Origin of the sequence: Leucobacter sp. UCD-THU, from assembly GCF_000349545.1 — a bacterium.
Classification (GTDB): Bacteria; Actinomycetota; Actinomycetes; order Actinomycetales; family Microbacteriaceae; genus Leucobacter; species Leucobacter muris.
Window position 1 is genome coordinate 1 of record NZ_KB714603.1, and the last position, 57,671, is coordinate 57,671.

General features: G+C 70.3%; 47 protein-coding genes, 1 rRNA gene and 2 pseudogenes (1 of these 50 running past the window's edge). 43 read left to right on the forward strand and 7 right to left on the reverse strand.

What is annotated here, in order from left to right:
* From rrf to mnhG, 7 genes are all read left to right on the forward strand, one after another.
* Positions 1–79 (forward strand): 5S ribosomal RNA (gene rrf / locus H490_RS26315); the annotation flags it as partial.
* A gap of 185 nt (positions 80–264) precedes the next feature.
* Complete coding sequence (locus H490_RS26320) at positions 265–3,150, forward strand: Na+/H+ antiporter subunit A (RefSeq protein WP_193743411.1); 2,886 nt, start codon at positions 265–267, stop codon at positions 3,148–3,150.
* A complete protein-coding gene (locus H490_RS26325) occupies positions 3,147–3,698 on the forward strand; it encodes a Na(+)/H(+) antiporter subunit C (protein WP_017884479.1) in 552 nt (183 codons plus the stop codon). Before H490_RS26320 ends, H490_RS26325 begins: the two co-directional genes overlap by 4 nt.
* Positions 3,695–5,353 (forward strand): Na+/H+ antiporter subunit D, encoded by a 1,659-nt coding sequence (locus tag H490_RS26330; protein WP_017884480.1) that lies wholly within the window; start codon positions 3,695–3,697, stop codon positions 5,351–5,353. The genes H490_RS26325 and H490_RS26330 overlap by 4 nt, the downstream gene beginning before the upstream one ends.
* Positions 5,350–5,916, forward strand: coding sequence for a Na+/H+ antiporter subunit E (locus H490_RS26335; protein ID WP_017884481.1), 567 nt, complete (start codon positions 5,350–5,352; stop codon positions 5,914–5,916). The genes H490_RS26330 and H490_RS26335 overlap by 4 nt, the downstream gene beginning before the upstream one ends.
* On the forward strand, positions 5,913–6,230 hold the full coding sequence (locus tag H490_RS26340) for a monovalent cation/H+ antiporter complex subunit F (protein WP_017884482.1): 318 nt from the start codon (positions 5,913–5,915) through the stop codon (positions 6,228–6,230). The genes H490_RS26335 and H490_RS26340 overlap by 4 nt, the downstream gene beginning before the upstream one ends.
* On the forward strand, positions 6,223–6,609 hold the full coding sequence (mnhG, locus tag H490_RS26345; RefSeq protein WP_017884483.1) for a monovalent cation/H(+) antiporter subunit G: 387 nt from the start codon (positions 6,223–6,225) through the stop codon (positions 6,607–6,609). The genes H490_RS26340 and mnhG overlap by 8 nt, the downstream gene beginning before the upstream one ends.
* A 36-nt stretch (positions 6,610–6,645) precedes the next feature.
* Here mnhG and aceB read toward each other — a convergent pair whose 3' ends face one another.
* On the reverse strand, positions 6,646–8,298 hold the full coding sequence (gene aceB, locus H490_RS26350) for a malate synthase A (RefSeq protein ID WP_017884484.1): 1,653 nt from the start codon (positions 8,296–8,298) through the stop codon (positions 6,646–6,648).
* Positions 8,299–8,447: 149 nt separating this feature from the next.
* Between aceB and H490_RS26355 the strand changes: the two genes are divergently transcribed.
* The 4 genes from H490_RS26355 (at position 8,448) to H490_RS26370 (ending at position 12,024) form a co-directional block, all read left to right on the forward strand.
* Positions 8,448–9,986, forward strand: coding sequence for an XRE family transcriptional regulator (locus tag H490_RS26355; RefSeq protein WP_017884485.1), 1,539 nt, complete (start codon positions 8,448–8,450; stop codon positions 9,984–9,986).
* A 102-nt stretch (positions 9,987–10,088) separates the two neighbouring features.
* A complete protein-coding gene (locus H490_RS26360) occupies positions 10,089–10,553 on the forward strand; it encodes an FHA domain-containing protein (protein ID WP_017884486.1) in 465 nt (154 codons plus the stop codon).
* 1 nt (position 10,554) lies between these two features.
* Positions 10,555–11,235 (forward strand): MerR family transcriptional regulator, encoded by a 681-nt coding sequence (locus H490_RS26365; protein ID WP_017884487.1) that lies wholly within the window; start codon positions 10,555–10,557, stop codon positions 11,233–11,235.
* Positions 11,236–11,391: 156 nt separating this feature from the next.
* Positions 11,392–12,024 (forward strand): MerR family transcriptional regulator, encoded by a 633-nt coding sequence (locus H490_RS26370; RefSeq protein WP_017884488.1) that lies wholly within the window; start codon positions 11,392–11,394, stop codon positions 12,022–12,024.
* 83 nt (positions 12,025–12,107) lie between these two features.
* Here H490_RS26370 and H490_RS26375 read toward each other — a convergent pair whose 3' ends face one another.
* On the reverse strand, positions 12,108–12,953 hold the full coding sequence (locus tag H490_RS26375; protein ID WP_051066202.1) for a ParA family protein: 846 nt from the start codon (positions 12,951–12,953) through the stop codon (positions 12,108–12,110).
* Positions 12,954–13,158: 205 nt separating this feature from the next.
* On the opposite strand from H490_RS26375, the gene H490_RS26380 reads away from it, so the two are divergent.
* The gene (locus H490_RS26380) at positions 13,159–16,557 is read left to right on the forward strand and encodes a pyruvate carboxylase (RefSeq protein WP_017884490.1); all 3,399 of its coding nucleotides are present in this window, start codon (positions 13,159–13,161) and stop codon (positions 16,555–16,557) included.
* Positions 16,558–16,731: 174 nt separating this feature from the next.
* A complete protein-coding gene (gene def, locus H490_RS26385; RefSeq protein ID WP_017884491.1) occupies positions 16,732–17,223 on the forward strand; it encodes a peptide deformylase in 492 nt (163 codons plus the stop codon).
* Positions 17,224–17,351: 128 nt separating this feature from the next.
* Here the strand turns inward: def and H490_RS26390 are convergent, their stop codons facing one another.
* Positions 17,352–19,202: an AMP-dependent synthetase/ligase gene (locus tag H490_RS26390; RefSeq protein ID WP_051066211.1), complete on the reverse strand. Its 1,851-nt coding sequence runs from the start codon at positions 19,200–19,202 to the stop codon at positions 17,352–17,354.
* Positions 19,203–19,319: 117 nt separating this feature from the next.
* On the opposite strand from H490_RS26390, the gene H490_RS0116150 reads away from it, so the two are divergent.
* The 3 genes and pseudogenes from H490_RS0116150 to H490_RS0116165 all read left to right on the forward strand — a co-directional run.
* Positions 19,320–19,991, forward strand: coding sequence for a lysophospholipid acyltransferase family protein (locus H490_RS0116150; RefSeq protein WP_031290124.1), 672 nt, complete (start codon positions 19,320–19,322; stop codon positions 19,989–19,991).
* Positions 19,992–20,087: 96 nt separating this feature from the next.
* A pseudogene (locus H490_RS0116155) lies at positions 20,088–20,918 on the forward strand (3-deoxy-7-phosphoheptulonate synthase); the annotation flags it as partial.
* Between the two features lie 91 nt (positions 20,919–21,009).
* Positions 21,010–21,780: pseudogene (locus H490_RS0116165) on the forward strand (3-deoxy-7-phosphoheptulonate synthase); the annotation flags it as partial.
* Between the two features lie 156 nt (positions 21,781–21,936).
* Here H490_RS0116165 and pknB read toward each other — a convergent pair.
* A complete protein-coding gene (gene pknB / locus H490_RS26395) occupies positions 21,937–23,886 on the reverse strand; it encodes a Stk1 family PASTA domain-containing Ser/Thr kinase (protein ID WP_041205626.1) in 1,950 nt (649 codons plus the stop codon).
* Positions 23,887–23,980: 94 nt separating this feature from the next.
* On the opposite strand from pknB, the gene H490_RS26400 reads away from it, so the two are divergent.
* Complete coding sequence (locus H490_RS26400; protein ID WP_017884498.1) at positions 23,981–24,328, forward strand: Rv2175c family DNA-binding protein; 348 nt, start codon at positions 23,981–23,983, stop codon at positions 24,326–24,328.
* Positions 24,329–24,422: 94 nt separating this feature from the next.
* Here the strand turns inward: H490_RS26400 and H490_RS26405 are convergent, their stop codons facing one another.
* A complete protein-coding gene (locus H490_RS26405; RefSeq protein WP_017884499.1) occupies positions 24,423–25,523 on the reverse strand; it encodes a polyprenyl synthetase family protein in 1,101 nt (366 codons plus the stop codon).
* Positions 25,524–25,596: 73 nt separating this feature from the next.
* Between H490_RS26405 and H490_RS26410 the strand changes: the two genes are divergently transcribed.
* The 11 genes from H490_RS26410 (at position 25,597) to H490_RS26460 (ending at position 38,531) form a co-directional block, all read left to right on the forward strand.
* Positions 25,597–25,986 (forward strand): DUF3040 domain-containing protein, encoded by a 390-nt coding sequence (locus H490_RS26410; protein WP_031290127.1) that lies wholly within the window; start codon positions 25,597–25,599, stop codon positions 25,984–25,986.
* Between the two features lie 735 nt (positions 25,987–26,721).
* A complete protein-coding gene (gene mraZ / locus H490_RS26415; protein ID WP_017884501.1) occupies positions 26,722–27,153 on the forward strand; it encodes a division/cell wall cluster transcriptional repressor MraZ in 432 nt (143 codons plus the stop codon).
* 12 nt (positions 27,154–27,165) lie between these two features.
* Positions 27,166–28,152 carry a 16S rRNA (cytosine(1402)-N(4))-methyltransferase RsmH gene (gene rsmH / locus H490_RS26420; protein WP_017884502.1) on the forward strand — a complete coding sequence of 329 codons (987 nt, stop codon included), beginning with the start codon at positions 27,166–27,168 and terminating at the stop codon, positions 28,150–28,152.
* On the forward strand, positions 28,149–28,745 hold the full coding sequence (locus tag H490_RS26425; protein WP_017884503.1) for a hypothetical protein: 597 nt from the start codon (positions 28,149–28,151) through the stop codon (positions 28,743–28,745). The genes rsmH and H490_RS26425 overlap by 4 nt, the downstream gene beginning before the upstream one ends.
* 57 nt (positions 28,746–28,802) lie before the next feature.
* Positions 28,803–30,599, forward strand: a complete 1,797-nt coding sequence (locus H490_RS26430; RefSeq protein WP_017884504.1) for a peptidoglycan D,D-transpeptidase FtsI family protein — start codon at positions 28,803–28,805, stop codon at positions 30,597–30,599.
* Between the two features lie 26 nt (positions 30,600–30,625).
* Complete coding sequence (locus tag H490_RS26435; RefSeq protein WP_017884505.1) at positions 30,626–32,182, forward strand: Mur ligase family protein; 1,557 nt, start codon at positions 30,626–30,628, stop codon at positions 32,180–32,182.
* Positions 32,179–33,600: a UDP-N-acetylmuramoyl-tripeptide--D-alanyl-D-alanine ligase gene (locus tag H490_RS26440; protein ID WP_017884506.1), complete on the forward strand. Its 1,422-nt coding sequence runs from the start codon at positions 32,179–32,181 to the stop codon at positions 33,598–33,600. The genes H490_RS26435 and H490_RS26440 overlap by 4 nt, the downstream gene beginning before the upstream one ends.
* Positions 33,597–34,682: a phospho-N-acetylmuramoyl-pentapeptide-transferase gene (gene mraY / locus H490_RS26445; RefSeq protein WP_017884507.1), complete on the forward strand. Its 1,086-nt coding sequence runs from the start codon at positions 33,597–33,599 to the stop codon at positions 34,680–34,682. The genes H490_RS26440 and mraY overlap by 4 nt, the downstream gene beginning before the upstream one ends.
* A gap of 11 nt (positions 34,683–34,693) precedes the next feature.
* Positions 34,694–36,226, forward strand: a complete 1,533-nt coding sequence (gene murD, locus H490_RS26450; RefSeq protein ID WP_017884508.1) for a UDP-N-acetylmuramoyl-L-alanine--D-glutamate ligase — start codon at positions 34,694–34,696, stop codon at positions 36,224–36,226.
* Between the two features lie 5 nt (positions 36,227–36,231).
* Positions 36,232–37,458, forward strand: a complete 1,227-nt coding sequence (ftsW, locus tag H490_RS26455; RefSeq protein WP_152424287.1) for a putative lipid II flippase FtsW — start codon at positions 36,232–36,234, stop codon at positions 37,456–37,458.
* Positions 37,455–38,531 carry a UDP-N-acetylglucosamine--N-acetylmuramyl-(pentapeptide) pyrophosphoryl-undecaprenol N-acetylglucosamine transferase gene (locus H490_RS26460; protein WP_017884510.1) on the forward strand — a complete coding sequence of 359 codons (1,077 nt, stop codon included), beginning with the start codon at positions 37,455–37,457 and terminating at the stop codon, positions 38,529–38,531. Before ftsW ends, H490_RS26460 begins: the two co-directional genes overlap by 4 nt.
* Before the next feature lie 434 nt (positions 38,532–38,965).
* Here H490_RS26460 and H490_RS31345 read toward each other — a convergent pair whose 3' ends face one another.
* The gene (locus tag H490_RS31345; protein ID WP_017884511.1) at positions 38,966–39,631 is read right to left on the reverse strand and encodes an endonuclease domain-containing protein; all 666 of its coding nucleotides are present in this window, start codon (positions 39,629–39,631) and stop codon (positions 38,966–38,968) included.
* Between the two features lie 626 nt (positions 39,632–40,257).
* On the opposite strand from H490_RS31345, the gene H490_RS26465 reads away from it, so the two are divergent.
* The 10 genes from H490_RS26465 (at position 40,258) to H490_RS26505 (ending at position 49,895) form a co-directional block, all read left to right on the forward strand.
* Positions 40,258–41,460 carry an MFS transporter gene (locus H490_RS26465; RefSeq protein ID WP_017884512.1) on the forward strand — a complete coding sequence of 401 codons (1,203 nt, stop codon included), beginning with the start codon at positions 40,258–40,260 and terminating at the stop codon, positions 41,458–41,460.
* Positions 41,461–41,740: 280 nt separating this feature from the next.
* Positions 41,741–43,180 (forward strand): UDP-N-acetylmuramate--L-alanine ligase, encoded by a 1,440-nt coding sequence (murC, locus tag H490_RS26470; RefSeq protein ID WP_017884513.1) that lies wholly within the window; start codon positions 41,741–41,743, stop codon positions 43,178–43,180.
* 32 nt (positions 43,181–43,212) lie between these two features.
* Entirely contained in the window at positions 43,213–44,526 is a 1,314-nt protein-coding gene (locus tag H490_RS31760) for an FtsQ-type POTRA domain-containing protein (RefSeq protein ID WP_017884514.1), read from the forward strand.
* A 139-nt stretch (positions 44,527–44,665) separates the two neighbouring features.
* On the forward strand, positions 44,666–45,910 hold the full coding sequence (gene ftsZ / locus H490_RS26475) for a cell division protein FtsZ (protein ID WP_017884515.1): 1,245 nt from the start codon (positions 44,666–44,668) through the stop codon (positions 45,908–45,910).
* Positions 45,911–45,915: 5 nt separating this feature from the next.
* The gene (locus H490_RS26480) at positions 45,916–46,623 is read left to right on the forward strand and encodes a YggS family pyridoxal phosphate-dependent enzyme (protein WP_017884516.1); all 708 of its coding nucleotides are present in this window, start codon (positions 45,916–45,918) and stop codon (positions 46,621–46,623) included.
* Between the two features lie 31 nt (positions 46,624–46,654).
* Positions 46,655–47,164, forward strand: coding sequence for a cell division protein SepF (locus tag H490_RS26485; RefSeq protein ID WP_041205663.1), 510 nt, complete (start codon positions 46,655–46,657; stop codon positions 47,162–47,164).
* A 3-nt stretch (positions 47,165–47,167) separates the two neighbouring features.
* Complete coding sequence (locus tag H490_RS26490; RefSeq protein WP_017884518.1) at positions 47,168–47,461, forward strand: YggT family protein; 294 nt, start codon at positions 47,168–47,170, stop codon at positions 47,459–47,461.
* Between the two features lie 91 nt (positions 47,462–47,552).
* Entirely contained in the window at positions 47,553–48,236 is a 684-nt protein-coding gene (locus H490_RS26495) for a DivIVA domain-containing protein (protein ID WP_031290131.1), read from the forward strand.
* Between the two features lie 8 nt (positions 48,237–48,244).
* Positions 48,245–48,991, forward strand: coding sequence for a signal peptidase II (lspA, locus tag H490_RS26500; protein ID WP_228407046.1), 747 nt, complete (start codon positions 48,245–48,247; stop codon positions 48,989–48,991).
* Positions 48,978–49,895 (forward strand): RluA family pseudouridine synthase, encoded by a 918-nt coding sequence (locus tag H490_RS26505; RefSeq protein WP_017884521.1) that lies wholly within the window; start codon positions 48,978–48,980, stop codon positions 49,893–49,895. The genes lspA and H490_RS26505 overlap by 14 nt, the downstream gene beginning before the upstream one ends.
* A gap of 84 nt (positions 49,896–49,979) precedes the next feature.
* On the opposite strand, the gene H490_RS26510 is transcribed toward H490_RS26505, so the two are convergent.
* Positions 49,980–51,491 carry a glycosyltransferase family 2 protein gene (locus H490_RS26510; RefSeq protein ID WP_017884522.1) on the reverse strand — a complete coding sequence of 504 codons (1,512 nt, stop codon included), beginning with the start codon at positions 51,489–51,491 and terminating at the stop codon, positions 49,980–49,982.
* A 160-nt stretch (positions 51,492–51,651) separates the two neighbouring features.
* Here H490_RS26510 and H490_RS32370 point away from each other — a divergent pair, with 160 nt between their 5' ends.
* The 5 genes from H490_RS32370 to msrA all read left to right on the forward strand — a co-directional run.
* Positions 51,652–51,801, forward strand: a complete 150-nt coding sequence (locus tag H490_RS32370) for a hypothetical protein (RefSeq protein ID WP_017884523.1) — start codon at positions 51,652–51,654, stop codon at positions 51,799–51,801.
* 9 nt (positions 51,802–51,810) lie between these two features.
* The gene (locus H490_RS26515) at positions 51,811–52,701 is read left to right on the forward strand and encodes an acyltransferase (RefSeq protein ID WP_017884524.1); all 891 of its coding nucleotides are present in this window, start codon (positions 51,811–51,813) and stop codon (positions 52,699–52,701) included.
* A 181-nt stretch (positions 52,702–52,882) separates the two neighbouring features.
* The gene (dnaE, locus tag H490_RS26520; protein WP_051066213.1) at positions 52,883–56,392 is read left to right on the forward strand and encodes a DNA polymerase III subunit alpha; all 3,510 of its coding nucleotides are present in this window, start codon (positions 52,883–52,885) and stop codon (positions 56,390–56,392) included.
* Between the two features lie 139 nt (positions 56,393–56,531).
* Positions 56,532–57,380, forward strand: coding sequence for an ammonia-dependent NAD(+) synthetase (gene nadE / locus H490_RS26525; protein ID WP_031290132.1), 849 nt, complete (start codon positions 56,532–56,534; stop codon positions 57,378–57,380).
* Positions 57,377–57,671, forward strand: partial view of a peptide-methionine (S)-S-oxide reductase MsrA gene (gene msrA, locus H490_RS26530; protein ID WP_017884527.1) — the 5' portion only. The gene runs 233 nt beyond the window's last position; 295 of the gene's 528 nt are visible here — the first part of the coding sequence; the start codon lies at positions 57,377–57,379; the stop codon falls past the right edge of the window. Before nadE ends, msrA begins: the two co-directional genes overlap by 4 nt.

Sequence of the window (57,671 nt, forward strand, 5' to 3'; positions counted from 1 at the left end):
TCCGAACCCGGAAGCTAAGACTGACAGCGCCGATGGTACTGCGAGGGGGACCTCGTGGGAGAGTAGGACACCGCCGGACACCTTTTCAGGAAAGCCCTGATGAACTCGCCAGAGACGGCGGGATCATCAGGGCTTTTCGCGTTTTCGGGGTGCCCGCCGACGCCGCGCCCGGGCCCCGGCGCTATCAGGAGCCGAGTCTTCGGTTCCGATAGAATGGATCGACGAGACGACCGACATGACGGAAGCAGGCCGCCTATGGGAGCGATGATGAGCATGCTGCTCCTCCTCGCTCTCAGCGCCGTCATCGCCCATCCGGTCGTCCGTCGTTTCGGGCGACGCACCTTCGTGGCCCTCGCCATCTTGGTCGCGGGCGTCTTCTCGGTGCTGCTCTGGATCTCGCAGCCCGTGTTCTCGGGCGAGGCGCTCGTCGAGACGGTGCAGTGGGTGCCGCAGCTCGACTTGAGCATCACGCTTCGTCTCGACTCGGTCTCGGCGCTCTTCGCCCTGCTGGTGACTGGCGCGGGCGCCCTGGTGCTGCTCTACTGCGCGAGCTACTTCGAAGACGGCGAGCAGGGTCTCGCGCGCTTCGCCGGGGTCTTCATGGGCTTCGCGACGTCGATGCTCGGGCTCGTGCTGGCCGACGACATCTACCTGCTCTTCATCTTCTGGGAGGGCACCACGGTGTTCTCCTTCCTGCTCATCGGTCACGCGACGCGTCTGCGCACCGCCAACGCGGCGTCGCTGCAGGCCCTCATGGTGACGACGCTCGGCGGGCTCGCCATGCTGGTCGGCTTCGTGCTGCTCGCGCAGCAGGCGGGCACGCCGCTGCTGTCCGAGATCGTCGCCGACCCGCCTCAGGGCGCCGTGGCGACGACCGCCGTCTATTTGTTGCTCGTGGGCGCGCTCTCGAAATCGGCGATCTTCCCCTTCCACTTCTGGTTGCCGGGCGCCATGGCAGCGCCCACGCCGGTCAGCGCGTACCTGCACGCGGCGGCGATGGTGAAGGCCGGCATCTACCTGATCGCGCGCATCGGCCCCGGCTTCAGCGACGTGCCCGGCTACCGCGAGACGCTCGTGATCCTCGGCGCGGTCACGATGATCAACGGCGGCATCCGCGCGCTCAAGCAGTTCGACATCAAGCTGATCGTGGCCCACGGCACGGTCAGCCAACTCGGCCTGCTCGTCATGGTGTTCGGCGTCGGCGATCCGCGCGCCTCCTACGCAGGCTTCGCGCTGCTCTTCGCGCACGCGGTCGCGAAGGCCCCGCTGTTCCTCGCCGTGGGCATCATCGACCACTCCACCGGCACCCGCGACCTGCGCAAGCTCTGCGGCCTCAGCCGTCGTATGCCCGTCCTCGCGGTGCTCACCATCGCGGCCGCGGCCTCCATGGCCGGCGCGCCGCCGTTCATCGGCTTCGTCGCGAAGGAGTCGGCCTTCACCGAGCTGCTGCGCATCGGCGAGTCGGAACCCCTCGCGTACTTCGCCTTCTTCGTCGCCCTGGTGGGCAGCGTGCTCACCGTCGCCTACATGGGCCGCTTCCTCTGGGGGGCGTTCGCCGACAAACCGGGAACCAGCGAGTGCTCGATCGTGCACCGCCCGGCCCCCGTGCTCTTCGTGGCACCCGCGGCTTTCGCGCTGCTGGCACTCGCCGGCGGGCTGCTCGCGTCGCCGATCGATCCGCTGCTGCAGGCCACGGTGCCGCACGCGACCGAGCACCCCGAGCACCTCGCGCTGTGGCACGGGTTCACCCTGCCGCTCGCGGCTTCGGCCGCGGTGCTGCTGCTCGGCAGCGTGCTCGCGATGCTGCTGTCGCGTATGAGGGCGGTCATCCCGGCGCTGCCCGAGCGCTTCTCGGCGTCGCACGCCTACTGGGTGATCACCCACTGGCTCGACACGGCCGCGGTGCGGATCACCGCGATCACGCAGCGCGGATCGCTGCCGTTCTACCTCGCGGTGATCCTCATCGTGATGGTCGGCGCCCTCGGCGGCACGCTGCTCGTGACGGGGGAGTGGCCCGCGGAGATCGAGCTGATGAGCTCGCCCGTTCAGGTGCCCATCGCGATCATCATGATCGTGGCCGCGATCTTCTCGCTGCGCGCCCGCACCCGTTTCCAGTCGGTCGTGCTGGTGGGCGTCACCGGGTACGGCATGGCCGCGATCTTCGCCATGCACGGCGCCCCCGACCTCGCCCTCACGCAGGCGCTCGTCGAGACGGTCACGCTGATCGCCTTCGTGCTGGTGATCCGCCGCCTGCCGCAGCGCATGGGTTCGGCGTCCAGCCGCAGGGTGCGCTGGATCCGTGTGGCCATCGGTGTCGCGGTGGGGCTCGTGATCGGCGCCTTCGCCGTCGTCGCGCTCGGCTCGCGCATCGCCGAGCCGATCTCGCTGCAGATCCCCGGCCTCGCCGCGGCCGGCGGGCACGGCTACAACGCCGTGAACGTGATGCTCGTCGACATCCGCGGCTGGGACACGATGGGCGAGCTCTCCGTGATCCTCGCAGCTGCGACCGGCGTCGCCTCGCTCGTCTTCCTGCGCACCCGCGCCGATCTGCGTCCCAAACTGACGCGCCGCGCCGCGCGTTCCGAGGCGCGAGCCCACCTCATGCACGTCGCCGATCCGGATCATCCGGCGCGTCGCGTCGCGTGGCTGCTCGCGGGCCGCCACCTCGATCCGGCCCACCGGTCGATCCTGCTCGAGGTCGTCGTGAGACTCGTCTTCCACGGCCTCATCATCCTCTCGATCTACCTGCTGCTGACGGGGCACAACACCCCGGGCGGCGGTTTTGCGGGCGGCCTCGTGGCGGGGCTCGCCCTCGTGGCGCGCTATCTCGCGGGCGGGCGCTACGAGCTCGGCGCGACGGTGCCGCTCGATGCCGGCCGCATCCTCGGCACGGGCCTCGCCCTCGCCGTGTCGATGGCGCTGCTCCCGATGTTCTTCGGCCAGTCGGCCCTGGCCTCGGCCTGGGTCGACGTCGACCTCGGCCCCTTCGGAGTGGTGCCCCTCGTCACGTCGACGCTCTTCGACGTCGGCGTGTACCTCGTGGTGTTCGGCCTGATCCTCGATGTGCTCCGCAGCCTCGGCGCCGAGATCGATGAGCACGAGGAAGCCGAGACCGCATCATTCGAGGAAGAGGAGGTGCAGAGCCGATGACGATGCCGCTCGTACTCGTCGCCGCGATGGTCGTGCTCTACGCCTGCGGCGTCTACCTCATGCTCGACCGTACGCTGACGCGCCTGCTGCTCGGCTTCCTGCTGGTGGGCAACGCCACGAACCTGCTCATCTTCCTGATGTCGGGCTCCTTCGGCGCGGCGCCCATCGGCGACGGTCCCGCCGACGAGATGAGCGATCCGCTGCCGCAGGCGTTCATCCTCACGGCAATCGTGATCACCTTCGGGGTGAGCGCGTTCCTGCTGGCCCTCATCTACCGCTCGTGGCGCCTCGCGCAGGACATGGACGACCGGGTGCACGACGACGAGGCCGACCTCGAGCTCGCGACCACCGAGGCGCTCACCACCGATGAGGTCACCGACGAGGATCTCGCCGAGACCCCGGAGTTCTCGGACGACGACGAAGACGACGACTCCTCCTCCGACGACGATGAGCGCGCGTCCGCGGGCGCCGCCGGTGCGGGCGCCGACGACCGCGACGAGCGGGCCGCGGATCCCGCATCCGAACGACCGGGGGAGGACCGGCGATGATCATGCTCATCCCCCTCGTGGTGCTCGTGCCGCTCGCGAGCGCCGCGCTCGCGCTCGCCGTGCCCGGGCACCGCAAACTGCAGCAGGGCATCACCCTGCTCGCACTCACGGCCGTGCTCGTGCTGAGCGGCGCGCTCATGTGGCTCGTCGACGTGAACGGCACCCTCGTGATGGAGGTGGGCGGCTGGGCCGCCCCCTTCGGCATCGCGCTCGTGGTCGACCGCGTCTCGGCGCTCATGCTGGTCGTCTCGTCGGTGGTGCTGCTCGGGGTGTTCGTCTTCTCGATCGGGCAGGGCCTCGCCGACGGAGACGAGGAGACCCCGGTATCCATCTACTACCCGACCTACCTCGTGCTGGGCGCGGGCGTGTTCAACGCGTTCATCGCGGGTGACCTCTTCAACCTCTACGTCGGTTTCGAGATCCTGCTGGTGTCGAGCTACGTGCTCATCACCCTCGGCGGCACCGCGCAGCGCATCCGCGCGGGCGTCACCTACGTGATCGTGTCGCTCGTCTCGTCGGTGCTGTTCCTCGCCGCGATCGCGCTCATCTACGGCGCGACCGGCACGGTCAACATGGCACAGCTGACGGTGCGCATCGCCGAGCTTCCGAGCGAGATCCAGCTGCTGCTCAACCTCGCGCTGCTCATCGCGTTCGGGATCAAGGCGGCCGTCTTCCCGCTGTCGTTCTGGCTGCCCGACTCCTACCCGACCGCACCTGCGCCCGTCACCGCGGTGTTCGCGGGTCTGCTGACGAAGGTGGGCGTCTACGCGATCATCCGCAGCCAGACGCTGCTCTTCCCCCAGTCGAGCGTGGACACCGTGCTGATGGTGGTGGCCGGGCTCACGCTGCTCGTGGGCATCCTGGGCGCCGTCTCGCAACTCGACATCAAACGACTGCTCTCGTTCACGCTCATCAGCCACATCGGCTACATGATCTTCGGCATCGGCATGGCGAACGCCGCGGGCTTCGCGGCGACGATCTACTACATCGCCCACCACATCATCGTGCAGACCACGCTGTTTCTCGCGGTGGGGCTGATCGAGCGGCAGGGCGGCACCACCTCGCTCGCCGGGCTCGGCGGCATGCTGCGCGCGGCGCCCGTGATCGCGGTGCTGTTCTTCGTCCCGATGCTCAACCTGGGCGGCATCCCGCCGTTCTCGGGCTTCATCGGCAAGCTCGGGCTCTTCACGGTCGCCGCGGAACTCGCGACGCCCGCCGCCTACTGGCTCATGGGGATCGGCGCCCTCGTGTCGCTGCTCACGCTCTACGCTCTGGCGCGCGCCTGGGTGCTCGCGTTCTGGCGCCCGAAGAAGCGGGCCGAGGCCGAGGCCCGCAGCCTCAAGGCTCCCACCACCGAGGCGCTCATGCTGCGCGAGCGCGAGGAAGCGCTGCTCGAGCGGCTGCAGGACGCCCCGGACGCGACGCCCAACCAGGAGCAGAAGGAGATCCCGCGCCTCATGTTCGCCGCGACTGCGGGCATGGTGACGGTGAGCATCGCGCTCACGGTGTTCGCGGGACCGCTCTACGCCTACGCCGACCGGGCGGGCCGCGACATGGCGCTGCCCGGCGAGATGGTCGAGCTCGTGCTCGGCGACAGCCCGGGCGCGCTCGGCGGCGGCAGCGGCGACACCCGACCCGAGGAGGACGGGAGATGAGCGACACCGGATTCTCGACGCCGCGCGCGGCGCGGCGCGCCGAGTGGGGCGTGCGCCTGCACGAACTGCCGCTGCTGGTGGGGCTCGTGCTGCTGTGGACGATGCTGTGGCACGAGGTCTCGCTGCTGTCGGTGGTGAGCGGCATCGTCGTCGCCGTCGTGGTGATGCGCGTCTTCTACCTGCCACCCGTCGAGCTCGCCGGCCGCTTCAACGTCTGGTACGCGCTGCTGTACCTCGGCTACTTCCTCTGGCACCTCGCGCTCGCCTCCTGGCAGGTGGCCTGGCTCGCGGTGCGCCCAGGCCCGCCGCCCCCGTGCTCGATCATCGCCGTGCGGTTGCGCACCCGGTCCGACTTCATCCTCACGATGGTGGGCCTCACCACCTCGCTGATCCCCGGATCCCTCGTGGCCGAGGTGGATCGCTTCCGGTCGGTCCTCTACCTGCACGTGCTCAACACGCCCACGCAGAAGGAGATCACCGCGATGCGCCGCGACGCGCACCGCATCGAGCGGCTGCTCGTGATGAGCGTCGGCTCCCGAGAAGAGATGAGGGCCCTGCGATGAGCACCGCGATGACGATCCTCACCCTCGCCGCGGGCGCGGGGCTCACCTTCACGGCCCTCGCCGCGATCGTTCGCATCGTGCGCGGCCCCACGATCCTCGACCGCATGGTCGCCTCCGATGTGCTGCTGACCACCCTGATGCTGGCGGTCGGCACCGATATGGTGGTGCGCGGCCACACCGATACGATTCCGCTGATGACCGTCATCGCGGCCACCGCCACCTTCGCGACGATCGTCGTGGCGCGCTACGTGAAGCGGCGCGCCGAATCGCCCGCGACGCCGCCCGAGCCGCCGAGGGGAGCCGGCCATGTTTGACCTCGAACTCGTCGAGCAGCTCATGGACATCGCCGCCGTGGTGTGCGTGCTGCTCGCAGCCGTGCTCTCTGTCGCCGCGGGGATCGGCCTGCTGTGCTTCCCTGACGCCCTGAGCCGCCTGCACGCCGCCACGAAGCCGCAGATCTTCGGGCTGCTGCTCGTCATCGCGGCCATTGCGCTCGATCAGCGCTCCGTCACGACGCTGCTCGCGCTGATCCCGGTGTTCGTGTTCCAGTCGCTCACCGCGCCCGTCGCCGCGCACATGGTCGGTCGCGCCGCCTACCGAACGGGCCAGCTCGACAATGACACGCTCGTGATCGACGAGCTCGGGCCGGCGATCGAACAGGCGGCCAGACGCGAGGAGACCTCGGGCCGCTAGGCCCGAGGTCTCCTCACCGCTCGTCCCCGTGGAGTTCTACGCGTCCACGAGGTAGCGGCTGTAGGCGGGCACCGTGAGGAACGTCGGGAAGTCGTCGCCGAGCGCCACGTCTGCGAACAGATCTGCCGCGTCGTCGTAGCGGTCGCCCTCGAAGCGATCGAAACCGGCGACGGCCTCGCGCACCAGCTCGGAGACCCACTCGCGTGTGATGCGGGTGCCCTCGGCGGTCGACTGGTCCTGGTGGATCCACTGCCAGATCTGCGAGCGGCTGATCTCGGCGGTCGCGGCGTCCTCCATGAGGTTGTCGATGGCGACGGCGCCGAGGCCGCGCAGCCAGGCCTCGATGTAGCGGATGCCGATCGAGACGTTCTCTCGCACGCCGGCTTCGGTGATGTCGCGGCCGATGTGCACGTTGAGCAGCTGCGCCGCGGTCACCTCGACGTCGTCGCGCTGACGGTCGATCTGGTTGGGCCGGTCGCCGAGCACGGCGTCGAACTCGGCCTGCGCGACGGGGATCAGGTCGGGGTGGGCGACCCAGGTGCCGTCGAAGCCGTCGGTCGCCTCGCGCTGCTTGTCGGCGCGCACCTTCTCCTCGGCGCGGCGGGTGACTTCGGGGTCGCGGCGGTTCGGGATGAACGCGCTCATGCCGCCGATGGCGTGGGCGCCGCGCTTGTGGCAGGTCTTCACGAGCAGCTCGGTGTAGGCCCGCATGAAGGGCACCGTCATGGTGACCTCGCTGCGATCCGGCAGCACGAAGCGGGCGCCGCGGCCGCGGTAGTTCTTGATGATCGAGAAGATGTAGTCCCAGCGGCCGGCGTTGAGGCCCGCGATGTGATCCCGCATCACGTACAGGATCTCCTCCATCTCGAACGCTGCGGGCAGCGTCTCGATGAGCACCGTCGCGCGGATCGTGCCGTGGTCGAGGCCCAGCGCCTGCTCGGTGTAGGCGAAGATGTCGTCCCACAGCTTCGCCTCCTCGCTCGACTCGAGCTTCGCGATGTAGAAGTAGGGGCCGCGACCGCGGGCGACGAGCTCGCGAGCGTTGTGGAAGGCGTAGAGCCCGAAGTCGACGAGGCTGCCGGAGGCGGCGCCCGACTGGCCCTGCGCGTCGATGAAGCGCATGTGCTTCTCGACGAGGTGCCAACCGCGGGGGCGCATCACGATGGTGGGGGTGCGCTCGGCGGTGACCCGGTACTCCTTGCCCTCGGGGCTCGTGTACTCGAGGCGGTCGCGGATCGCGTCGGAGAGCGACAGCTGCCCCCCGATGACGTTCCTCCAGGTGGGGCTGGTGGCGTCCTCCTGGTCGGCGAGCCAGACGCGCGCGCCCGAGTTCATCGCGTTGATGGTCATCTTCGGGTCGGTGGGACCGGTGATCTCCACGCGGCGATCCTCCAGGCCGGGCCCGGCGCCGGCGACGCTCCAGCTCGCGTCCTCGCGGATCGAGCGGGTGTCGTCGCGGAACTTCGGATCGCGGCCGTTGCCGATCTCGTAGCGTCGGCGCTGGCGGTCCGCGAGGCGCTCGTGCCGGGTGCTCGCGAAGCGGCTGTGCAGCTCGGTGAGGAACTGGAGGGCCTCGGCGGTGAGGATCTCGTCGCTGCGGTCGAACGGGCGGCCGATGACCTCGATGCGGGGGCCGGCGGTGGAGGAGGTGGCGGTCTGCTGCTGCGGGGCCGCCTGCGTGGTGATCATGATCGTGTCCTTTGCGTGGGAAGTCGGGAACGGATTGCGGTGTAGTTCCATCTTGAGGGGCCGCAAGCGGGTGCGCGCGCTCGTTCCGGGGGTGAAGATTCGCAGTTCTTCTGCTTGTCGAAAGATTTTCGGTCTGGCACCATGGGGGCATGACGCTTCTCGACAGTGCTGAATCGCTTCGCGGCCCGCGAACGCTCGGGGGAGCCGCCGCGCTGCGCGATCCCGACGCCCTCCGCACCGCGGGCGCGGCCGCCGATCCCGACGAGGGCGGCGACGCCCTCACCCTCGGCCGCCGCATCCGCGAGCGCCGCATCCAGTTGGGTCTCACGCTCGAGCAGCTCGCCGCGGCGGTCGACCGGGCCCCCTCGCAGCTCTCTGCGATCGAGAACGGCAAGCGCGAGCCGCGCCTGCCGCTGCTGCGCGCACTCGCCGCCGAGCTCGACTCGACGGTCGACGAGCTGCTCATCGACGAGGCGCCGAGCGAGCGCGCGGCCCTCGAGATCGCGGTGGAGCGCGCGCAGCGCGGTTCGGTGTTCCAGTCGCTCGGTCTGCAGCCGATCCGGGTCTCCAAGGCGACGAGCGACGAGACGCTGCGCGCGATCCTCGGCCTGCATCAGGAGGTGGAGCGGCTCAACCACGAGCGCGCGGCGACCCCCGAGGAGGCGAGGCGGGCGAACACCGAGCTGCGCGCCGAGATGCGAGTGGCCGGCAACTACTTCCCGGATCTCGAGCGGGCGGCCTCGCAGCTGCTCGACAGCGTCGGCTACGGGGGAGGGCCGGTCTCGCAGCAGACCATCTCGGCGGTGGCCGAGCGCCTGGGGTTCAGGCTGCACTACGTCTCCGACATGCCGCACTCGACGCGATCCGTGATCGACCGGCGCAACGGGCGCATCTACCTCAGCAGCAACCTGCCGTCGCGCGACGCGCGCGCGCCGATCCTGCGCGCGCTCGCCAGTCTGGTGTGCGGGCACGAAGAGCCGCGCAGCTACGGCGACTTCCTGCGCCAGCGCGTCGAGGCCAACTACCTCGCCGGCGCCGTGCTGCTGCCGGAGAACGCGGCGGTCGAGCTGCTGTCGGAGGCGAAGCGGCAGCGGCAGATCTCGATGGAGGATCTGCGCGACGCCTTCGCGGTGTCCTACGAGATGGCCGCTCACCGCTTCACCAACCTGGCGACCGAGCGGCTCGGGCTGCAGGTGCACTTCATGAAGGCGCACGAGTCCGGCACGCTCATCAAGGCCTACGAGAACGACGGCGTGCGGTTCCCGTCGGACGCGCTCGGCAACCTCGAGGGGGCCACCGTGTGCCGCAACTGGACGGCGCGCACGATCTTCGGGCAGCCCGATCGTTTCAACCCCTGGTACCAGTACACCGACATGGCTTCCGGCGGCACCTACTGGTGCACGTCGAGGGTCGAGAAGGCGAAGGAGGGCCTCTACTCGGTGAGCGTCGGGGTGCGCTTCGAAGACGTGAAGTGGTTCCGTGGCCGGGAGACGCCGCATCGCTCGCAGTCGTTCTGCCCCGACGACCGGTGCTGCCGGCGGGCCTCGAGCGAACTCACCCGCAAGTGGGAGGCCGCGGCCTGGCCGGAGGCCGCCACCCCGACGAGCCTGCTCGCCGCGCTGCCGGTGGGCACGTTCCCGGGCGTCGATACGAACGAGGTCTACGAGTTTCTTGAGTCTCACGAGTGAATACGGCCGCACGGGATGCGCGGGCGCCCGCGGCTGCGATAGCGTAGAGGGATCAGGCTGAACGACCGGCTCGTCGTTCCGAGAAGAGGAAATGGGTGAGACATGACTACTGAGAATCATGCCCGTCGCGCCGACCACACCGAGGCGCGCGCCACCCAGCAGTTCCGCGAAGATCTGGGTGCGATGATCCGCGCTCGCGCGACCGATCTGACGATCGACGAGCGCGAGGCCGTGGAGGCGCTGCCCTCGGGTGCGGCGCTGCTCGTCGTGCGCCGCGGCCCCGACCTCGGCGCCCGGTTCCTGCTTGACCAGGACGTCACGGTCGCGGGGCGCCACCCAGCCGTCGACATCTTCCTCGACGACGTCACGGTGTCGCGCCGTCACGCCGAGTTCCGCCGTCAGGGCACGAGCTTCTCGGTGGTCGACCTGGGCTCGCTCAACGGCACTTTCTGCGACGGCTCCCGCATCGATGGCGAGGTGCCGCTCGAGGACGGGGCCGAGGTGCAGGTAGGCAAGTTCCGCTTCACGTTCTTCGCTTCGCGCTTCGACCTGGGCGAGGTCGCCTAGTATGGCGGCCGCCGCCTCGGCCCAGTCGCAGGCAGCAGGCCTCCTCAGCATCGGGCAGGTGCTGGCGCGCCTGCAGGACGACTTCTCCGATCTCACTCCTTCGAAGCTGCGCTTCCTCGAGGAGCAGGGGCTCGTCACCCCCGAGCGCACCAAGTCGGGGTACCGCAAGTTCTCGCAGCAGCACATCGAGCGCTTGCGACTGATCCTCACGCTGCAGCGCGACCACTATCTGCCGCTGAAGGTCATCGCCGAGGTGCTCGACGAGATGGACGAGGGGCGCGATCCGATCATCCCGGGCGCGTCGCCGCGCAGCGCGTCGATGATCCTCGCACCGCAGCGGGTGCTCAGCAGCGATGAACTGCGTCGGGCGACGGGTGCGAGCGCCCGCTTCCTGGGCGAGGCGATCGCGGCGGGGCTGCTGCCGGCGGCGGAGGTGTTCCCGCACGATGCGGTGGCGCAGCTGTCGGCTCTGCTGAAGCTCGCGGAGCGGGGGATCACCCCGCGCCATCTGCGGTCTCTGCGGGTCTCGGCCGAGCGCGAGGCCGAGCTCATCGCGCGTGCGGTCTCGACGCGCGGCGTGAAGAGCGGCACCCCGCTCGGCACGGAGGACTCGCTGGAGCTGGCGGGGCATCTCGACACGGTGCGCTCCGGCGTGTTGCGGCGGCGTTTCGCGAGCTCCTGATCCGCTCGAGTTCGGCGTGATTTCAACCTTCAAGTTCAAGTGGAGGTCGACACTCCGAAATTGACCCTCGGCGGTCGTTGCACGGTGCCGGGCATCTGGGTACCGTTAGGGGAGTTCGGTGCCCTGGGCCGCTCGGTCCGTGAAGAAAGGAAGACGATGGAGAACACTCAGCAGCCGTCTGGCGAGACGGCTTCTCCGTCGTCGGAGGCCGCGCCCGAGAGCGCGCAGAGCGCGCCCATCAGCGGCGCCGAGCCCCTCACGATCGATCCCGAGCTGCTCTTCGACGACGGGCTGCCGAAGCCCAATCAGGAGGGCGGCTTCAAGGGCGCCACCGCAGCCCGAGCCGCGGGCATCACCTATCGCCAGCTCGACTACTGGGCGCGCACCGGGCTCGTCGAGCCCACAGTGCGCGGCGCCCAGGGGTCGGGCTCGCAGCGCCTCTACGGCTTCCGCGACATCCTCGTGCTGAAGCTCGTGAAGCGGCTGCTCGACACCGGCATCTCGCTGCAGCAGATCCGCACCGCGGTCGCGCAGCTGCACGAGGCAGGCGTGCACGACCTGTCACGCACCACCCTCATGAGCGACGGCGCGAGCGTCTACCTGTGCACCTCGAACGACGAGGTCATCGACCTCGTCAGCCGCGGCCAGGGCGTCTTCGGCATCGCCGTCGGCAAGGTGCTGCGCGAGGTCGAGACCTCGCTCGTCGACATGGACGAGCACCGCGAGCAGGCCGAGAGCGCGGTCGACGAACTCGCGGCCCGCCGTCAGGTGCGCAAGAAGATCTCCTAGGCCCGGGGCGCTCCCGCTCGGCCGCAACAGCAAAGCCCGGCTCGAGACGAGCCGGGCTTTTCCAGCGTGCGACGGCTTCGCGCTCAGTCTTCGACGACCGTGGCGGTGCGCGCCGGCCGCGCCTTCGCCTCGCGCGCCGCGTCCATGCCCGCCGAGCGGAGCACGCGATCGAGCACCAGGTCGAAGTTGCCCGCCATCTCCTGCGAGGCCTCGCCCGGCCACATGTGCACCGGCTTCGCGGCGCCCTGCGCCTGCTGCAGCGAGGGGCGCTCGGGCAGCTGCGGGTTGAGCACCAGCGGGCCGAACATCTCGCGCAGCTCGCGGATGCGGAACTGGTGCTCCATCGACTGCGGCTGCGTACGGTTGATCAGGATGCCGAGGGGCTGCAGCCGCGGGCTCACGCCGCGGCGGATCTCCTCGATCGCGCGCAGGGCGCGGTCGGTCGCGGCGACCGCGAAGAGGCTCGGCTCCGCGACGACGAGCACGCGGTCGCTCGCGGCCCACGCGGTGCGGGTGAGCGCGTTGAGCGACGGGGCGCAGTCGATCAGCACCAGGTCGTACTCCGCCTCGACGACCGCGAGGGCCTCCTCGAGCTTCCAGATGTCGCGGGTGGAGGGGTGCGGCCCGTCGAAGTTGATGGCGGACGGGCTGCCCACCAGCAGATCGATCGAACCGCCCTCGTGATACTCGTTCCAGCCGCTGCTGGCGATCGCCGAGCGCACGGTCTTCTCTTTCGGACTCTCGAGGATGTCGGCGACCGTCGCGTACCCGTCGGGGTCGACGGCGAGGCCGGTCGAGACATCGGACTGAGGATCGAAGTCGACGACGAGCGTGCGCAGGCCCCGCGAGAAGGCGGCCGAGGCCAGGCCGAGCGTCACGGTGGTCTTGCCCACGCCGCCCTTGAGGGAACTCACACTCAAAACATGCACGTGGCAAGTTTAGTCGATACCGCACTGTGATCATCCAGAGTATGCGTGCGGCGAACGGATGAGAGCCCGATTTCACCCTGCTTTGCACCCGGCGAGGCCGTGTCGGGGTGAAGTGCGGGCGAGCCTGCCCGAGCGTGTATCTTGATATCGAACGATCCTTCGGCCTGGGCAGCCGGCAACGCTTGATACAGAGGGGTACTTCCGCATGTTCAATAAGGTTCTGGTTGCCAACCGCGGTGAGATCGCCATCCGCGCATTCCGCGCCGCTCACGAGCTGGGCGCGTCGACGGTGGCGGTGTTCCCGTACGAGGACCGCAACTCGCTGCACCGGCTGAAGGCCGACGAGGCGTATCAGATCGGAGAGGTGGGGCACCCGGTGCGCGCCTACCTCGACGTGGCCGAGATCGTGCGCGTGGCGGTCGAATCCGGGGCCGACGCGATCTACCCCGGCTACGGCTTCCTGTCCGAGAACCCCGAACTCGCCGCCGCGGCCGAGGCCGCCGGCATCCGATTCATCGGGCCCGGGCGCCAGGCGCTCGAGATGGCGGGCAACAAGGTCGCCGCGAAGGAGCACGCGATCGCGGCCGGCGTGCCCGTGCTGCAGTCGACGCCGCCCTCGACCGACGTCGACGAGCTGATCGCCGGAGCGCGCGAGATCGGCTTCCCGGTGTTCGCGAAGGCGGTCGCGGGCGGCGGCGGCCGCGGCATGCGCCGCGTGGAGCGCGAGGAGGATCTGCGCGACGCGCTCGAGGCTGCCATGCGCGAGGCCGAGTCGGCGTTCGGCGATCCGACCATGTTCATCGAGCAGGCCGTGTTGCGCCCCCGCCACATCGAGGTGCAGGTGCTGGCCGACAAGACCGGTGCGACCGTGCACCTCTTCGAGCGCGACTGCTCCGTGCAGCGCCGCCACCAGAAGGTCGTCGAGATCGCGCCCGCGCCGAACCTCGATCCCGCAGTCCGCGACGAGCTGACGCGCGACGCGATCGCGTTCGCCAAGTCGATCGGCTACGAGAACGCGGGTACGGTCGAGTTCCTGCTCGACACCGAGGGCGAGCGCGCGGGCAAGCACGTGTTCATCGAGATGAACCCGCGCATCCAGGTGGAGCACACCGTGACCGAGGAGGTCACCGACGTCGACCTGGTGCGCGCGCAGATGCGCATCGCCGCGGGCGAGACGCTCGAGCAGCTCGAACTGCGCCAGGAGGACATCCAGCTGCGCGGCGCCGCACTGCAGTGCCGCATCACCACCGAGGATCCCGCGAACGGCTTCCGCCCAGACCTCGGCCGTATCACCGCGTACCGCTCGCCGGGCGGCGGCGGGGTGCGCCTCGACGGCGGCACGATCAACGCGGGCGCGCAGATCAGCCCCCACTTCGACTCCATGCTCGCGAAGCTCACCTGCCGCGGGCGCAGCTTCGAGGACGCCGTGGTGCGCGCCCGCCGCGCGCTCGCCGAATTCCGCATCCGCGGCGTCGCCACGAACATCCCCTTCCTGCAGGCCGTGCTCGCCGACCCCGCGTTCCAGGCCGGCGACATCGCGACCTCGTTCATCGAGGAGCGCCCCGAGCTGCTCGAGATGAACAAGCCGAAGGATCGCGCCACGCGCCTGCTGCAGCACGTCGCGAACGTGACGGTCAACCAGCCCCACGGTGCGCGGCCCGGGGCCTTCGACCCGGCCGCGAAGCTGCCCGCGGCCGACTTGGGGCAGCCGGCACCGGCGGGCTACCGGCAGCGCCTGCTCGAGCTCGGCCCCGAGGGCTACGCGAAGAGCCTGCGCGAGCAGACCGCGCTGGCGGTGACCGAGACCACGTTCCGCGATGCGCACCAGTCGCTGCTCGCGACGCGCGTGCGCACGCGCGACCTCGTGCGGATCGCTCCCTACGTCGCGCGGCTCACGCCCCAGCTGTGGTCGGTCGAGGCGTGGGGCGGCGCGACCTACGACGTCGCGCTGCGCTTCCTGGGAGAGGATCCCTGGGAGCGCCTCTCGGCGCTTCGCGAGGCGCTGCCGAATGTGCCGATCCAGATGCTGCTGCGCGGCCAGAACACCGTCGGCTACACCCCCTACCCGAAGAAGGTCGCCCAGGCGTTCGTGCGCGAGGCCGCCGACACCGGGGTCGACGTGTTCCGCATCTTCGACGCGCTCAACGACGTGAACCAGATGCGGGTCGCGATCGACGCGGTGCGCGAGACCGGCACGGCGGTCGCGGAGGTCGCCATGGCATACACGGGCAACCTGCTCGACCCTGCAGAGGACAAGTACACCCTCGATTACTACCTGCGCCTCGCCGACGAGATCGTGGAGGCGGGCGCCCACGTGCTCGCGATCAAGGACATGGCCGGCCTCCTGCGACCGGCCGCCGCGGCGAAGCTCGTGGCCGCCCTGCGCGACCGCTTCGAGCTGCCCGTGCACCTGCACACCCACGACACGCCGGGCGGTCAGCTCGCCACGCTGCTCGCGGCCTCCGCGGCAGGCGTCGACGCGGTCGACGCCGCGTCGGCTCCCATGTCGGGCACCACGAGCCAGCCCTCGCTCTCGGCGCTCGTCGCCGCGCTCGCGAACACCGAGCGCGACACCGGTCTCGACGCCCGCGCCGTCTACGAGCTCGAGCCCTACTGGGACTCCGTGCGCAGCCTCTACAAGCCGTTCGAGTCGGGGCTTCCCTCGCCCACGGGGCGGGTCTACACTCACGAGATCCCGGGCGGCCAGCTCTCCAACCTGCGCCAGCAGGCGATCGCCCTCGGGCTCGCCGAGAACTTCGAGAAGATCGAGGACATGTACGCGGCGGCCGATCGCATCCTGGGGCGCATCCCCAAGGTGACCCCGTCGTCGAAGGTGGTCGGCGACCTCGCGCTGCACCTGGCGGCCGTCGACGCGGACCCCGCCGATTTCGAGCAGAACCCCGCCGGTTACGACGTGCCCGACTCGGTCGTCGGCTTCCTCGCGGGCGAGCTGGGGGAGATCCCCGGTGGCTGGCCCGAACCCTTCCGCTCGAAGGTGCTCGCGGGGCGCCGCGTCGATATCGAGGTGGCCCCGATCACCGCCGAGGATCAGGCGCTGCTCGGCGGCACGAGCGTCGAGCGCCGCTCGACGCTCAACCGGCTGCTGTTCCCCGCTCCGACCCGCCAGTACGAGGCCTCTCGCGAGCAGTTCGGCGACCTGTCGGTGCTCGACACCCCCGACTACCTCTACGGGCTCGAAGCCGGTGAGGAGCGCGCGATCGACCTCGCGAGGGGCGTGCGCCTCTACGTGGGGCTCGAAGCCATCGGCGAGGCCGACGACAAGGGCGTTCGCACCGTCATGGTGCGCGTCAACGGGCAGCTGCGCCAGGTCTTCGTCAAGGATGAGAGCGTCGCGGTCGACGCGCCCGTCGCCGAGAAGGCCGACCGCACGGTTCCCGGCCACGTCGCGGCGCCCTTCTCGGGCACGGTCACCGTCAAGGTCACACCGGGTGAGAGCGTCGAGGCCGGCCAGCCCGTCGCCACCATCGAGGCGATGAAAATGGAGGCGGCGATCACCGCGCCCGTCGCGGGCACCGTCGAGCGGGTCGTCTTCACCGGCACGCGTTCGCTCGAGGCCGGCGACCTCATCGCCGTCATCGGCTGATCGCGCGCGGTCCTCTCGAGGCCGCGACCGGGTGTGCCGCGTGCGGCGTCCGCCGCCGCACGCGGCACGCCGGAGGAGGCCGGTTCGCGACGCACCCGGACGAGCGCCCCTCGACGGGCACCCTTCGACGGGCCGCGGAGCAGCGGCGACCCGGCTCGACTAAGCTGGGAGACTATGGCGATTCGAGAGATCCGACTGTTCGGCGACCCCGTGCTGCGCACCGTGTGCGACCCCATCACCGAGATCGACGACGGCGTGCGCCAGCTCGTGACCGACCTCTGCGAGACCGTCGACATGGACGGCCGCGCCGGGCTGGCCTCCACCCAGATCGGCCACACGCAGCGCGCGTTCAGCCTCAACATCGACGGCCGCGTGAGCTACGTGCTCAACCCCGAGATCGTCGAGCTCGAGGGCGAGCCGGTGCCGACGGGGGAGGGCTGCCTGTCGGTGCCCGACCTCTGGTTCGAGGTGATGCGCCATCCGCGCGCGACCGTGCGCGGCATCGACCTCGACGGCCGCGAGATCCTGATCTCGGGTGAGGGGCTGCTCGCCCAGGCGCTGCAGCACGAGTGCGACCATCTCGACGGCAAGCTCTACATCAGCCGCCTCGACCGCGACGCCCGCGGGGAGGCGATGCGCCAGATCCGCACCTCGGCCTGGTTCTGAGGCGCTGCGGCGCGGGGTGGGCCCGTCGCGGGCGCGCGCCGTTCTCGCAGGTGTGCCCGGAGACGGGCTCGCCCCGCTCTCCGGCCCGTCATCGCGGGTGCAGGAGCGGGGCGAGCGAGCCGGCCGGGTCAGCGCTGCGTGCTGACCGCCTCGGTCTGCGGGTTGTCACCGTACAGCTTCGCGATCTCACCCGCGAAATCTCGCAGAATGTTGTCGCGCTTGATGCTCATCTTCGGGGTCAGGTGCCCGTTGGCCTCGATGAACTCGGTGGGCAGGATCACGAACTTGCGGATCGACTCGGCCCGCGAGACATGGCGGTTGCCGTGGTCGATGGCGTTCTGCACCTCGGCGAGCACCTTCGGGTGGCGCGCCGCCTCTTCGAGCGTCATATTCGGATCCTCGCCGTTGTTGTTCAGCCACGCGGGGAGCATCTCGGGGTCGAGGGTGATGAGGGCCGAGATGAACGGCTTCTGATCGCCGACCACCACGACCTGCCCGATGATCGTGTTCGAGCGGATCGGATCCTCGAGCGCGGCCGGGGCGACGTTCTTGCCGCCGGCGGTGACGATGATCTCCTTCTTGCGGCCCGTGATCGACAGGTAGCCGTCGGAGTCGAGGGAGCCCAGGTCGCCCGTGCGGAAGAAGCCGTCATCGGTGAACACCTCGCGGGTGGCTTCGGGGTTGTTCCAGTACTCCTTGAACACGTCGATGCCCTTGACCTCGATCTCGCCGTCCTCTGCGATGCGCACGGTGTGCCCCGGGAGGGCGGGGCCGACGGTGCCGATCTTGAACTTGTCGGGCAGGTTGACGGTGACCGGCGCGGTCGTCTCGGTGAGGCCGTAGCCCTCGAGGATCTTGACGCCGAGGCTGCGGTAGAAGTGGCCGAGGTAGTGGCTGAGCGGCGCCGAGCCCGAGATCGCGTACTTGACGCGGCCGCCGAGGCGCTCGCGCAGCTTGCCGTAGACGAGCTTGTCGAACAGCTTGAACTTGAGCCCGAGCATGAAGGGCACCTTGCCGGCGTCGAGCGCCTCGGAATGCTCGACCGCCACCTTCGCGGCGGTGCGGAAGATCTTGCCCTTGCCCTCGGCCTCGGTCTTCTGCTCGGCCGAGTTGTAGACCTTCTCGAAGACGCGGGGCACCGCGAGCAGGAACGTGGGCTGGAATGAGCCGAGCGCGGGCAGCAGCTGCGTGGTGTCGGCCTGGTGCCCGACGCGCACGCCCGCATGCACGGCGAGCACCGAGATGAATCGGGCGAAGACGTGCGCGAGGGTGACGAAGAGCAGCGTCGAGGAGCCCGGCTGCTGCACGACCTCGGAGAGGGCGGCGGCCGAGTTGCGCGAGAGGTCGACGAAGTTCGAGTGCGTGAGCACGCAGCCCTTCGGCCGGCCGGTCGAACCCGAGGTGTAGATGAGGGTCGCCATGTCGGCGCCCACCGCGAGGTTGCGGCGGCGCTCGATCTCGGCGTCGTCGACCGCGAGGCCGCTCTTCGGCAGCGCCTCCAGCGCGCCCTCGTCGAAGCGCCAGTGCAGATCGACGCCGGGCGCCTCACTGCTGATCTCCTCGTAGCGCTCGGCGAGATCGGCGGTCGCGGTGATGATCGCGCGAGCGCCCGAATCCTCGAGGATCCAGTGGATCTGCAACGGAGACGAGGTCTCGTAGATCGGCACCATGACGGCACCCGCGTAGTGGATCGCGAAGTCGACGAGCGACCACTCGTAGCTCGTCTTGCACATGAAGGCGATGCGATCGCCGGGCTCGATGCCGGCCGCGACGAGGCCCTTCGCGAGGGCGACCACCTCGGCCCGGAACTCGCTCGCCGTGATGTCGCGCCAGCCGTCGCCCTGGGGCACGGCGAAGATCGCGCGGTCGGGTGTGGCCTCCACCCGCTGCTCCAGCAGGTCGGTGATGTTGTCATCCGGAACGGGCGGGATCAGAATGGGGGTCTCGGACAGATTCACGGCAGCTCCCTTGATACTCATGCATCGGTCTTCTGCGATGCGGGCGTTCCGCATCTGCTCGTATTTCACCCTATACGCATACCCGTGCACGCCTCGGGCTCGGCTATTGTGTTCGAAGTCGAGAGAAAGCTGCGGGTTGTGCTGTATTGGATCTTCAAACACCTGATCATCGGGCCGTTCCTGAAAACCGTGTACCGTCCGTGGGTAGAGGGTGCCGAGAATATTCCGGCTTCGGGCCCGGTAATTATTGTGGGAAACCACCTCTCGGTGATCGACTCGTTCTTCATGCCGCTCATGATCGATCGACGGGTCTACTTCCTCGCGAAGAGCGACTACTTCACGGGGAAGGGCCTCAAAGGCTGGCTCGTGAAGAACTTCATGCTCGGGGTGGGGCAGCTGCCGATCGACCGCTCGGGCGGCAAGGCCTCCGAGGCGTCGCTCAACACCGGCCTCGCGGTGCTGGATCGCGGCGACGTGCTCGGCATCTACCCCGAGGGCACCCGCAGCCCTGACGCGCGCCTGTACCGCGGGCGCACCGGCGTCGCCCGCCTCGTGCTCGAATCGGGCGCGCTCGTGGTGCCCGCCGTGATGATCGACACCGAGAAGGCCATGCCGATCGGCGCGAAGTTCCCGAGAGTCCGCCGCATCGGCACGGTGATCGGCAAGCCGCTCGACTTCAGCCGCTTCTCCGGCATGAGCGCCGACCGCTTCGTGCTGCGCAGCGTCACCGACGAGATCATGCTCGAGATCCAGCGCCTCAGCGGTCAGCAGTACGTCGACGTCTACGCCTCCAGCGTACGCAACCGCTGAGCCGGTCCGATCCGTGCCCCGTCCCTAGTAGGCTGGAAGGGTTGCAGTCTCCGACTGCGGCGTCAGCATACCCACTCATCGACTAAGGGATCGAAGATGACGAGCCAGAACACCGATACTGCTGCCCGCGCGTTCGCGGAGCTCGACGCGTATCGCGCGCTCGAGGCGAAGCAGCAGCCCACGTGGCCCGATCCCGCAGCCGTGCAGGTGGCATCCGATGAACTCGCCGCGCAGCCCCCGCTCGTGTTCGCGGGCGAGGCCGATCAGCTGCGCACCCGCCTCGCCGCGGCCGCGCGCGGCGAGGCGTTCCTGCTGCAGGGCGGCGACTGCGCCGAGACCTTCGCCGCCGCCACGGCCGACAAGATCCGGGATCGGGTCAAGACGCTGCTGCAGATGGCCGTCGTGCTCACCTACGGCGCCTCGATGCCCGTCATCAAGGTGGGCCGCATGGCGGGCCAGTTCGCGAAGCCCCGCTCGAGCGACTCCGAGACGCGAGACGGCGTGACGCTGCCGGCGTTCCGCGGCGACCTCGTGAACGGCTACGAGTTCACGCCCGAATCCCGCACCGCCGATCCGTCGCGCCTCGTGCAGGGCTACCACGTATCGGCGTCGACCCTCAACCTGATCCGCGCCTTCACGCAGGGCGGCTTCGCCGACCTGCGCCAGGTGCACGCCTGGAACCAGGGCTTCGTGTCGAACCCGGCCAATCAGCGCTACGAGTCGCTGGCCGCCGAGATCGACCGTGCCGTGCGCTTCATGGACGCGTGCGGAGTCGACCACAGCGAGCTCAAGCAGACCGAGTTCTACGTGAGCCACGAGGCCCTGCTGCTCGACTACGAGCGCCCCCTGACGCGCATCGACTCGCGCACCGGCAAGCTCTACGACACCTCGGGCCACATGCTCTGGATCGGCGAGCGCACCCGAGAGTTCCCGGTCGAGACGAGCCCGCTCACGCGCCACCACCGCTCCATTCCGGGTGTGGTCGAGAAGTGGGATCTCTACGTGCGGGGATTCGAGNTTCGTGTCGAACCCGGCCAATCAGCGCTACGAGTCGCTGGCCGCCGAGATCGACCGTGCCGTGCGCTTCATGGACGCGTGCGGAGTCGACCACAGCGAGCTCAAGCAGACCGAGTTCTACGTGAGCCACGAGGCCCTGCTGCTCGACTACGAGCGCCCCCTGACGCGCATCGACTCGCGCACCGGCAAGCTCTACGACACCTCGGGCCACATGCTCTGGATCGGCGAGCGCACCCGAGAGCTCGACGGGGCGCACCTCGAGTTCCTCTCGCACGTGCGCAACCCGATCGGGGTGAAGCTCGGCCCGACCGCCTCGGTCGACGACGCGCTGCGCCTCATCGACAAGCTCGATCCCGAGCGCGAGCCCGGCCGCCTCACCTTCATCACCCGCATGGGCGCCGGCAAGATCCGCGACGTGCTGCCCGGGCTGCTCGCGGGCGTGCGGGACGCGGGGGCGACCCCGCTGTGGGTCACCGACCCCATGCACGGCAACGGCATCACCTCGTCGACGGGCTACAAGACCCGTCGCTTCGACGACGTGATGGACGAGCTGCGTGGCTTCTTCGAGGCGCACCGCGAGGTGGGCACCTTCCCCGGCGGCATCCACGTGGAGCTCACCGGCGACGACGTGACCGAGTGCCTCGGCGGCTCCGAGAACATCGACGAGCAGGCGCTGGCGACCCGCTACGAGTCGGTCTGCGACCCACGGCTCAACCACATGCAGTCGCTCGAACTGGCCTTCCAGGTCGCCGAGGAGTTGAAGCGGCTCTGACACGCTGAGCCACCCCGTGGCCGATCTCGGCGCCCCGCTCCCTTGCGCTGCAGGAGGCGGGGCGCCGTTCTCTTCGAAGGCGGGGCGGAGCGCCGGCTTCGCGCACGATCGGGCGAGGACGAGGGCCCGGGCGAAGCTCGCGGGCGCGGGCCGCGGCTAGAGCGAGATGGTGCTCTTGACGCGGATCTCGGTGCCCGCCGGCACGCGCTCGCCGGCCGCAGGATCGGTGCCGGTCGCCTTGGCGAACCCGCGCAGCGCGTCGGGCACGAGCGTCGTGGGGGAGAAGCCGGCCGCGGCGAGCGTGTCCATCGCCTCCTGCAGACCCAGATCTGCGATGTTCGGGATCTCGAACAGCTCGGGGCCGAGCGAGACGTTCAGGCCGACGGTGTCGCCGGGGCTCACGGGATCGGTCGAGGGGATCATCGCGATGACGTGTCCCTCCGGGATCTCGGCGTGGTGCTCTTCCGCGCCGAGCCCGGTCTCGACCGAGAGGCCGCTGGCCTTGAGAGCCCGAGTCGCCTGCTCGACGGTGAGGCCCGACACCTCCGGGACGGGACCGGCCGAGACGACGAGGTCGACGCGACCCCGCTCTGCGTACGTCTCGCGCAGCGGCTCGCCGTCGTCGTCGAGCGCGGCGAGCACGGTGCCGGCCTCGGAGGCGTCGAAGCGCTCGTCGAGCACATCGCCGAACGTGAAGCCCGCCGATCTGATGGTGCGCTCGGCCTCGTCGCGCGAGAGACCGACGATCGTGGGAACCGGCAGCTGCTGGGGGCCGGTCGACTGGCACAGCCGCACCGTGCTGCCCCGGTCGAGGCGCGCCCCGGACTCGGGATCGGTGCTCACCGCCAGACCGACGGGCACGTCGAGGCTCGAGCACTCGGAGACCTCCACCAGCAGCGAGCGATCCTCGAGCGACGCCCGGGCCTCGGCCATCTCCTGACCGGCGACGTCGGGAACGGTGACGCGCGATCCGGGGCCCTGCCCGAACCACCAGCCGGTTCCCCCGGCGAGCACGACGAGCAGCGCGAGCAGGGCGGCGGTTGCGCGGCCCTTGCGGCTGCGGCGCCTGGCCGAGGCCGCGGCGCGGTCGATCGGCGAGGCGGCGGCCAGCTCGGGCTGCGGGGCCGTGCCGTCGAGCTCGTCCGGGGTGCCGGGCAGGCTCTCCAGCAGCGCCTGCTGCTGGGCTCCGTCGAGCACCGTGGTCGAGGGGGTGGGCGACTCCGCGGCGAGGTCGCGGGGCAGCACGCGGGTCGCGCCCGCCAGGGCCGCTCCCGGAATGAGCTCGGCCATGAACTCGAGCGCCTCGCCGGCGTCGCGCGGCCGGTCCTCGGGTTCCCGCCGTGTGGTCCAGCGCACCAGCTCGTCGAGCTCGGGCGTGGCCTCGGACGACTTGAGCGATGGCGCGGGCACCTCGGAGTGCGCGTGCTGATACGCGATCTGCATCGGCTGTTCGCCGGTGAACGGCTGCGAGCCGGTCAGCATCTCGTACATCATGATGCCGAAGGCGTAGAGGTCGCTGCGGGCGTCGGCCACCCCCCGGGTGACGAGCTCGGGGGAGAGGTAGGCGATCGTGCCGAGCAGCGCCTGCCCCGTCGTCGTGTTCGCACTGACCGCGCGGGCGAGGCCGAAGTCCCCGAGCTTGATGCGGCCGTCGTCGGCGAGCAGCACGTTCTCGGGCTTGAGATCCCGGTGCACGATGCCCGCGTGGTGAGCGGCCGCGAGACCCGATAGCACCGCCTCGCCAATCTCGAGCGCCTGCTCGGCGGTGAGGCGCTTCTGCTGCTTCAGCAGCTCCCGCAGTGTGATGCTCGGCAGGTACTCCATGACGAGGTAGGTGCGGCCGAGGTCGTGGCCCTGGTCGAAGACGTTCACGAGGTTCGGGTGCGAGAGGCCTGCGGCGCTGCGCGCCTCCTGCTCGAAGCGGCGCGTGAAGTTCTCGTCCTCCGCGAGGTGCTCGTGCATCACCTTCACGGCGACGCGGCGCTCGAGCCGCAGGTCGTTCGCGAGGTAGACCATCGCCATCCCGCCACGGGCGATGCGCGAACGAATCACGTATCGTCCGTCGAGCGTTTGCCCGATCAACGGGTCGGCAGGCGCAGAGGTCACGCCGAGATTCTACGGAAGAAGCATGCGCTCCCGTCGGATGCGCGCCGCGCGGCTGCGGATTGCGATCCGTCGATGACGCTGGCAGAGTTGAAGCGTGCCCCAGAACATCGCACCCGATACGCCGTTCCTCACCGTCCCGGATCTCGTCGAGCGCTTCGGCCTCGCCCCCGGAAAGATCCACCGACTCATCGAGGACCACCACCTCGCCGCCGTGCGCGTCGACGGCGTGCTCCGCGTGCCTGCCGAGTTCGTGCAGGACGACCACCCGCTGCCCCCGCTGCGCGGCACGATCCTCGTGCTGCTCGACGCCGGCTTCTCGAGCGACGAGACCGTGGCGTGGTTGCTCGCGCACAACGACGAGCTGGGGGAGCGGCCGATCGACTCGCTGCGCGCCGGGCGCAAGAGCGCCGTGCGGCGGGCGACGCAGGCGCTCGCCTTCTGACGCCCGATGTCGCAGATCCCGCCTCGGTGAGGCGGAGATGCCGCATCCGGTCTCACCGAAGCGGGATCCCTCACCGAAGCGCGTTCTGAGGCGCTTAGAACGTGCGCCGCGCCGCGCGCTCCGACAGGCCGATGAGCGACTGCGCCGCGTCGGGGCGGATCTGCGCCCGCTGCAGCGACGAGGTCGCCCGGTCGAGGTTGCGCGTGATCATCTCCTCGACACGCTCGACGGCCCCGCTCTCGCGGATCGTGCGCTGCAGCATCGAGACCTGCTCACGGTCGAGCTCGCTGCCGAGCAGGTCGTCGAAGATGCGCCGCTGGGTCGTGGGCAGGTTCTCTCGGGCGAGCGTGACGAGCACCGTGCGCTTGCCCTCGCTGAGGTCGTCGCCGATCGGCTTGCCGGTGATCTCCTCGTCGCCGAACACGCCGAGCAGGTCGTCGCGCAGCTGGAAGGCGACGCCCACGGGCAGACCGAAGTCGGCGAGCGCCTGCTCGTGCTGCTCGTCGGCGCCGGCGAGCGCCGCCCCGATGAGCAGGGGCGCCTCGACGCTGTACTTCGCCGACTTGTAGACGAGCACGCGGGTGGAGCGTTCGAGCTGCTCCTCGTGCGAGGCGAACGCGGCGTACTGCTCCTCGAGCACGTCGAGGTACTGCCCGGCGGCGACCTCGCTGCGCATGCGGTTGAAGTGGTGCCGGGCGCGCCGAGCGGCTCCGCGATCGGCCGTCGCGTCGCCCGCGGCCTGCATGAGCTCGTCGGCCCACGACTGCAGCAGGTCGCCGAGCAGGATCGCGCCGGCCAGGCCGAAGTGGTCTGCCGAGCCGCGCCAGCCGTGCTGCTGATGCATGGCGGCGAAGAGCCGGTGGGTGGCGGGGCGGCCGCGGCGGGTGTCGGAGCGGTCGATGACGTCGTCGTGGATGAGGGCTGCGGCGTGGAAGAGCTCGAGTGCGCACGCGGCGTCGAGCACGGCGCCGAACTCGGCGTCGACCTCGGCCGTCAGATCGAGCGGGCGCAACGCACGGTACCCGAGCACCGCGAACTGGGCGCGGAAGCGCTTGCCTCCGGAGAGGAAGCCGAAGGCCTCGTCGAGCAGGGGCTTCGCGTCAGCTCCGAGGGGCTCGAGAGCGCGGCGGTGCCGGCCCAGAGTATCGTTGATCCGCTCCTGAATAAGGCCTGCGAGTCGCGTCGTTTCTTGCACGCGACTAGCCTAGCCGCGGCTCGGAGACAGTAGACTGTGGGAAAAGAGGTATTCGAGCGCGGGAGGGGTCGTCATGGCGTTGTCAGAACATGAACAGCGGCTGCTCGACGAGATGGAGCGCAGCTTCTATCAGAGCGAAGCCGATGTGATGCAGACCGTTCCCGGCGCTCGCTGCCGCATGAACTACCGGTCCCTCGTGCTCGGCATCGTCGTGGTGCTCGTGGGGTTGGGGGTGCTGGTCGGTGGTGTCGCGGCGCAGCAGCTGTGGCTGGGCCTCATCGGCTTCGCCGCGATGCTCGGCGGAGTGATGCTGATGTTCGTGCGCGGCTCCGAGACCAATTTGAGCGCCGATGCGGTACCCGGCGAGAACCCCGGTGATTCCGGCGCCCAGAGCGCGGCCCGCGAGTCATTCAGCGAGCGCATGGAGCGCCGCTGGGACGAGCGCATGGAGGGCGAGCGCTAGCCGAAAACGCGCCAGCGTTTTCGGGTCGCGCTCGGCGGCGCTACTGCGCCGGCTTACGGAGTGAAGCGCGGGGTGGAGCGCTAGCCGAGAACGCGCCAGCGTTTTCGGGTCGCGTTCGGCGGCGTTGCTGCGCCGGCCGACCGAGCGAAGCGCGAGGAGCGACTGAGCCTGGAGCAGTCTCGAGAGGGGCCGTGGTTTCGACCGCGGCCCCTCTGCTGCTGTTCGCCCGGGTCTCGGCGATGCCTCGCGGGTGCCGCGCGCTCCGCGCTGGGCCGGGCCCGCTGCCGCTGCCGCGCCGTGCCCGCCCTGCGCCGGGCCTGCGAGAGGCGCTGCCGGCCGGGGTGTCTGCTGATATCGCGAGGAGCTCCCTGCGAAGCGGGGGTGAGGGGTATGGAGCCGCCCGGGGGCGTCGGGTGAGGGGATTCGGGCCTCGGGCCCGACCTGCTTCGCGTCTTCGTGGCCGTCCCTCCACTTCCCTCCACTCTTGGCGGGCGATTGCCCTGTCGAGCTGCCTCGGCGGCCGATTCGGCGTGTTCCAGCGCGCTTGCGGGGCGCGTAGCCGGCTCCCGCAGCGGGTGGCGCGCGCTCGGGAGTGTCGCCGGGAGGCCCGGTATTTCAACGGAGTTGTGGTCCTTCGGGTGAAGAGTGGCGGCTCGGTGGAGAGAAAGATCACTGAAGTGGAGGAAAGTGGAGTAGTGTGGGATTCCACGGTCGAGTCGGCGAGAGGGGGGATCCGTGTTTCTCGGTACCTTCACGCCCCGCCTCGACGAGAAGGGCCGGCTGATCCTCCCCGCCAAGTTCCGCGACGAGCTCGCCGAAGGGCTCGTCATCACCCGCGGGCAGGAGCGCTGCCTCTACGTCTTCAGCGAGAGCGAGTTCGCCGAGATGCACGACCGCATCCGGCAGGCGCCCGTCACCTCGAAGCAGGCGCGCGACTATCTGCGCGTGTTCCTCTCCGGCGCCCACCCCGAGACGCCCGACAAGCAGAGCCGCATCACCATTCCGCAGGCCCTGCGCGAGTACGCCGGCCTCGACCGCGAACTCGCCGTGATCGGCGCGGGGAGCCGCGCTGAGATCTGGGACGCCGAGGCCTGGCAGACCTACCTGACCGAGCAGGAATCGGCCTTCTCTGACATCGAGGAGGAGGTGATCCCGGGCATGTTCTAGCCCGGACGCGTCATGACTCAGCACGACAACACCCACCACGACGAGCGGGATGCGAGCGAGCTGCACGTGCCCGTGCTGCTCGAGCGCTGCCTCGAACTGCTCGCGCCCGCGCTCGAGCGGCCCGGCGCCGTGGTCGTCGACGCCACCCTCGGCATGGGCGGTCACACCGAGGCCATGCTCGAAGCCCACCCCGCGCTCACCGTCATCGGGCTCGACCGCGACACCGAGGCCCTCGCACTCGCGGGCCGTCGGCTCGAACGGTTCGGCGACCGCGTCATCCGCGTGCACGCCGTGTACGACGAGATCGGACGAGCGGTGCGCGACGCAGGCTTCGACCGCATCGACGGCGTGCTGTTCGACCTGGGCGTCTCGTCGCTGCAGCTCGACGAGGCCGACCGCGGCTTCGCCTACGCGCAGGACGCTCCGCTCGACATGCGCATGGACCAGAGCCGCGGAGAGACCGCGGCCGAGGTGCTCGCGTCGGCCCCCGAGGGCCGCCTGCGGGCGATCTTCGAGCGCTACGGAGAGGAGCCGCTCGCGGCCCGCTACGCCCGCGCGATCATCGCGGCGCGGGCCGAGGCGCCGATCGAGCGCAGCGGCCAGCTGGTCGAGGTGCTGCAGCGGGCCACGCCCGCGGCGGTGCGGGATCAGCGCCACCCGGCGAAGCGCGTCTTCCAGGCGCTGCGCATCGAGGTGAACGGCGAGCTCGCGGTGCTCGAGCGAGCGATCCCCGCCGCACTCGACCTGATCGGCCTCGGCGGGCGCGCGGTGATCATGTCCTACCAGTCGCTCGAGGACCGCCTCGTGAAGCGCGAGCTCGCGAGGCGCAGCAAGTCGACCGCCCCTCCCGGGCTTCCGGTCGAGCTGCCCGAGCACCGACCCGAGTTCCGCCTGCTCACCCGCGGCGCCGAACTCGCCGACGAAGCAGAACGGGCCCGCAATCCGCGGGCGATCCCGGTGCGGCTGCGAGCCGCTGAGCGTACGAGGGAGGTGCGATGAACAGCACGGTTCCGATCCGATTCGACGCCGCCCCCGCAAGCGGTGCTCCGGCGACCGCTCCCGCCCGCCCGGGCGCCGGTGAGCGCCACCTGCGCATCGCCGAGTCTCCGAGAGCGGTCAAGCGACGCATGGCGAGCCCGCTCATCGGCGGGCTCGTCGCCGTGGGCGTGATCCTCGTGATCCTCGCGACCCAGCTCGGGCTGAGCATCGCGATCTCCCAGGGGGCCTACGAGGCCCGCGCGCTCGAGATCGAGCAGCGGGATCTCGCCCGCGTCGAGCGGGTGCTCGCGCAGCACGTCGACAAGCTCTCGTCGCCTCAGAACCTCGCCGAGAACGCCGCGGCGCTCGGCATGGTGCAGAACTCCAGGCCGGCTACGCTGCGCCTCAGCGACGGCGCGGTGCTCGGCGCCCTCGACTCGCCCACCTCCGAGGTGCGCGGCAACCTCGTGCCGAACTCGACGCTGGAGTCGATGCCAGTCGTCGACGCCGAGGGCCTGCTGGTTCCCCGCAGCGCGGTCGGCGGTGCGCAGCAGGAGCCCATCGATCCGCCGGTACGTTGGAAGGGCAAGCTGCCCGCACCGGAGACCCGCTGAGCGGCGAACCGCTGACGGGATCCGACTGGAATACCGCGTACGAGAGGGAGACGGAAGATGCGACCACTCCGCGGCGCCGCTCTGAGGCGCACGATCGCGCTCGCGATCATCGTCGTGGCGGCCCTCGTCTTCCTCGTGCGCCTCGTCGACGTGCAGATGGTGTCCGCCGCCGCGCTGAACGAGGATGCGCGCGACAAGCGCGCCGTGCCGGTCAAGATCCCGAGCGTGCGCGGCGACATCGTCGACCGCGACGGCGAGGTGCTCGCGACAACCGATGAGCGCTACGACGTGCAGCTCTCGCCGAAGAACACGAAGCTGAACGGCGGCAAGTTCCCCCGCCCGGACCTCGAGCGCGGCGTGGGCACGGTCACCGTGACCGCGAAGGATGCGTTCGCCGAGATCGGAGCGATCACCGGGCAGTCCTCCGAGGAGATCCAGAAGATCGTCGACGACGCGCTCGCGGAGAACCCGAAGTCGGACTTCGCCTACGTGAAGCGCGGCATCGACCTGCCGACGCTCAACAAGCTCAAGAAGCTGCAGATCCCGTGGCTGACCTTCGACCAGCACCACACCCGCGACTACCCGAACGGCGCGGTGGCCGGCAACCTGATCGGCTTCAACGGCTTCGAGGGGGTGCCGCTCTCGGGCGTCGAGGTGTCGCAGGACGAGTGCCTCACTGGCGTCGACGGCCAGGAGACCTACGAGCGCGGCGCCGACGGCGTGGCGCTTCCGGGCAGCGTCGTCGTGACCGAGAAGGCCGTCGACGGCGGCACCGTCGACCTCACCATCGACCTCGACCTGCAGTGGGAGGCGCAGCAGGCCATCAACGCGCAGGTGCAGCGCGTGGCGGCCGACTGGGGGCTGCTCGTGGTCATGGACGTGAAGACGGGCGAGCTGGTCGCCGTCGCCGAGGACGGCTCGGTCGATCCGAACGACGTCGACGCCTCGGACCCGGCGAAACGCGAGGCGCGATCCTTCACCTCCCCCTACGAGCCCGGCTCGACCTTCAAGACGATCACGGCGGCGGCCCTCATCGATCAGGGCGTCGCCACACCGTACACGCGCAACCTCACCCCCGACTACCTCGAGCCCGAGCCCGGCGTGCGCTTCGGCGACTCCTTCAACCACCCGCCGATGCAGTGGACGCTCACCGGTATCCTCACGCAGTCGTCGAACGTGGGCACGGCGACGCTCGGCACGATGCTCGCCCCCGAGGTGCGCTACGACTACCTGCAGCGCTTCGGCGTGGGCATCGGTACGCAGACCGGCCTACCGGTCGAGGACTCGGGCATGCTCTACGCGCCCGAGCAGTGGGACCGGCAGACCTCGTACAACACCACCTTCGGTCAGGGCCTCTCGTCGACCATCGTGCAGACCGCGGGCGTGTACCAGACCATCGCGAACGGCGGCGTGCGCGTGCCGCCGAGCCTCGTGCGCAGCTGCACCGACGGCGAGGGAGAGCGCACCGAGCTCGACCACGGCGAATCGCAGCGCGCCGTCTCCGAGGACACCTCGGCGCAGATGATGCAGATACTCGAGACCGTCGTGACCGAGGGCTGGTACAACGACATCGTCGCGATCCCCGGCTACCGCATCGCGGGCAAGACCGGAACCGCCGAGCAGGTGGATCCGGATACCGGGCGCTACCGCACCGACTACGTGCACTCCTTCGCGGGCATCTTCCCCGCCGACGATCCCCGGTACGTCGCGGTAGCATCGATAGCATTCCCGTCGGCGGGCGACGGCAGCGTCGCGGCCCTCACGGCGTTCCGCGAGGCAGCCGAGGCGACGATCCGCACCTTCCGAATCCCGCCCTCCACGGGCACCTTCGAACCGCTCCCCACGGAGTACTGACCAGACGCCCGCAGGAGGCCCCCGCAGTGAGTACCGGAGATGCCCTGAGCATCCGACCGCAGCACCCCGCACCCGTCAGGCTCGACGAGCTGGCGGTGCGCTTCGCCCTCGAACCGCGCGGTGAGACGGCGGGTCTCGCCGCGAACGGCGTCACCCTCGACTCCCGCGACGTGCGGCCCGGCGACCTCTACGCGGCCCTGCCCGGTGCGCGCCGCCACGGCGCCTCCTTCGCCCGGCAGGCCGAGGCCGCCGGGGCGGTGGCGCTGCTCACCGATGCCGAGGGGGCCGGGATCGCCCGCGAGACCGGATCTGCGCTGCCGATCCTCGTCTCCGAGCAGAACCCGCGCGAGATCCTCGGCGAGGTGGCGGCGAGCGTCTACGCCACGGGCGACTTCGGCGCCAAGGTGTTCGGCATCACCGGCACGAACGGGAAGACGAGCGTGGTCTACCTGCTCGCCGAGCTGCTGCGGGCGGCCGGCTTCACGCCGGGCCTCAGCTCGACGGCCGAGCGGCGCATCGGCGACGAGGTGATCGTCTCCGACCTCACGAGCCCGGAGGCGCCCGAACTGCACGCGCTGCTCGCACGCATGGGCGAGAAGGGCGTCGACGGCGTCGCCATCGAGGTTTCGGCGCACGCCGTGGAGCGGCACCGCATCGACGGCGTGCGATTCGACGTGGTGGCCTTCAACAACTTCTCGCAGGACCACCTCGACGACTTCGGCGACATGGAGAGCTACTTCGCGGCGAAGCTCGCGCTCTTCGCCCCCGAGCACGCCGAGCGCGGCGTCGTGGTGGTCGACTCTCCCTACGGGCAGCGCATCGCCCGTGAATCGCGCATCCCCGTCACGAGGCTCGCGACCGAGTACGGGCAGGACGCCGACTGGCATCTCGCGATCACCCGGCAGACGATCGACGGGGTGTCGTTCGTGCTGCAGGGGCCTGCCGGCGCGCACTTCCGGGGCAGTGTGCCCGTCTTCGGCCGGTTCATGGCCGAGAACGCCGCGCTCGCCCTCATCATGCTCCACGAGGCAGGCATCCCGCTCGCGCAGGTCGAGGCCGGGCTCGAGCGCGGCCGGATCCCGGTCTACATCCCGGGGCGGCTCGAGCTGATGTCCGCGCCCGACGCGCAGGGCCCGCGCTTCTACGTCGACTACGGCCACACTCCGGGCGCCTTCGAAGCGATGCTCGATGCGCTCGGAGAGGTCGTCCCCGGCAGGATCGTCTTCCTGTTCGGCGCCGACGGCGACCGCGACACCACGAAGCGCGAGGAGATGGGGCGGATCGCCGGGGCCGGATCCGACACCGTGATCGTCTGCGACTACCACCCGAGGTCGGAGCCGCCGGAGGCGATCCGCGCCCAGCTCATCGAGGGCGCCCGCTCGGCGAAGCGCGCGGAGGTGATCGAGGAGGGCGACCCCAGGGCGGCGATCCGCCTCGCCATTTCGCTCGCCCGAGCAGGGGACGTTATTCTGTATGCCGGTCCCGGACACGAGGACTACCAGGAAGTCGCCGGTCAGCATCTGCCGTACTCGGCGCGTGATGAGGTACGCGGCGCGCTCCGCGAGGCAGGATTGCTTCCGTGATTGAACTGACGCTGGAAGAGGTCGCGCGCGCGACCGGCGGGCGGCTTGCCGGACCGGAGGGCGCCGATCCCGCGGCCGTGGTCGCGGGGGAGTCGCAGACCGATTCGCGCGAGGTGCGGCCCGGCCAGATCTTCTTCGCCCGCCGCGGCGAGGAGACCGACGGCCACCTCTTCGCGGGCAAGGCCGTCGAAGCGGGCGCCGCGCTGCTCGTCGTCGAGCGCGAGCTCGACGATCGGGTGCCGCAGATCGTCGTCGACGACGCGACCGACGCGCTCGGGGCCCTCGCGACCGAGGTCGTGCGCCGGGTGCGCGACCTCGGCGACCTGACGATCGTCGGCATCACCGGATCCAACGGCAAGACGACCACCAAGAACCTCGTCGCCGAGATGGCGCAGCGGCTCGGCCCGACCGTAGCGTCGGCGAAGTCGTTCAACAACGAGGTCGGCGGCCCGCTCACCATGCTGCGCGTCGACGGGGCCACGCGCACGCTCGTCGCCGAGATGGGTGCGAGCGCCGAGGGCGAGATCGCCCGCCTCACGGCCATGGCGCCTCCGCACATCGGCGTGGTGCTCTCGGTCGGCCTCGCCCACGCCGGAGAGTTCGGCGGCATCGAGACCACGTTCCGCACGAAGAGCGAGATGGTGCGCGATCTGCCCGAGGACGCGGTGGCCGTGCTCAACCACGACGATCCCCGCGTCGCGCAGATGGCCGAACTCACCCGCGCCCGCGTGCGCTGGTTCGGCCTGCACCCCGACGCCGACGTGCGCGCGAGCGACGTCGACTCCTCCGCCGAGGGCACCCGCTTCACCCTGCACGCCCCGCTCGCGAACGGCGAGACCGCGTCGCTGCCCGTGCGCTTCCGCGTGCTCGGCGAACACCACGTCATGAACGCGCTGGCCGCCGCGGCGGTCGGCCTCGAGCTCGGCCTCCCGCTCGCCGAGGTCGTCGAGACCCTCGAAGCCGCGACGCTCGCGGCGCCCGGGCGCATGCAGGTGCTCGGCGGCCGCGACGGCGTCACGATCATCAACGACGCCTACAACGCGAGCCCGGACTCGATGAGCGCCGCGCTGCGCACCCTCGCTCAGGTGCGCAGGCCCGACGGCCGGTCCGTCGCCGTGCTCGGCGCGATGAGCGAGCTCGGCGAGTACTCGATCGAGGAGCACATCCGCATCGGCCTGCAGGCCGTGCGACTGCGCATCTCCGAGCTGGTCGTCGTCGGCGCCGACGCGCGCCACCTGCACATCAGCGCCATCAACGAGGGATCGTGGGACGGCGAGAGCGTGTTCTTCGAGACCCGCGACGAGGCCTACGACTACCTGACGAGCACGCTGCGGCCGAACGACACCGTGCTCGTGAAATCGTCCAATGCGGCGGGCCTGCAATCGCTCGGCGACCGACTCGGGGAGGCCTACGCATGATCGCGCTGCTGATCGCGGGCGGCTTCTCGCTGCTCTACTCGCTGCTGCTCACGCCGCTGTTCCTGCGTGGGTTCAACCGTCTGCGCTGGGGCCAGCCGATCCGGGTCGACGGCCCGAAGGAGCACGAGGTGAAGCGGGGCACCCCCACCATGGGCGGGCTCATCTTCCTCTCCGGCTCGGTCATCGCCTACTTCGTGGGCAAACTCGTGATGGGCGAGACGCCGTCGCCTTCGGCCCTGCTCGTGATCCTCATGGCCGTGGGCGCCGGCCTCGTCGGCTTCGTCGACGACTTCATGAAGGCCCGGCTGCAGAACTCGGCCGGCCTGAACGGTTGGGCGAAGATCGCCGGTCAGGTCGCGATCGCCGTCGCCTTCGCGCTGCTGGGCCTGCGCTTCGCGAACGAGGCCGGCGTCACGCCGATCTCGACGCACATCTCGGTGTTCCGCGACCTGCCGTTCGACTTCACGGTGCTCGGCCCGATCCTCGGCATCGGCCTCTTCATCATCTGGATCATGGTGATCGTCACCGCGACGACCAACGCCGTGAACGTGACCGACGGCCTCGACGGTCTCGCGGCGGGCTCGGCCATCTTCGCGTTCGGCGCCTACCTCGTCATCGGCTTCTGGCAGTCGGCGCAGAGCTGCGCCGCGACCGCGGGCGAGCTCGGCTGCTACGCCACGCGAGATCCCATGGACCTCGCCGTCATCGCGGCCGCGTTCCTCGGCGGCGTCGCCGGCTTCCTCTGGTGGAACACGAACCCAGCCAAGGTGTTCATGGGCGACACCGGGTCGATGGCCATCGGCGGTGCGATCGCCGCGTTCGCGATCCTCACCCGCACCGAGCTGCTGCTGCTGCTCGTCGGCGGCCTCTTCATCATCGAGACCGGCTCGGTGATCCTGCAGCGCCTCTACTTCAAGGTGACGAAGGGCCGGCGCATCTTCCTGATGAGCCCCATCCATCACCACTTCGAGCTCAAAGGCTGGGCCGAGGTGACGGTGGTGGTGAGGTTCTGGATCGTCGCCGGCCTGTTCGCGATCGCGGGCGTGGGCGCCTTCTACGGCGAGTGGCTGCTGCAGCAGTGACGGAGAACGGCATGACGGAGACAGCGGGGGACGACGTGAACCAGACCCAGTGGACCACGGAGCGCGTGCTCGCGCTCTCGAGCTGGCACGACGACTGGCGCGGCCTGCGGGTCGCGGTGCTCGGCCTCGGAGTCACCGGGTTCTCGGTCGCCGACACCCTGGTCGAGCTCGGCGCCCGCGTGCGCGTCGTCTACGGCGCCCCGGATCCGGATCGCGAGCGACTGCTCGACGTCATCGGCGCGGAGCGGTTCTGCGCCGAGAGCAATCCCGAGCAGCTCGGCGACCTCGCCGCCTTCGGCCCCGACCTCGTCGTCGTCTCGCCGGGATACCGGCCGGACCACCCCCTCACGGCGTGGGCGGCCCAGCGCGGCCTCCCCGTGTGGGGCGACATCGAGCTCGGCTGGCGGCTGCGCGACAAGACCCCGCGAGTGGCCGACTGGATCTGCATCACCGGCACCAACGGCAAGACCACCACCACGCAGCTCACCGCCCACATGCTCGTGGCCGGCGGCCTGCGGGCCACCCCCGCCGGCAATATCGGCACCCCGATCCTCGATGCACTGCGCGACCCGCAGGGCTACGACGCGATCGTCGTCGAGCTCTCCAGCTTCCAGCTCGAGCGTCTGGGCGAGATCTCGCCCTACGCGAGCGCCTGCCTCAACTTCGCCGACGACCACCTCGACTGGCACGGCGGCCCGGAGGCCTACTGGGGGGCGAAGGCGAAGGTCTACGAGCACACCCAGGTCGCATGCGTCTACAACCGGGCCGACGCCGAGACCGAGCGCATGGTCGAGGAGGCCGATGTGGTCGAGGGCGCCCGAGCCGTCAGCTTCGGCCTCGACTCGCCGCCGCCGAGCGGCTTCGGCGTGGTCGAGGGCATCCTGATCGACCGCGGTTTCCACGCCGAGCGACGCGCCGAGGCCTACGAGCTCGTGACCGTCGCCGAACTCGCCGAGCGCGGCATCGCCGCCCCCCACATGGTGCAGAACGTGCTCGCGGCGAGCGCCCTCGCCCGCTCCCGAGGCGTCGAGCCCGCCGAGATCGCCCACGCGATCCTGAACTTCACGCCGGATGCCCACCGCGCCCAGCTGCTCGGCGAGCACGACGGCGTGCAGTGGATCGACGACTCGAAGGCCACGAACGCCCACGCCGCGGACGCCTCGCTGCGCGCCCTGCGGCGGGTGGTCTGGATCGTGGGCGGCCTGCTCAAGGGCGTCGACATCGGCCAGCTCGTCTCCGAGCACGCCCACCGCCTGCGCGGCGTCGTCGTGATCGGCGCCGAGCGCGACGACGTGCTCACGGCTCTCGAGCGGCACGCACCCGACGTGCCCCGCATCGAGATCTCCGACGATGCCGAGGCGCGCGAGACCGTCGAGGCCGGCCGCGCCGGCGAGGTGATGACCCGCGCGGTGCAGGCCGCCGCGTCGCTCGCGACCGAGGGCGACACGGTGCTGCTCGCCCCCGCCGCCGCATCGATGGACCAGTTCAAGGACTACCCGGATCGTGGCCGCCAGTTCCAGGCGGCCGTGCGCGAACTGGAGTGATCGGCGTGGCGCCCGAATCGACGGAATCCCGGGGGCGCGCGCCCGGTCAGGCCCGGATCAGCCTCGGCGCCGTGCTGCGCACGGGATCCGACCCCACGGTCGCGGCGCTGTACGCGATCACGCTGCTGCTCGTCGGCTTCGGCCTGATCATGGTGCTCTCGTCGTCGTCGATCACGTCGTATCTCGACGATCAGGGCTTCTTCGGCGGGTTCTGGCGCCAGGCCTCGTTCGCGCTCATCGGCATCCCGCTCATGCTGATCGCCGCCGCGATGCCCGTGGTGTTCTGGAAGCGCTGGGCGTGGGTTCTGCTCGGTCTCGGCATCGCCCTGCAGCTGCTCGTGTTCACGCCGCTCGGCATCGAGGTGTACGGCAATCGCAACTGGATCCAGATCGGCGGCTTCGGCGCGCAGCCCTCCGAGGCGCTCAAGCTCGCGCTCGTGGTGTGGGTGGGTGCGGTGCTGCAGCGCAAGGAGCCGCTGCTCGGGCAGATGCGGCACGAGATCATCCCCATCATCGTGCCCGGCGCCGTGCTCGCGCTGGGCGTCGTGCTGCTCGGGCGCGATCTCGGCACCGTGCTCATCATGGCCGCGATGGTGTTCGGGGCCATGTACTTCGGCGGAATCAGCGCGAAGACGCTCGGGGTCACCGCCGGCGGCGGCGCGCTCGCGGTCGTGCTCTTCGTCATCACGAGCCCCAACCGCATGCAGCGCCTGCTCAGTCACGCCGGCGGCACCGACGACTACAGCGGCATCGATTGGCAGTCGACGCACGGCATGTGGGCGCTCGCGAGCGGCGGGCTCTTCGGCGTGGGCCTCGGCAACTCGAAGGCGAAGTGGTCGTGGCTGCCCGCCGCCGACAACGACTACATCTTCGCGATCATCGGCGAGGAGCTGGGCCTCATCGGCGCGCTGCTCGTGATCGTGCTGTTCATCGTGCTGACGGTCGTGATGCTGCGCGTGATCTCCCGCGCGCGGGATCGCTTCGGCAAGGCCGTCGTCGGCGGCATCATGGTGTGGATCGTGGGGCAGGCCTTCGTGAACATCGGTGTGGTCATCGGCGTGTTCCCCGTGCTGGGGGTGCCGCTGCCGCTCATCAGCGCGGGCGGAACCGCCCTCATCGCGTGTCTCGCGGCGATCGGCGTCGTCATCTCGATCGCGCGCGACGGCGCGCAGTACCAGGCGGAGCTCGAGGCCGCCGCCCCCGCACGAGGAAGGAACCGAGGCATACGATGACCAGCTATCTGCTCGCGGGCGGAGGCACCGCGGGCCACGTCAACCCCCTGCTCGCCCTCGCCGACCTCATCCGGGCCGAGGAGCCCGGCGCCGAGATCGTCGTGCTGGGCACGCGCGAGGGGCTCGAGGCCCGGCTCGTGCCGGAGCGCGGCTACGAGCTCGTGCACATCGAGCGGCTGCCGTTCCCGCGGCGCCCGAACGTCGCGGCCCTGCGCTTCCCGGCGCGGTTCGCGCGCGCGGTGCGCGAGACCCGCGCGCTGATCCGCGACCGCTCCATCGACGTGGTGGTGGGGTTCGGCGGCTACGCCTCGGCTCCCGCCTATCGCGCCGGCGCCAAGGAGGGCGTGCCCGTCGTGATCCACGAGGCCAACGCGAAGCCGGGCATGGCGAACAAGCTGGGCGCGCGCAACACTCCCTACGTGGGCGTCACGTTCGAGGGCACCCCGATCCCGGGTGCGCGCGTGACCGGCATGCCGCTGCGCCCCGAGATCACGGGCCTCGATCGCGAGGGGCTGCGCGCCGCTGCGCGCAAGCACTTCGGCCTCGACCCCGAGAAGCGAACACTGCTCGTCACCGGCGGGTCGCTCGGCGCGCGCGCCATCAACCGAGGCGTCTCGGGATCGGCGGCCGAGATCGTCGATGCCGACATCCAGGTGCTGCACATCTGGGGCGGGCTCACCGAGGTCGAGGATCCGGGCGTGCCCGGGTACACGGTGGTGCCGTACTGCGACCGCATGGATCTCGCGCTCGCCGCGTGCGACCTCGCGGTGTCGCGCGCCGGCTCGACGACCGTGAGCGAGCTCGCCGGGCTCGGCGTGCCCGCCGTCTTCGTGCCGTACAGCCACGGCAACGGCGAACAGCGCTTCAACGCGGCCGGCGTCGTGGCGGCCGGCGGCGCGCTGCTGGTCGAGGACGCCGAGCTGACCCCGGAGTGGGTGCGCGGCACGCTGATCCCGCTCGTGGGCGACGATGCGCGCCTCGCCGACATGGCGGAGCGGGCCCGCGGCGCCGGAGCGCTCGACGGCACGGAGCGCCTGCTCGCGCTCGTGCGGGAGGCGCTCGAGGCCCGCTGAGGCGGGTTCCCTCAGGCCGGCGCTTCGCCGCCGAGGTCGCGGCCCTGCTGCCCGACCGGCGTTTCGCTGCCCCGACCGGCGTTCTGCAGGCCCGACCGGCGTGTTGCCGGTCCGACCGGTGCTTTGCTGTCCCGGCGGACGCTTTGCTGTCGCGGCGGCAGTCTCAGCGGCCCAACCGACGCTTGCCGACCCGGCCCCCTCCTTCGGAGCACGCCGTTGGTTCGGACCGGATCGCGGGATTCGATCCGAACCAACGGCGTGCTCCGCAGAACGGCCCGGTGCGTGCCGCAGAACGGCCTGGTGCGTGCCGCAGAACGGCCCGGTGCACTCCGAGGAACAGTGCTCGGTGCACTCCGGAGAGCAGCGCTCGGTGTGCGCCGAAGACGAGGGTCCGTGTGCGCCTGATAGGAGGCTCCGTGTGAGCCTGAGCGACGTCACGCCGACCGCCGAAGATGCAACCCCCGCGCGATCGCCGAGAGCACGGCCTCCTGCACCAGTTCCCAACGGTGCACGACGAGCGAGTAGGTCACGCGGATCACCTCGTAGCCTTGGCGCCTCAACTCGGCGTCGTGCAGGATATCGCCGTCACGTTGAGCGCCCGAGTGCTGCTTGCCGTCGACCTGCACGATCAAGCGCTCGCCGATGAGCACGTCGACGCGGTGCCCGCTCAGGTGGGTCTGCACCCGGATCGGGATGCGCAGCCACCCCAGTCTGGATCTGAAGATGGTCTCCACCCCGGAGTCCGCGAAGGGCGTGGCCTTCTTCAGGAGGGCCCGCAGACGTGGGGACGGGAGGAGATCCAGCGCCGGAATCGAGGTCAGCCCCTGGTTCAGCGCGGACTCCACGATCGCGAGGGAGGCCTCGTACGGCTGGCACTCGGCTACCAGCACGAGCGTGTTCTCCAGCGGATCCTCCAGTTGGCCGGGCGCGCGGGGCACCGGCGGTGCCCGCCAGTGCACCACTCCGGGCCCGGTCACGACGTGGCTGTGCGGATTCGGAGGCGCGTAGTGGGGATGCCTGGGGGCCGCGAGGACCCAGAGCCCGGCGCGTGCGGCCTGGGAGACGCAGGTCAGCAGCAGACCCCGACGCGCCGCGGTCATCAGTTCGGGGTCGGCACCGGGGAGGGCGACCCATCCCTTTCGCGGTCTTCGGACCTGTCCGTTCGAGAAGGCCGATTGGAGCTCCCCGCGGGTCACCCCGGCCCGAAGGAGGACTGACGTGCGGGTGATTCCGCCGCTGCGCCGGAGGAGTTCTGTGAGTGCCATGCCTTCGAGCGTGCCCCACGAATCGCGTCGCCTTGGGGGTATTCCCGCAATCTGTGGACAGCATGAAGGATCCGTCGCGCAGACCTCCGATGTGAGCGGAGTGCCGTGCGGCGAGGACGCCGGTCCCGCTACCGGTGATTCGGGCCCAACCGTTGTTTCGGACCGAGCCGTTGTTTCGGACCGAGCCGTTGTTTCGGACCAAGTCGCCGGGTTTCATCCGAGAAACGGGCGAGGCCCGAAGAACGAGAGGCGGATCGGGATCCGTCGACCCCGGCTCTCGCGCATCGCGCATCGTGCAGCGCGCATCGCGACGGCGCGGAGGAGCCGCGGGCCTGCAGTATGATCATCATCATGTCTCGCGCGCAGCTTCTTCGCCGCCGCAACGGGGTCTGAACCGACCGGCTCCCCGTCAGCGGCAGCGTCGTCGTGCCGGTTCACACCCGCCGAGACCGGAGACCCCCATGCAGCAGCCGTCTGCCCGCCAGCCCATCCCCGTCGCGCTGTGGTGCATGCTCGGCGCCATGGTCGTGGCGCAGGCCGCCACCACCGTCGTCGCAGCGGCTCCCGCGTTCCTGATCCCGCACATGCTCGAGCGCGAGGGGATGAGCCTCGCCGCCGCAGGCCTGCTCGCCGGAGCCCCGAACCTCGGGCTGGTGCTGTCGCTCGTGGCGTGGGGCGCGGCGACCGACCGCTTCGGGGAGCGGCGCGTGATCCTGGTCGGCCTCTCGCTGACGGTCGCCGTGGTCGGGGCGTCGACGGCGATGCACGGCTTCGCCGCGCTCGGCATCGCGTTCGTCGCGAGCGGCGCCGTCTCCGCCTGCACGAACAGCGCCAGCGGGCGGCTCATCACCGGCTGGTTCCCGCCCGAGCGGCGCGGGCTGGCCATGGGCATCCGGCAGACCTGCCAGCCGCTCGGCATGGCGATCGCCGCGCTGGGCGTGCCCCCGCTCGCCGAGGCCTGGGGCATCGGGCCCGCCCTCGCGCTCGGCGGCGTGCTGAGCGCGCTGAGCCTCGTGCTGTGCGCGTTCGCCGTGCGCGATCCGCGGCGCGCGGCGCGCGGGGCGCTGGCCGCGCAGGCCAGCCCCTACCGGGCGTCGTCGACGCTCGTGCGCATCCACGCGGTCTCGATGCTGCTCGTGGTGCCGCAGTTCGCGCTGTCGACCTTCGGCCTGGTCTGGTTCACCGTCGGCTTTGGCTGGAGCGCGCTCGCCGCGGGCGCCCTCGTCGCAGCGTCTCAGTTCGCCGGAGCCGCCTGCCGCATCGTGGTGGGCGCGTGGAGCGACCGTGCCATGTCGAGGCTCGGACCGCTGCGGCTCGTCGCGATCGCGGCGATCGCGGCGATGCTGCTCTCGGCCGCGTTCGGCTGGGCCGAGTGGAGCATCCCCGCCGCGGTCGCCTATCTGCTGGCGAGCTGCGTGAGCGTGGCCGACAACGGACTCGCCTTCACCGCCGTCGCCGAGATCGCGGGGCCCGCCTGGGCCGGTCGCGCGCTCGGGATCCAGAACACCGGACAGTTCCTCGCCGCGGCCGCCGTCGGGCCGGTCGTGGGCGCCCTCATCGGCGCGCTCGGAGTGCCGGCCGCGCTCGCGCTCGCCGCCGCGGCGCCGGCGCTCGCGGTGCCGCTCGTGCCGAAGCCCGAGGCGGAGCGCTCGCTGAGGGAGTGATCCGGATCCGGTCGGAGCGCCCCGCGCTCCCGCGACCCGGCAGGGGCGGAGCCGCGATCCGGATCGGCGCCGAATCCCCGTGCCGAATCCCGCGCCGCGGGATCAAGCCCCGATCCGACGTCGCGTTCTTCGGAGCGCACCGCCGTCTCGGACGGATCACCCGCCGCAGCTCCGACAACGCGGAAGATCCGAAAGGCCGGCGGGTGCCGACCGGCCGCCGCGATCTCAGTGAGCCGTCCCGCGAAAGCGGTACGCTGGAGTGTCTATCTGAGGAGGCCAGATGATCTACCCCGATCTCGAGATGCAGATCCCCGACGAGCTCGGCCGCGTGCACTTCGTCGGCATCGGAGGCTCGGGTATGAGCGGCATCGCGCGCATGATGCACCACGCCGGCGTGTCGGTGACGGGATCGGATCGCAGCGCCAACTACTCGACCGAGGCGCTCGAGCAGCTCGGCATCAGGGTGAGCATCGGTCACGACGCCGCGAACGTCGGCGATGCCGACACGCTGGTGGTCACGGGGGCGCTCTGGCAGGACAACCCCGAGTACCAGCTCGCGCTCTCGAGGGGGTTGCCGGTGCTGCACCGCTCGCAGGCCCTCGCCTGGCTCGCCCGCGGCAAGCGCGTCGTCTCGGTTGCGGGCGCTCACGGCAAGACCACCTCGACCGGCATGATCGTCACCGGCCTGCTGGGTCTCGGCGCCGACCCCTCCTTCGTGAACGGCGGCATCATCGAGACGCTCGGCGTGAGCTCGGGCCCGGGCGCCGACGACCTCTTCGTGATCGAGGCCGACGAGAGCGACAAGTCGTTCCTGCTCTACGACACGGCCATCGCGCTCATCACGAACGTCGATCCCGAGCACCTCGACTTCTACGGCTCGCGCGAGGCGTTCATGCGGGCGTTCGTCGACTTCGCGCGCGGCGCCCGCGAGCAGATCGTGGTCTCGGCCGACGACCCGGGAGCGGCCGAGGTGCTCGCCGCGCTGCGGGAGGGAAGCGGGACGGCTCCGATCCGCACCTTCGGCGAGCACGCCGACGCCGACGTGCGCATCGTCTCGATCGACGCCTCGGGCCCCGTGCGCTTCACGGTCGAGCTCGCGGGCGCCGACGGCGTGGTCGAGCGCCACGAGGCGCAGCTCTCGGTCTACGGCCGTCACAACGCGGTCAACGCCGTGGGCGCGCTCGCGGTGCTCACGGGGCTCGGTTTCGAGTCGCGCGCCGCACTCGCCGCGATCGCCGGGTTCGGCGGCACGAAGCGCCGCTTCGAGTTCCACGCCGAGGTCGCCGGGGTGCGGGTCTACGACGACTACGCCCACCACCACACCGAGGTGGCGGCGCTGCTCGACTCGGCGCGCGCCGTGGTCGGCGAGGAGGGTCGGCTCATCGCGATCCACCAGCCTCATCTCTACAGCCGCACGAAGCTGTTCCACCGCGAGTTCGCCGAGGCGCTCGAGACGCGCGCCGACCACACCGTGGTGATCGCGGTCGACGGCGCGCGCGAGGATCCGGTGGAGGGAGTCACGGGCGCTCTCGTCGCCGACGACTTCGTCGATCAGAGCCGGGTCGCCTACCGTCCGGACTGGCAGGACGCCGCCGACTACCTCGCCGAGATCGCACGCCCCGGCGACGTGATGGTGACGATGAGCTGCGGCACGGTCTACCGGATCATCCCGCAGGTGGTGGCCGCGCTGCGCGACCGCTTCGAGCCCGCGGGCGAGTAGGGGAGCGGTCGCGTGGCGAGGCGGGCTGATCGATGAAGCGACCGAGCGGGTTCGACCGCCTTCCCGAGCGGGGAGGGGAGCCCGAGCCGGGCGCGCCCGGACCCGAGTCCGAGCGCCCGGGCGCTGAGGCGCAGGAGCGTTCCTCGCTGCTGAGGCGTCGGCTGAGTCGCGCGGGCGGGCGGGCGGGATCGCCCACGATCGACCCGGTCCGGCAGGGTCGGGCGGGCGAGGATCGCGGCTCCGAGGATCCCGCCTCCGTCGATCCCTCCGCCCCGCCCGGCCCCGACGCAACCCGGAGCGCCGCCGGGGTCCCCGAGAGGGATCCGGCGCTGGCGCCCACGGTCGATCTGAGCGAGGTGCGCGAGGCGAGGGAGGTCGCCGAGGAAGCGCGGGCGAGCCCGGAGTTCAGGCCCGCGTCGGCGGACGCCGCCGAGCGGAGCGGCGTTCGGCTCGATGCCGATCCCGCTTCGGATTCCGCTTCGACCGAGGGTGATCCGGATCGCGGCGCTCTCGCGCGCGCCGCTCCCGCTGCGCGGTTCTCGCTCTCCCGCCTGCGCGCCGACCGGGACACCGACCCCGTGCGCGCGGCCGAGCGCCGCCTGCGCGATGCCGAGCGGCAGCATCGCGCCCAGTTGCGGTCGGAGCGGCGACGCTTCTCGGCCGACAGCCGACGCAAGCGCCGCAACTGGCTGATCGCGCTCGGAGCGGTCGCGGCGCTCGCCCTGTTCGTCGTCGCGGGGGCGTTCACCCCGATGATGGCGGTGCGCGAAATGCAGGTGGTCGGCGCGGTGAACGTGAACCAGGCCGAGGTCGAGCAGGCGCTGGCGCGCTTCGACGGCCGCCCGCTGGCACTCGTCGACGACGCGGAGGTGCACCGCGCGCTCGAGCCGTTCCCGATGATCCAGCACTACGCCGTCGAGCGGGTGCCGCCGCACACCCTCGTGGTGCGGATCGAGGAGCGCGTGCCGGTGATCTCGGTGCAGGGCGACGCGGGCTTCTCGGTCTACGACTCGGCGGGCGTGCTGCTGGCGTCGTCCGAGGCGCCGCCGGCCGGTGCGCCGGTGGCCGTCGGGGCCGTGACCGACTTCTCGTCGGACGCCTTCCGGTCGGCGGGGCACGCGCTGCGCGACATGCCGGCCGAGCTGCGAGCGCAGATCGTGTCGGTGACGGGGTCGAGCGCGCAGGACGTGACGTTCACGCTCTCGAGCGGCGTCGAGGTGCTGTGGGGCGATGCGGACCGCACGCGCTACAAGGCGGAGGTGCTCTCGCGGATGCTCGTGGCGCTCGCGGATCGCGGTGTCGCGCACATCGACGTGTCGTCGGCCGAGGCGCCCGTCTTCCGCTGATCGGATCGAATTGCTCGGATCCGCGCGGCGTGTCTGCGGCGCTCGGAGTGCGCTGGCCCATACCGTTGTGCGCAGGAAATGTATACGGCAATACTAACTTTTAACTTCAGCTAGAGGTTGAAGGTTGGAGGGGATCCACGTGTCAGGCAACCAGAACTACCTCGCGGTGATCAAGGTCGTCGGTGTCGGCGGCGGCGGCGTCAACGCCGTCAACCGCATGATCGAGCTCGGCCTGCGCGGCGTCGAGTTCATCGCCGTCAACACCGACGCCCAGGCGCTGCTGCTCAGCGACGCCGACGTCAAACTCGACATCGGGCGCGAGCTCACCCGCGGTCTCGGCGCCGGCGCCGATCCCGAGGTGGGCCGTCGCGCCGCCGAGGATCACGCCGAGGAGATCGAGGAGGCGCTCTCCGGCGCCGACATGGTCTTCGTCACCGCGGGCGAGGGCGGCGGCACCGGCACGGGTGCGGCCCCGGTCGTGGCGCGGATCGCCAAGTCGATCGGCGCCCTCACCATCGGCGTGGTCACCCGCCCCTTCAGCTTCGAGGGCAAGCGCCGCGCGGCCCAGGCCGACGCCGGCGTGCACACCCTGCGCGAGGCCGTCGACACCCTGATCGTCGTCCCCAACGACCGCCTGCTCGACATCAGCGAGCCCGGCATCAGTATGATCGAGGCCTTCGCCGCCGCCGACCAGGTGCTGCTCGCCGGCGTCTCCGGCATCACCGACCTCATCACCACCCCCGGCCTCATCAACCTCGACTTCGCCGACGTCAAATCGGTCATGCAGGGAGCCGGCGCGGCGCTCATGGGCATCGGATCCGCCCGAGGCGCCGACCGCGCGATCAAAGCCGCCGAGCTCGCCGTCGCCTCGCCGCTGCTCGAGGCCTCCGTCGAGGGCGCGCACGGCGTACTGCTGTCGATCCAGGGATCCTCGAACCTCGCCCTCAGCGAGATCTACGAGGCCTCAACGCTCGTGCAGGACGTCGTGCACCCCGAGGCGAACATCATCTTCGGCACCGTCATCGACGACACGCTCGGCGACGAGGTGCGCGTCACCGTGATCGCGGCGGGCTTCGACACCGAGCCCTCGCCGCAGGTGCAGTCCTCCGAGCAGCGAGGCCGCCGGGGCAGCCATGTCGAGAGCATCGACGACGTGCCCGCGCCGGTCGCCGGCACCGCCGCGGCCGTCGCGAACGGCGAGGCCACCGGCCTCGGCTTCAAGGGCTTCAACGCCGCGGGCGAGCGCGCCTCCGAGTCGCAGAACCCGCCCACCGGCCAGTTCGGCGAGGTGCTCTCGAACCCGCCCGTCGAGGCTCAGCTGCCCGACCCCGCCTTCGACGGCGATGACGACGACGACCTCGACATCCCCGAGTTCCTGAGGTAGGCGGCGTGGGCGACGTCGACTTCGCGGAGTTTCCCGGGCTCGGCGAGCGGCTGGTCTCGGTGCGGCAGGGCATCGCCGACGCGTGCCGGTCCGCCGCCCGCGACCCCGAGGAGGTCACCCTCATCGTGGTGACCAAGTTCCACCCCGCCGCGCTCGTCGCCGCGCTCGCGCAGCTCGGCGTGCGAGACGTGGGGGAGAACCGCCACCAGGAGGCCCAGGCCAAGGCGGAGGAGCTCGCCGCGCTCGAACTCGACTGGCACTTCATCGGCCAGCTGCAGACCAAGAAGGCCAGGCAGGCCGCGCGCTATGCGAGCGCGATCCACTCGATCGACCGCGAGCGACTCGTCGACGCGCTCGCGACGGCCGAGGTCGACCGGCCCGTCGAGGCGTTCGTGCAGGTCAACCTCACCGACGACCCCGGCCGCGGCGGCGCCGCCCCCGACGAGATCGAGCGGATCGCCGAGCGCGTGCTCGAGGCGCCAGCGCTGCGACTGCGCGGCGTGATGGCCGTCGCCCCGCTGCCCGAGGAAGAACCGCCCGCCTCGGCCTTCGCGCGACTGCGCGACTACTCCGAGCGGCTGCGACGGCTCGACCCCGAGGCGACCGCGATCTCCGCGGGCATGACCCACGACTACCCCGAGGCCGTCGCAGCCGGAGCGACACACCTGCGAATCGGCAGCGCAATCACCGGAAAACGCCCGGACCCCAGGTAGCCTCGAAGCACCGCACGCGTTGGGAGAGATGATGAGCAACCCGCTGAAGAAGACCATGGTGTTCCTGGGCCTCGCCGAGGAGGACCTCGAGGAGCAGAACGCCGCGTCGCAGCAGCCCGCGGCTCCCCGCTCGACCGCGAAGGAGTCGTCCGCCCCGGCGGCCGCGAAGCCCGAGCCGGCCCGACCGGCGCCCCAGCGCGCCTCGGTCACCCCGCTGCGCCGGGTCACGCCCACCAAGCAGCCGGCGCAGCAGCCCATGAACGAGATCCTCACGGTGCACCCCACCGAGTACAAGGACGCGAAGGTCATCGCCGAGAACTTCCGCGAGGGGCTGCCGGTCATCATCAACCTGTCGCGCATGGACGAGGGCGACGCCAAGCGCCTCATCGACTTCACGAGCGGGCTCACCATGGGCCTGCACGGACGCATCGAGCGCGTCACGAGCAAGGTGTTCCTGCTCTCGCCCGAGCACATCGAGGTCGGCGGCGACGACTCGCGTCAGCAGGACAGCGGCTCGTTCTTCGTGGCACCCTCGGCGTAAGCGGTGGAGATCGTCTTCGCGATCGGAACCGTGCTGCGGGTAGCGCTCCGCATCTACATCTTCGTGCTCTGGGGACGCTTCGTGCTCGACTGGATCCTGGTGCTCAACCGCAACTTCCGCCCGCGCGGCGTCCTCGCGGTGCTGGTGGAGCTCGTCTACACCGTCACGGATCCGCCCATCAAGATGTTCCGCAAGCTGCTGCCCCCGATCCGCATCGGCCAGATCGCCCTCGACCTCGGCTGGATGCTCGCCCTCCTGTCGTGCTGGATCCTGCTCGCGATCATCCCCGGCTGGTAGCGAGGAGCCACTTCCTGCGCGAACCGGACATTATTTGCTAGCGTTGTTCCATGACCACGCGAGTGGTCCCGAACTGAAAGAGACGTAAACGATGGCCCTGACTCCTGAAGATGTCGTGAACCAGAAGTTCACGATCACCAAGTTCCGCGACGGATACGATCTCGATCAGGTCGACGACTTCCTCGACACGATCGTCGAGGAGTTGCGCCAGCACGAGCAGGAGAAGACCGAGCTGCGCGCGCAGATCGAGGAGCTCACCGCGAAGCTCGCCGAGTGCGAGGCCCGCAAGGGCGGCGACTCCGACGATTCTGGCGACGCCTCCGAGCAGACGATCGTGGTCGACGCGCCCAAGCCGGCCGCCCCGGCGCCGGTCGTCGAGGCCCAGGCCTCCGCCCCCGAGACCTCGGCGCACCCGCAGCCCGACGCCGTCAAGTCGAGCGCCATGCTGCAGCTCGCGCTCGAACTGCACGACAAGCATGTGCAGGAGGGCGAGAGCACGCGCGACCGCCTTATCAGCGAGGCCGAGCAGAAGCGCGACCAGATGATCGAGGACGCCGAGCGCACCGCGAAGCACCTCGTCGAGGAGGCGCAGAAGCAGCGCGCCGAAGAGCTGCGCGTGCTCGGCGAAGAGCGCGGCGATCTGCAGTTCAAGATCAAGGAGCTGCGCCAGTTCGAGTCCGAGTACCGCTCCACGCTGCGCTCCTACATCCAGTCGCAGCTGCGCGGCCTCGACGGTTCGCCCGAGCCCGCCGGCGCGCCCGACGGTCTGCAGTAGCAGGGAGCGTGAACGACGCTTCCGACGTGGCGGCCACCCCCGCCACCCCATCGTCATCGCGACGTCGACTGGTGCCCGTGCTCCTGCTCGGCGTCGCGATCGTCGTGTTCGCCGTCGACCAGCTCTCCAAGAATTGGGTCGTCGACCACCTGACCGAGGGCCGCACCGAGCCCGTGCTCGGCGAGTTCCTGCAGTGGCACTTCGTGCGCAACCCCGGGGCCGCGTTCTCGATGGCCACCGGCGCGACCTGGATCTTCACCCTGCTCGCCACCGTGGTGGTCGTGGTGATCCTCTGGCAGCTGCGCCGCCTGCGCTCGATCTCCTGGGGCGTCTTCCTCGGCCTGCTGCTCGGAGGAGTACTCGGCAACCTCACCGACCGGCTCACGCGCGAACCCGGGTTCCCCGAGGGCCACGTCATCGACTTCATCCTCACGCCGTGGATGTGGCTCGGCTTCAACCCCGCCATCTACAACGTCGCCGACATCGCGATCGTGAGCGGCATGCTGCTGTTCGTGGCGATCAGCCTGCTCGGCCTGCCGATCGACGGCTCGCCCCGAGCGAAGCGCGCGGACGGCGCGGAGACCGATGACGCCGAGCCCGCCGGCGCCGATCCGACCCCGCTCGCAGACGATGCCGGAGCAGCCGATCCCGCACCCGCGGGCGAGGGATCCGTGGCTCCCGAGCGACGGGACGGGGGATCGACCGATCCCGACCCGACGCGACCCGAGGAGGGGCGCAGCGATGGAGCAGCGTAGCCTCCCCGTACCCGACGGGCTCGCGGGCGAGCGCGTCGACGCCGCCCTCGCGAAGCTGCTCGGTTTCTCGCGCAGCTTCGCCGCCGAGGTCGCCCGGAGCGGCGGTGTGACCCTCGACGGGCGCCCCCTCGGCAAATCGGACCGGCTCACGGCGGGAGGCTGGCTCGAAGTCTCGTGGCAGGAGAAGCGCGGCCCCGAGGTCGTGCCGGTGCACCTGCCCGAACTCGGCATCGTGCACGACGACGACGACATCGTGGTGATCGACAAGCCCGCCGGCGTGGCCGCGCACCCGTCACTCGGGTGGGAGGGCCCGACCGTGCTGGGAGCGCTCGCCGGCGCCGGCTACCGCGTCGCCACATCCGGTCCGCCCGAACGACAGGGCATCGTGCACCGCCTCGACGCCGGCACGAGCGGTCTCATGGTCGTCGCGAAGAGCGAGCGCGCCTACAGCGAGCTCAAGCGCGCCTTCAAGGAGCGCGAGGTGGACAAGATCTACCACGCGGTCGTGCAGGGGCATCCGGATCCCTTCTCGGGCACCATCGAGGGCCCCATCGGGCGCCACCCGGGTCACGAGTGGAAGTTCGCGGTCACGCGCGACGGCAAACCCTCGGTGACCCACTACGAGACGCTCGAGGCGTTCCCCTACGCGACGCTGCTCGAGATCGAGCTCGAGACCGGCCGCACGCACCAGATCCGCGTGCACATGTCGGCGCAGCGCCACCCGTGCGTCGGCGACGGCATGTACGGAGCGGACCCGACCCTCTCGGAGCGGCTCGGCCTGACCCGCCAGTGGCTGCACGCGATGCGACTCGGATTCCGGCACCCGGGCACGGGCGAACCCGTGCTGTTCGAGAGCCGCTACCCCGACGACCTCCAGCGCGCCCTCGACATCCTCGCGGCGTAGCCCCGGCGGCTCGTGGAGGCTGCGGCTGCGCGGCGCTCTCCTCGGCCGCGGTGCGGCAGGTGCCATCGTCGTGCGGCCGGGCCGTCAGCGGGCAACGCGAAGGCTCGCGTTGCCCCGTCCGGTCGCGTAGAGCTCGACGCCCTCGGAGATCGCCACCGCCGAGGCCGCCGACGGTTCGAGAGCGACGCGGACCGGAGCGCCGCTCAGCCCGCGCACCTCGGCGACGGTCGACAGATCCACGCGGTCGCCGTGAAAGCGCTGCAACAGATCGTCGGGCAGCACGAAGCGATAGCGGAGCGCGCCGGCGGCGTCACGGGCGGCGATCCGACCGGGGACCGCGATGCGCCGCGCGGAGCGCCGCCCGGAGAGCAACAGCGTCACGCGCGGGGAGCCCGCGGACACCGCGTCGGCGAGGCGCCGACTGAGCCCCCGGCCGAGATGCGCGCCCATGGCCGGCCGCAGCAGGCGGTGCAGCCGGTCCGCGGCGCGCAGCCGCCATGCCGGCGGCACGCCGTCGTCGATCAGCGAACCCCGTCGGGGGTCCTGCGGCTGCACCGAGACGGTGAGTTCGACGCCGTTCGCCATCCGGGCGACGGCGCCGACGCCCGACCGGTGATCCAGATCCTCCTCGGCCGAGATCAACCGGTCGAGGCCCGAGACGTCGCCCGCCAGGATGAGCTCGGCCTTCCGACGATCGGTCGGATTCGAGGCGCGCTCCACGAGCTCGACCGGAACGAGATCCTCGAGGAAGGCCCGGTGCAGCGCGACCCACCGGCGCTTGCGCTCGACGCCCATGCGCAGCCAGCGCTTCGGCGCGTAGAACCGCAGGCCCTTGCGCGTGAACAACTGCCACACGAGCCGCGCGCCGCGTTCCGGATCCTCGACGCCGTCGAGCAGGATCTGCGCGATGCGGCGGCAGGAGGCGACGTAGTTCTCCGGGTCGATGCTGCTGGACGAGATGTTGCGCCCGTCGTCGCGGAGCGCGATGAAGTAGAGGGGCTCGCGGCCGCAGAAGACGATCGTGCGGGCGAGGACGTAGGCGCGGGTGACGAAGATGCCGTCCTCGAGACGCACCTTCTCCTCGGGAAAGCGCAGGCCGTCGCGCTCGAGCGGCTCGCGCCGGAACAGTTTCTGCGGCGACAGGGTCTCCATGGCGCGTGCCAGGCCGATCTCTCCCTGCGGGTACCGCTCGAAGAGGCTCTGCACGCCGCGACCGGCGACGCCCTTCATGCGCGGAATCACCACGTCGGCGCCGCGCTCGCGCTCCATCGCCGTCATCGCGCTCAGCGCATGCGGGGCGATGGTGTCGTCCGAGTCCATGAAGAACACGAACTCGCCGCGAGCCCGCTCCAGCCCGCGGTTGCGGGGAGCCCCGGGCCACCCGCTGTTCGGCTGGTGGATCACGACGAGACGATCCTCGGCCTCCGCGAAACGGTCCAGCTCCTCGCCGGATCCGTCGGTGGAGCCGTCGTCGACGACGATCACCTCGAAGCGCTCCAGATCCTGCGCCAGCACCGACTGCAGGGTCTCGGTGAGATAGGGCATGGAGTTGTACACCGGGATCACGACGCTCACCAGCGGGTCTGAAACGGTCACAGCGGATCTCCTTGCCAGCAGCGGCGGCCGGGGCGCGCCGTCGCTCGTCACTGTAGCGCGCACGACTCGCAGGTTGCTGGGGGAGCGGGAGCCTTGACACCCCGCCCGGCTGCGGGCAGCACTAAGGGGCTGCTGAGGGCGGCGCGTTAGCATGAGGCGGATGAAGGGCGCGAACGACCGATCGGGGCGCATCCGCTATCTCGAGGGGTTGCGGGCCATCGCGATCGTGGCGGTGGTGGTGATCCACGCCGCGATCACGGAGTGGCATGAGCTGCCGCCGGGAAGCGCGCGCTGGGAGGCGCTGAACTGAATCAACAGCGTGCTGCGCTTCTGCGTGCCGGTGTTCTTCATGATCTCGGGCGCGCTGTTTCTCGCACCGGAGCGCGAGCTGAGCCTGCGCACCCTGTGGCGCAGGAACATCCCGCGCCTGCTCGTCGCCTTCGCCTGCTGGTCGCTGTTCTTCGCCCTCGTCGAGGTGTACGGGCCGGGCGGCAGCCGCGACCTCGGCGAGCTGGCGCAGAGGTTCTTCACCGGGCACTTCCACCTGTGGTTCCTGCTCGCGCTCACGGGGATGTACCTGGTGCTGCCGCTGCTACGGGCGATCGTGCGGGATCGGGCCACGGCGTGGTACTTCGTCACCCTGGCCGGGCCGTTCGCGTTCGTGCTCCCGCTGCTCGAGCACCTGCCGGTGGTCGGCGAGGTGCTGAGGGAGGTGCTCGGCACGATGCGGGTGCAGCTGGTGCTCGGATACTCCGCCTACTTCGTGCTGGGCCACCTGCTGAGCCGGATCGAGCTGAGCCGGGGGCGGCTCCGGTGGATCGCGGCGACCGGGGCGCTCGGCGCGGCGAGCACCGGGTTGGGCACCTCGCTCGTCTCGCGCGCGGAGGGCGCCTCCGACGAGCTGTTCCTCGACTTCCTCACTCCCGGCGTCGCGCTCGCCTCGGTGGCCGTCTTCTGCCTCGCGAGGGCGTGCTGGCGAGACGAGCGCGGGCGCCTCCCGCCGATCGCCGCGGCGCTCGCCGCGAACTCCCTCGGCATCTACCTGGTGCACCCCTTTTTCCAGTGGGTCTACCGGCAGTTCGGCATCACCACCGAATTCGCGACGCCCCTGGTATCGGTGCCGCTGCTCGCCGTGCTCGTGCTGATCCCGAGCCTCGCCGTCTCGGTGCTGCTGCGGCACATCCCCGGTGCCCGCCGCGTCATCGCGTAGACCCGCCGGCCGGACGAGGGGCGGACGCGGTCCGGATCCCGACTCCGGTCGCAGCCGAGCCCGGACGGCCGCGCTCGCGATGTCGCAGGCCCGCGGTACTCTTGAGTGGTCGGCGAAAGGGGCTCATCCGGTGTCTGAGAAAGACGGTTTCGTACACCTGCACGTGCACAGCGAGTACTCGATGCTCGACGGCGCGGCGCGAGTCGGACCGCTCATGGAGGCCGCCGCAGCCCAGGGCATGCCCGCGATCGCGGTCACCGACCACGGCAACACCTTCGGCGCCTTCGACTTCTGGAAGCAGGCGAAGGATCGCGGGCTCAACCCGATCATCGGCATCGAGGCGTACCTCACGCCCGGCACCCACCGCTCGGATCGCACCCGTGTGCGGTGGGGCGATGGCGCTGGCGACGACGTCTCGGGTGCCGGCGCGTACACGCACATGACGATGCTCTCCGAGACGACCGAGGGCATGCACAACCTGTTCCGGCTGTCGTCGCTCTCGTCGATGGAGGGCTACTACTTCAAGCCCCGCATGGACCGCGAACTGCTGCAGACCTACGGCAAGGGGCTCATCACCACGACGGGATGCCCGTCGGGCGAGATCCAGACCCGTCTGCGCCTCGGTCAGTACGACGAGGCGATCAAGGCGGCCGCCGAGTTCCAGGACATCTTCGGCAAGGAGAACTTCTTCTGCGAGCTGATGGACCACGGCCTCGACATCGAGCGCCAGGTGCAGTCCGACCTCATCAAGATCGCGCGCGACCTGAGCATCCCGCTCGTCGCCACGAACGACCTGCACTACGTGCACGAGGCAGACGCCGAAGCGCACTCGGCGCTGCTCTGCGTGCAGTCGGGATCGCGGCTCGACGACCCCAACCGCTTCCAGTTCAACGGCTCGGGCTACTACCTGAAGAGCGCCGCGGAGATGCGGCACATCTTCCGCGACTTCCCCGAGGCCTGCGACAACACGCTGCTCATCGCTGAACGATGCAACGTCGAGTTCAACACGTCCGCCAACTACATGCCCCGCTACCCCGTGCCCGACGGTGAGACCGAGGACAGCTGGTTCGTGAAAGAGGTCGAGCGCGGCCTCCACTACCGCTACCCGGAGGGCATCCCCGACGAGGTGCGCAAGCAGGCCGAGTACGAGATCGGCGTGATCACCCAGATGGGGTTCCCCGGCTACTTCCTCGTGGTCGCCGACTTCATCAACTGGTCGAAGGACAACGGCATCCGGGTAGGTCCGGGCCGCGGTTCGGGCGCGGGCTCGATGGTGGCGTACGCGATGAGGATCACGGATCTCGACCCGCTGCAGCACGGCCTCATCTTCGAGCGCTTCCTCAACCCCGACCGCGTCTCGATGCCCGACTTCGACGTCGACTTCGACGATCGCCGTCGCGGCGAGGTCATCAAGTACGTGACCGAGAAGTACGGCGACGAGCGCGTGGCGCAGATCGTCACCTACGGCACGATCAAGTCGAAGCAGGCGCTCAAGGACGCCTCGCGCGTGCTCGGCTTCCCGTTCGGCATGGGCGAGAAGCTCACGAAGGCCATGCCGCCCGCCGTCATGGCGAAGGACATCCCGTTGTCGGGCATCACCGATCCCGAGCACCCCCGCTACAAGGAGGCCGCCGAGTTCCGCACGGTGCTGCAGGAGGATCCCGACGCGAAGAAGGTCTACGAGACCGCGCTCGGGCTCGAGGGTCTGAAGCGCCAGTGGGGTGTGCACGCCGCCGGCGTCATCATGTCGAGCGATCCCCTCATCGACATCATCCCGCTGCAGAAGCGCGAGCAGGACGGCCAGATCGTCACGCAGTTCGACTACCCGACCTGCGAGGGCCTCGGCCTCATCAAGATGGACTTCCTGGGGCTCCGAAACCTCACGATCATCTCGGACGCCCTCGAGAACATCAGGCTCAACCGCGACGAGGATCTCGACCTCGAGCGGCTCGAACTCGACGACGCCGACTCCTACGAACTGCTGGCACGCGGCGACACGCTGGGCGTGTTCCAGCTCGACGGCGGCCCCATGCGCGGCCTGCTGCGCCTCATGAAGCCCGACAACTTCGAGGACATCTCGGCCGTGCTCGCCCTGTACCGGCCCGGCCCCATGGGCGCGGACTCGCACACGAACTACGCGCTGCGCAAGAACGGCCTGCAGAAGATCACGCCGATCCACCCCGAGCTCGAGGAACCGCTGAAGGACATCCTCGACACCACCTACGGCCTCATCATCTATCAGGAGCAGGTGATGTCGATCGCCCAGCGGGTGGCCGGCTTCTCGCTCGGCCAGGCCGACATTCTGCGCCGCGCCATGGGCAAGAAGAAGAAGTCCGAGCTCGACAAGCAGTACGAGGGCTTCTCCGGCGGCATGAAGGAGCGCGGCTTCTCGGACGCCGCGGTCAAGGCGCTCTGGGACATCCTGCTGCCGTTCTCGGACTACGCGTTCAACAAGGCGCACTCGGCGGCGTACGGCGTGGTGAGCTACTGGACGGCATACCTCAAAGCCCACTACCCGGCCGAGTACATGGCGGCGCTGCTCACGAGCGTGGGCGACTCCAAGGACAAGCTCGCCGTCTACCTCAACGAGTGCCGCCGCATGGGCATCAAGGTGCTGCCTCCCGCCGTGAACGAGTCGTTCGCGAACTTCTCGGCGGTGGGCGACGACATCCGCTTCGGCCTGGGCGCGATCCGCAACGTCGGCACGCACGTGGTCGAGGGGATCCGCGAAGCCCGCGAGCAGAAGGGGCGCTTCGAGAGCTTCCACGACTTCCTGAAGAAGGTGCCGCTCTCGGTGCTGAACAAGCGCACCGTGGAGTCGCTCATCAAGGCGGGTGCGTTCGACGGGCTCGGCGGCACGCGCCGCGCGCTCGTCGAGATCCACGAGCAGTCGATCGAGAGCGCGGTGAAGGAGAAGCGCGACGCCGAGAACGGCAACATCGGCTTCGACTTCGACAGCCTCTTCGCCGAAGCCGCCGAGGCGACGGGCGACTCGGCCGAGGCGGTGTCGCAGGTGCCCGATCGTCCCGAGTGGACGAAGAAGGACAAACTCTCGTTCGAGCGCGAGATGCTTGGCCTCTACGTCTCGGACCACCCGCTGCGCGGGCTCGACGTCCCCCTCGCCAAGGAGGCGAGCGTGACGGTGCAGCAGGTCACGAACCCCGAGAACAGCTCGAGCTTCGACGGCGAGATCGTGACCGTCGCGGGCCTGCTCACGAGCGTGCAGCATCGCACCGCGAAATCGGGCAATCTCTACGGCATGGTGACGATCGAGGACTTCACGGGCGAGGTGCAGGCGCTCTTCATGGGCAAGTCGTACCAGGAGTTCGGCAGCCTCCTGCAGCCCGACAGCATCGTGGCGCTGCGCGGCAAGCTGAACGCCCGCGACGACGGCATGTCGATGCACGCCTACGGGGTGAAGCCGATCGATGCGGGGGTGCAGGAGGACGCGACGGCGCTCGCGCTCACGCTCTCGGAGTCGCGCGCGACCGAGCCCCTGATGGAGGAGCTCAAGTCGACGCTGCGCCGTCACCCCGGCGAGAGCGAGGTGCGGCTGAGTCTGATCACGCCGCACGCGGTGCGCATCTTCGAGCTGCGCGAGCAGGTGAGGATCACCTCCGACCTGTTCGGGGAACTGAAGGGCCTGCTCGGCCCGCGCTGCCTGCTGCCGGCCGAGGAACTGGTCTCGTAGCGGGGCCCGCCGTGCTCACGGGGGCTTCGGGTCGCGTCGGGGCGGTGCGGTTCTTCTCGGGGCGGTTCGGTTCTCGTCGCAGCAGCACCGATTCGATGGACGCACCCCGCTGTAACACGCGCGGAGTATGGTGGGGGTCATGAGCGAGATGCAGCAGCAGATCATTCGCGAGCTCGGGTCGGTCGCCGAGATCGACCCCGCAGCCGAGGTGGAGCGCCGGGTGGCGTTCCTCGTCGAGTACGCGCGCTCGGTGCCCGGATCTCGCGGCTTCGTGCTCGGGATCTCGGGAGGTCAGGATTCCTCGCTGGCCGGAAGACTGGCACAGCTGGCGGTGGAGCGACTGCGAGCCGAGGGGCGGGACGCGGAGTTCATCGCGGTGCGCCTGCCCTACGGTGTGCAGCACGACGAGGACGACGCGCGGCTCGCGCTGCAGTTCGTCCGCCCCGATCGCGCCGTCACCGTCGATATCGCGGCGGGCGTCGACGGGCTGACGGCTGCGGTCTCGGCGGGCACCGGGGAACCGGTGAGCGACTTCAACAAGGGCAATGTGAAGGCCCGCATGCGCATGGTCGCGCAGTACGCGATCGCGGGCGACCGCGGGCTGCTCGTGATCGGCACGGACCACGCGGCCGAGGCCATCACCGGCTTCTTCACGAAGTTCGGCGACGGCGCGGCCGACGTGCTGCCGCTCTCGGGGCTCACCAAAGGGCAGGGCGCGGCGCTGCTGCAGCAGCTCGAGGCCCCGGACCGGCTCTGGAAAAAGGTCCCTACCGCCGATCTGCTCGACGGGGAACCCGGCCAGTCGGACGAGTCGAGCCTCGGCGTGAGTTACTCCGAGATCGACGCCTACCTGCGCGGCGAGGAGGTCTCGTCGGCGACGGCCGAGAACCTCGAGCGCCGCTACCGCAGCACCGAGCACAAGCGCCGTCTGCCGGTCGCCCCGCGGGACGGCTGGTGGAGCGGCGCCGAGAGGAGCGCAGAGCGATGACCACCACCACGTTCGTACTGGCGGGAGGCTGCTTCTGGTGCCTCGACGCGGCCTATCGGGCGCTGAAGGGCGTGACCGAGGTGGTGTCGTGCTACACGGGCGGCTCCGCCCCGCACCCGAGTTACGAGCAGGTCTGCACCGGCACCACCGGCCACGCCGAGGCCGTTGCGGTCGCCTTCGACGAGAGTGCGATTCCCGCCCAGGTGATCCTCGACGCCTTCTTCACCATGCACGATCCCACCCAGCTGAATCGACAGGGCGCCGACGTCGGCACGCAGTACCGCTCGGCGA

Bases quoted from the DNA above. Each gene is read 5' to 3' on its own strand.
- H490_RS26380 (WP_017884490.1), top strand. From the start codon at position 13,159: ATGTTCAATAAGGTTCTGGTTGCCAACCGCGGTGAGATCGCCATCCGC.
- mnhG (WP_017884483.1), top strand. From the start codon at position 6,223: ATGTTTGACCTCGAACTCGTCGAGCAGCTCATGGACATCGCCGCCGTG.
- H490_RS26465 (WP_017884512.1), top strand. From the start codon at position 40,258: ATGCAGCAGCCGTCTGCCCGCCAGCCCATCCCCGTCGCGCTGTGGTGC.
- def (WP_017884491.1), top strand. From the start codon at position 16,732: ATGGCGATTCGAGAGATCCGACTGTTCGGCGACCCCGTGCTGCGCACC.
- H490_RS26355 (WP_017884485.1), top strand. From the start codon at position 8,448: ATGACGCTTCTCGACAGTGCTGAATCGCTTCGCGGCCCGCGAACGCTC.
- H490_RS26370 (WP_017884488.1), top strand. From the start codon at position 11,392: ATGGAGAACACTCAGCAGCCGTCTGGCGAGACGGCTTCTCCGTCGTCG.
- H490_RS26365 (WP_017884487.1), top strand. From the start codon at position 10,555: ATGGCGGCCGCCGCCTCGGCCCAGTCGCAGGCAGCAGGCCTCCTCAGC.
- H490_RS31760 (WP_017884514.1), top strand. From the start codon at position 43,213: ATGAAGCGACCGAGCGGGTTCGACCGCCTTCCCGAGCGGGGAGGGGAG.
- H490_RS31345 (WP_017884511.1), bottom strand. From the start codon at position 39,631: ATGACCGCGGCGCGTCGGGGTCTGCTGCTGACCTGCGTCTCCCAGGCC.
- H490_RS32370 (WP_017884523.1), top strand. From the start codon at position 51,652: ATGAAGGGCGCGAACGACCGATCGGGGCGCATCCGCTATCTCGAGGGG.
- dnaE (WP_051066213.1), top strand. From the start codon at position 52,883: ATGCTCGACGGCGCGGCGCGAGTCGGACCGCTCATGGAGGCCGCCGCA.
- H490_RS26330 (WP_017884480.1), top strand. From the start codon at position 3,695: ATGATCATGCTCATCCCCCTCGTGGTGCTCGTGCCGCTCGCGAGCGCC.
- H490_RS26410 (WP_031290127.1), top strand. From the start codon at position 25,597: ATGGCGTTGTCAGAACATGAACAGCGGCTGCTCGACGAGATGGAGCGC.
- aceB (WP_017884484.1), bottom strand. From the start codon at position 8,298: ATGATCACCACGCAGGCGGCCCCGCAGCAGCAGACCGCCACCTCCTCC.
- H490_RS26360 (WP_017884486.1), top strand. From the start codon at position 10,089: ATGACTACTGAGAATCATGCCCGTCGCGCCGACCACACCGAGGCGCGC.
- H490_RS26495 (WP_031290131.1), top strand. From the start codon at position 47,553: ATGGCCCTGACTCCTGAAGATGTCGTGAACCAGAAGTTCACGATCACC.
- nadE (WP_031290132.1), top strand. From the start codon at position 56,532: ATGAGCGAGATGCAGCAGCAGATCATTCGCGAGCTCGGGTCGGTCGCC.
- H490_RS26340 (WP_017884482.1), top strand. From the start codon at position 5,913: ATGAGCACCGCGATGACGATCCTCACCCTCGCCGCGGGCGCGGGGCTC.
- H490_RS26430 (WP_017884504.1), top strand. From the start codon at position 28,803: ATGCGACCACTCCGCGGCGCCGCTCTGAGGCGCACGATCGCGCTCGCG.
- H490_RS26460 (WP_017884510.1), top strand. From the start codon at position 37,455: ATGACCAGCTATCTGCTCGCGGGCGGAGGCACCGCGGGCCACGTCAAC.
- H490_RS26485 (WP_041205663.1), top strand. From the start codon at position 46,655: ATGAGCAACCCGCTGAAGAAGACCATGGTGTTCCTGGGCCTCGCCGAG.
- murC (WP_017884513.1), top strand. From the start codon at position 41,741: ATGATCTACCCCGATCTCGAGATGCAGATCCCCGACGAGCTCGGCCGC.
- H490_RS26425 (WP_017884503.1), top strand. From the start codon at position 28,149: ATGAACAGCACGGTTCCGATCCGATTCGACGCCGCCCCCGCAAGCGGT.
- H490_RS26505 (WP_017884521.1), top strand. From the start codon at position 48,978: ATGGAGCAGCGTAGCCTCCCCGTACCCGACGGGCTCGCGGGCGAGCGC.
- rsmH (WP_017884502.1), top strand. From the start codon at position 27,166: ATGACTCAGCACGACAACACCCACCACGACGAGCGGGATGCGAGCGAG.
- H490_RS26325 (WP_017884479.1), top strand. From the start codon at position 3,147: ATGACGATGCCGCTCGTACTCGTCGCCGCGATGGTCGTGCTCTACGCC.
- H490_RS26390 (WP_051066211.1), bottom strand. From the start codon at position 19,202: ATGAGTATCAAGGGAGCTGCCGTGAATCTGTCCGAGACCCCCATTCTG.
- mraY (WP_017884507.1), top strand. From the start codon at position 33,597: ATGATCGCGCTGCTGATCGCGGGCGGCTTCTCGCTGCTCTACTCGCTG.
- H490_RS26335 (WP_017884481.1), top strand. From the start codon at position 5,350: ATGAGCGACACCGGATTCTCGACGCCGCGCGCGGCGCGGCGCGCCGAG.
- H490_RS26320 (WP_193743411.1), top strand. From the start codon at position 265: ATGATGAGCATGCTGCTCCTCCTCGCTCTCAGCGCCGTCATCGCCCAT.
- murD (WP_017884508.1), top strand. From the start codon at position 34,694: ATGACGGAGACAGCGGGGGACGACGTGAACCAGACCCAGTGGACCACG.